Annotated in this window: 53 protein-coding genes and 1 pseudogene (1 of these 54 running past the window's edge); 27 read left to right on the top strand and 27 right to left on the bottom strand. The window is 60.3% G+C overall.

Features of this window, described 5'->3' with window-relative positions; all coding sequences use genetic code 11:
* Both ABH912_RS21410 and ABH912_RS21415 read left to right on the top strand, forming a co-directional pair.
* On the top strand, positions 1-356 hold the end of the coding sequence (locus ABH912_RS21410; RefSeq protein WP_429511594.1) for a LysR substrate-binding domain-containing protein. The gene continues 565 nt to the left of window position 1, outside the view; only the last 356 of its 921 coding nucleotides appear in the window; its start codon lies off the left edge, out of view; it ends in the stop codon at positions 354-356.
* A gap of 183 nt (positions 357-539) precedes the next feature.
* Complete coding sequence (locus ABH912_RS21415; RefSeq protein WP_429511595.1) at positions 540-2516, top strand: methyl-accepting chemotaxis protein; 1977 nt, start codon at positions 540-542, stop codon at positions 2514-2516.
* A gap of 124 nt (positions 2517-2640) precedes the next feature.
* Here ABH912_RS21415 and ABH912_RS21420 read toward each other — a convergent pair whose 3' ends face one another.
* Genes ABH912_RS21420 through ABH912_RS21470 form a run of 11 tightly spaced genes read right to left on the bottom strand, consistent with a single transcriptional unit; the run spans position 2641 to position 19072 of the window.
* The gene (locus tag ABH912_RS21420; protein WP_429511596.1) at positions 2641-4071 is read right to left on the bottom strand and encodes a vWA domain-containing protein; all 1431 of its coding nucleotides are present in this window, start codon (positions 4069-4071) and stop codon (positions 2641-2643) included.
* A gap of 56 nt (positions 4072-4127) precedes the next feature.
* Complete coding sequence (locus ABH912_RS21425; protein WP_033060716.1) at positions 4128-4634, bottom strand: hypothetical protein; 507 nt, start codon at positions 4632-4634, stop codon at positions 4128-4130.
* Positions 4635-4638: 4 nt separating this feature from the next.
* Positions 4639-5373, bottom strand: a complete 735-nt coding sequence (locus tag ABH912_RS21430; RefSeq protein WP_033060714.1) for a hypothetical protein — start codon at positions 5371-5373, stop codon at positions 4639-4641.
* A 34-nt stretch (positions 5374-5407) separates the two neighbouring features.
* The gene (locus tag ABH912_RS21435) at positions 5408-6952 is read right to left on the bottom strand and encodes an SUMF1/EgtB/PvdO family nonheme iron enzyme (protein ID WP_429511597.1); all 1545 of its coding nucleotides are present in this window, start codon (positions 6950-6952) and stop codon (positions 5408-5410) included.
* Positions 6942-8165, bottom strand: a complete 1224-nt coding sequence (locus tag ABH912_RS21440; RefSeq protein ID WP_033060711.1) for an ABC transporter permease — start codon at positions 8163-8165, stop codon at positions 6942-6944. Before ABH912_RS21440 ends, ABH912_RS21435 begins: the two co-directional genes overlap by 11 nt.
* A complete protein-coding gene (locus tag ABH912_RS21445; RefSeq protein WP_429511598.1) occupies positions 8149-8850 on the bottom strand; it encodes an ABC transporter ATP-binding protein in 702 nt (233 codons plus the stop codon). The genes ABH912_RS21440 and ABH912_RS21445 overlap by 17 nt, the downstream gene beginning before the upstream one ends.
* Before the next feature lie 10 nt (positions 8851-8860).
* A complete protein-coding gene (locus tag ABH912_RS21450) occupies positions 8861-10852 on the bottom strand; it encodes a vWA domain-containing protein (RefSeq protein ID WP_429511599.1) in 1992 nt (663 codons plus the stop codon).
* Entirely contained in the window at positions 10852-11895 is a 1044-nt protein-coding gene (locus ABH912_RS21455; RefSeq protein WP_429511600.1) for a hypothetical protein, read from the bottom strand. The genes ABH912_RS21450 and ABH912_RS21455 overlap by 1 nt, the downstream gene beginning before the upstream one ends.
* Positions 11896-11898: 3 nt before the next feature.
* Entirely contained in the window at positions 11899-14610 is a 2712-nt protein-coding gene (locus ABH912_RS21460; RefSeq protein ID WP_429511601.1) for a putative virulence factor, read from the bottom strand.
* Positions 14607-17672, bottom strand: coding sequence for a virulence factor SrfB (locus ABH912_RS21465; protein WP_429511602.1), 3066 nt, complete (start codon positions 17670-17672; stop codon positions 14607-14609). Before ABH912_RS21465 ends, ABH912_RS21460 begins: the two co-directional genes overlap by 4 nt.
* A 17-nt stretch (positions 17673-17689) precedes the next feature.
* A complete protein-coding gene (locus ABH912_RS21470; protein WP_429511603.1) occupies positions 17690-19072 on the bottom strand; it encodes an SrfA family protein in 1383 nt (460 codons plus the stop codon).
* 267 nt (positions 19073-19339) lie between these two features.
* Here ABH912_RS21470 and ABH912_RS21475 point away from each other — a divergent pair, with 267 nt between their 5' ends.
* Positions 19340-20551, top strand: coding sequence for an aldose 1-epimerase family protein (locus ABH912_RS21475; RefSeq protein ID WP_429511604.1), 1212 nt, complete (start codon positions 19340-19342; stop codon positions 20549-20551).
* A gap of 5 nt (positions 20552-20556) precedes the next feature.
* Here the strand turns inward: ABH912_RS21475 and ABH912_RS21480 are convergent, their stop codons facing one another.
* Complete coding sequence (locus ABH912_RS21480) at positions 20557-22050, bottom strand: YifB family Mg chelatase-like AAA ATPase (protein WP_033060699.1); 1494 nt, start codon at positions 22048-22050, stop codon at positions 20557-20559.
* A gap of 775 nt (positions 22051-22825) precedes the next feature.
* Here ABH912_RS21480 and ABH912_RS21485 point away from each other — a divergent pair.
* Both ABH912_RS21485 and ABH912_RS21490 read left to right on the top strand, forming a co-directional pair.
* Complete coding sequence (locus ABH912_RS21485) at positions 22826-23104, top strand: type II toxin-antitoxin system RelE/ParE family toxin (protein ID WP_082459222.1); 279 nt, start codon at positions 22826-22828, stop codon at positions 23102-23104.
* Between the two features lie 8 nt (positions 23105-23112).
* The gene (locus ABH912_RS21490) at positions 23113-23418 is read left to right on the top strand and encodes a HigA family addiction module antitoxin (protein ID WP_030129123.1); all 306 of its coding nucleotides are present in this window, start codon (positions 23113-23115) and stop codon (positions 23416-23418) included.
* Between the two features lie 50 nt (positions 23419-23468).
* On the opposite strand, the gene ABH912_RS21495 is transcribed toward ABH912_RS21490, so the two are convergent.
* Both ABH912_RS21495 and ABH912_RS21500 read right to left on the bottom strand, forming a co-directional pair.
* Complete coding sequence (locus ABH912_RS21495) at positions 23469-23990, bottom strand: BRO-N domain-containing protein (protein ID WP_429511605.1); 522 nt, start codon at positions 23988-23990, stop codon at positions 23469-23471.
* Between the two features lie 385 nt (positions 23991-24375).
* Positions 24376-24636 (bottom strand): accessory factor UbiK family protein, encoded by a 261-nt coding sequence (locus tag ABH912_RS21500; RefSeq protein ID WP_008030504.1) that lies wholly within the window; start codon positions 24634-24636, stop codon positions 24376-24378.
* Between the two features lie 417 nt (positions 24637-25053).
* Here ABH912_RS21500 and glnK point away from each other — a divergent pair, with 417 nt between their 5' ends.
* From glnK to sutA, 4 genes are all read left to right on the top strand, one after another.
* Positions 25054-25392 (top strand): P-II family nitrogen regulator, encoded by a 339-nt coding sequence (gene glnK / locus ABH912_RS21505; RefSeq protein WP_002555808.1) that lies wholly within the window; start codon positions 25054-25056, stop codon positions 25390-25392.
* Positions 25393-25427: 35 nt separating this feature from the next.
* Positions 25428-26765 (top strand): ammonium transporter, encoded by a 1338-nt coding sequence (locus tag ABH912_RS21510; RefSeq protein WP_033060693.1) that lies wholly within the window; start codon positions 25428-25430, stop codon positions 26763-26765.
* A 216-nt stretch (positions 26766-26981) separates the two neighbouring features.
* The gene (locus tag ABH912_RS21515) at positions 26982-27407 is read left to right on the top strand and encodes a secondary thiamine-phosphate synthase enzyme YjbQ (RefSeq protein WP_033060691.1); all 426 of its coding nucleotides are present in this window, start codon (positions 26982-26984) and stop codon (positions 27405-27407) included.
* Between the two features lie 102 nt (positions 27408-27509).
* Positions 27510-27833 carry a transcriptional regulator SutA gene (gene sutA, locus ABH912_RS21520; protein WP_033060690.1) on the top strand — a complete coding sequence of 108 codons (324 nt, stop codon included), beginning with the start codon at positions 27510-27512 and terminating at the stop codon, positions 27831-27833.
* A 193-nt stretch (positions 27834-28026) separates the two neighbouring features.
* Here sutA and ABH912_RS21525 read toward each other — a convergent pair whose 3' ends face one another.
* From ABH912_RS21525 to lptM, 6 genes are read right to left on the bottom strand one after another with little or no spacing between them, the layout of a single operon-like run.
* Positions 28027-28737: an HAD family hydrolase gene (locus ABH912_RS21525; RefSeq protein ID WP_429511606.1), complete on the bottom strand. Its 711-nt coding sequence runs from the start codon at positions 28735-28737 to the stop codon at positions 28027-28029.
* Positions 28734-29633 (bottom strand): tyrosine recombinase XerC, encoded by a 900-nt coding sequence (gene xerC / locus ABH912_RS21530; RefSeq protein ID WP_429511607.1) that lies wholly within the window; start codon positions 29631-29633, stop codon positions 28734-28736. Before xerC ends, ABH912_RS21525 begins: the two co-directional genes overlap by 4 nt.
* A 2-nt stretch (positions 29634-29635) precedes the next feature.
* Complete coding sequence (locus tag ABH912_RS21535; protein ID WP_429511608.1) at positions 29636-30361, bottom strand: DUF484 family protein; 726 nt, start codon at positions 30359-30361, stop codon at positions 29636-29638.
* 13 nt (positions 30362-30374) lie between these two features.
* The gene (dapF, locus tag ABH912_RS21540) at positions 30375-31205 is read right to left on the bottom strand and encodes a diaminopimelate epimerase (protein ID WP_046053813.1); all 831 of its coding nucleotides are present in this window, start codon (positions 31203-31205) and stop codon (positions 30375-30377) included.
* Between the two features lie 4 nt (positions 31206-31209).
* Positions 31210-32457: a diaminopimelate decarboxylase gene (lysA, locus tag ABH912_RS21545; protein ID WP_033060684.1), complete on the bottom strand. Its 1248-nt coding sequence runs from the start codon at positions 32455-32457 to the stop codon at positions 31210-31212.
* 9 nt (positions 32458-32466) lie between these two features.
* The gene (gene lptM / locus ABH912_RS21550; protein ID WP_033060682.1) at positions 32467-32640 is read right to left on the bottom strand and encodes an LPS translocon maturation chaperone LptM; all 174 of its coding nucleotides are present in this window, start codon (positions 32638-32640) and stop codon (positions 32467-32469) included.
* A 239-nt stretch (positions 32641-32879) separates the two neighbouring features.
* Between lptM and cyaY the strand changes: the two genes are divergently transcribed.
* The 3 genes from cyaY (at position 32880) to rnk (ending at position 34103) form a co-directional block, all read left to right on the top strand.
* Positions 32880-33212: an iron donor protein CyaY gene (gene cyaY, locus ABH912_RS21555; protein ID WP_008150266.1), complete on the top strand. Its 333-nt coding sequence runs from the start codon at positions 32880-32882 to the stop codon at positions 33210-33212.
* 4 nt (positions 33213-33216) lie between these two features.
* Complete coding sequence (locus ABH912_RS21560; RefSeq protein ID WP_429511609.1) at positions 33217-33435, top strand: DUF1289 domain-containing protein; 219 nt, start codon at positions 33217-33219, stop codon at positions 33433-33435.
* Between the two features lie 257 nt (positions 33436-33692).
* A complete protein-coding gene (gene rnk / locus ABH912_RS21565; RefSeq protein WP_033060680.1) occupies positions 33693-34103 on the top strand; it encodes a nucleoside diphosphate kinase regulator in 411 nt (136 codons plus the stop codon).
* Between the two features lie 5 nt (positions 34104-34108).
* Here the strand turns inward: rnk and ABH912_RS21570 are convergent, their stop codons facing one another.
* From ABH912_RS21570 to ABH912_RS21580, 3 genes are all read right to left on the bottom strand, one after another.
* Positions 34109-36955 carry a class I adenylate cyclase gene (locus ABH912_RS21570; RefSeq protein WP_429511610.1) on the bottom strand — a complete coding sequence of 949 codons (2847 nt, stop codon included), beginning with the start codon at positions 36953-36955 and terminating at the stop codon, positions 34109-34111.
* 206 nt (positions 36956-37161) lie between these two features.
* Positions 37162-37407, bottom strand: coding sequence for a TIGR02647 family protein (locus ABH912_RS21575; protein ID WP_008150272.1), 246 nt, complete (start codon positions 37405-37407; stop codon positions 37162-37164).
* Between the two features lie 376 nt (positions 37408-37783).
* Entirely contained in the window at positions 37784-38068 is a 285-nt protein-coding gene (locus ABH912_RS21580; protein WP_429511611.1) for a hypothetical protein, read from the bottom strand.
* A 124-nt stretch (positions 38069-38192) separates the two neighbouring features.
* On the opposite strand from ABH912_RS21580, the gene ABH912_RS21585 reads away from it, so the two are divergent.
* A complete protein-coding gene (locus ABH912_RS21585) occupies positions 38193-38852 on the top strand; it encodes a glutathione S-transferase family protein (protein WP_429511612.1) in 660 nt (219 codons plus the stop codon).
* Positions 38853-38954: 102 nt separating this feature from the next.
* Here the strand turns inward: ABH912_RS21585 and argH are convergent, their stop codons facing one another.
* The gene (gene argH / locus ABH912_RS21590) at positions 38955-40349 is read right to left on the bottom strand and encodes an argininosuccinate lyase (protein WP_033060676.1); all 1395 of its coding nucleotides are present in this window, start codon (positions 40347-40349) and stop codon (positions 38955-38957) included.
* A 343-nt stretch (positions 40350-40692) separates the two neighbouring features.
* Between argH and ABH912_RS21595 the strand changes: the two are divergent.
* The 8 genes and pseudogenes from ABH912_RS21595 to ABH912_RS21630 form a co-directional block, all read left to right on the top strand.
* A pseudogene (locus tag ABH912_RS21595) lies at positions 40693-40812 on the top strand (sensor histidine kinase); the annotation flags it as partial.
* The gene (locus tag ABH912_RS21600; RefSeq protein WP_033060674.1) at positions 40809-41555 is read left to right on the top strand and encodes a LytR/AlgR family response regulator transcription factor; all 747 of its coding nucleotides are present in this window, start codon (positions 40809-40811) and stop codon (positions 41553-41555) included. The pseudogene ABH912_RS21595 and the gene ABH912_RS21600, both read left to right, overlap by 4 nt.
* Positions 41556-41692: 137 nt before the next feature.
* Positions 41693-42634 carry a hydroxymethylbilane synthase gene (gene hemC / locus ABH912_RS21605; RefSeq protein WP_008150280.1) on the top strand — a complete coding sequence of 314 codons (942 nt, stop codon included), beginning with the start codon at positions 41693-41695 and terminating at the stop codon, positions 42632-42634.
* Positions 42631-43398 (top strand): uroporphyrinogen-III synthase, encoded by a 768-nt coding sequence (locus ABH912_RS21610; protein ID WP_429511613.1) that lies wholly within the window; start codon positions 42631-42633, stop codon positions 43396-43398. The genes hemC and ABH912_RS21610 overlap by 4 nt, the downstream gene beginning before the upstream one ends.
* Positions 43399-43414: 16 nt before the next feature.
* Positions 43415-44569 carry a uroporphyrinogen-III C-methyltransferase gene (locus ABH912_RS21615; RefSeq protein ID WP_429511614.1) on the top strand — a complete coding sequence of 385 codons (1155 nt, stop codon included), beginning with the start codon at positions 43415-43417 and terminating at the stop codon, positions 44567-44569.
* Complete coding sequence (locus tag ABH912_RS21620; RefSeq protein ID WP_429511615.1) at positions 44566-45804, top strand: heme biosynthesis protein HemY; 1239 nt, start codon at positions 44566-44568, stop codon at positions 45802-45804. The genes ABH912_RS21615 and ABH912_RS21620 overlap by 4 nt, the downstream gene beginning before the upstream one ends.
* 334 nt (positions 45805-46138) lie before the next feature.
* The gene (locus ABH912_RS21625) at positions 46139-46690 is read left to right on the top strand and encodes a disulfide bond formation protein B (RefSeq protein WP_033060668.1); all 552 of its coding nucleotides are present in this window, start codon (positions 46139-46141) and stop codon (positions 46688-46690) included.
* 179 nt (positions 46691-46869) lie between these two features.
* Positions 46870-47328 carry an Rsd/AlgQ family anti-sigma factor gene (locus ABH912_RS21630; RefSeq protein ID WP_033060667.1) on the top strand — a complete coding sequence of 153 codons (459 nt, stop codon included), beginning with the start codon at positions 46870-46872 and terminating at the stop codon, positions 47326-47328.
* 63 nt (positions 47329-47391) lie between these two features.
* Here the strand turns inward: ABH912_RS21630 and ABH912_RS21635 are convergent, their stop codons facing one another.
* The gene (locus ABH912_RS21635; RefSeq protein WP_429511616.1) at positions 47392-48057 is read right to left on the bottom strand and encodes an FKBP-type peptidyl-prolyl cis-trans isomerase; all 666 of its coding nucleotides are present in this window, start codon (positions 48055-48057) and stop codon (positions 47392-47394) included.
* Between the two features lie 192 nt (positions 48058-48249).
* Here ABH912_RS21635 and ABH912_RS21640 point away from each other — a divergent pair, with 192 nt between their 5' ends.
* The gene (locus tag ABH912_RS21640; RefSeq protein ID WP_429511617.1) at positions 48250-49371 is read left to right on the top strand and encodes an AlgP family protein; all 1122 of its coding nucleotides are present in this window, start codon (positions 48250-48252) and stop codon (positions 49369-49371) included.
* Here the strand turns inward: ABH912_RS21640 and ABH912_RS21645 are convergent.
* The gene (locus tag ABH912_RS21645; protein WP_429511618.1) at positions 49368-49832 is read right to left on the bottom strand and encodes a TIGR02444 family protein; all 465 of its coding nucleotides are present in this window, start codon (positions 49830-49832) and stop codon (positions 49368-49370) included. The genes ABH912_RS21640 and ABH912_RS21645 overlap by 4 nt on opposite strands.
* 50 nt (positions 49833-49882) lie before the next feature.
* On the opposite strand from ABH912_RS21645, the gene ABH912_RS21650 reads away from it, so the two are divergent.
* The 5 genes from ABH912_RS21650 (at position 49883) to ABH912_RS21670 (ending at position 55735) form a co-directional block, all read left to right on the top strand.
* On the top strand, positions 49883-51793 hold the full coding sequence (locus tag ABH912_RS21650) for an ATP-binding cassette domain-containing protein (RefSeq protein WP_429511619.1): 1911 nt from the start codon (positions 49883-49885) through the stop codon (positions 51791-51793).
* On the top strand, positions 51793-52374 hold the full coding sequence (locus ABH912_RS21655; RefSeq protein ID WP_033060659.1) for a mechanosensitive ion channel family protein: 582 nt from the start codon (positions 51793-51795) through the stop codon (positions 52372-52374). The genes ABH912_RS21650 and ABH912_RS21655 overlap by 1 nt, the downstream gene beginning before the upstream one ends.
* Positions 52375-52489: 115 nt before the next feature.
* Positions 52490-53122, top strand: coding sequence for a LysE family transporter (locus ABH912_RS21660; RefSeq protein WP_429511620.1), 633 nt, complete (start codon positions 52490-52492; stop codon positions 53120-53122).
* A gap of 149 nt (positions 53123-53271) precedes the next feature.
* On the top strand, positions 53272-55170 hold the full coding sequence (locus ABH912_RS21665; RefSeq protein ID WP_429511621.1) for an FTR1 family protein: 1899 nt from the start codon (positions 53272-53274) through the stop codon (positions 55168-55170).
* Positions 55171-55279: 109 nt separating this feature from the next.
* The gene (locus tag ABH912_RS21670) at positions 55280-55735 is read left to right on the top strand and encodes a YaiI/YqxD family protein (RefSeq protein WP_033060654.1); all 456 of its coding nucleotides are present in this window, start codon (positions 55280-55282) and stop codon (positions 55733-55735) included.
* Positions 55736-55800: 65 nt separating this feature from the next.
* Here the strand turns inward: ABH912_RS21670 and elbB are convergent, their stop codons facing one another.
* The gene (gene elbB / locus ABH912_RS21675) at positions 55801-56469 is read right to left on the bottom strand and encodes an isoprenoid biosynthesis glyoxalase ElbB (RefSeq protein WP_033060653.1); all 669 of its coding nucleotides are present in this window, start codon (positions 56467-56469) and stop codon (positions 55801-55803) included.
* Between the last annotated feature and the right edge of the window lie 80 nt (positions 56470-56549).

A 56549-nucleotide genomic window follows, 5' to 3' on the forward strand; every position in this document is an offset into this window, starting at 1 on the left:
CCGAATTGCTGCACCCGACGCCGGATCGTCGCGACTGGCGCAGCTGGCTGGAGCGTATGGGGCTGGTGGATCAGGTGTCGCTCAAGGGCGGGCAGGTGTTCGACACGCTGGAACTGGGCATGATCGCCGCCGCCCGAGGTTATGGCGTGTCCATGGGCGATCTGCTGATGGTGGCGGAAGATGTGGCTCAGGGGCGTCTGAGTTTGCCGTGGCCGACAGCCGTTGCCAGCGGTGAGAAATATTACCTGGTCTGGCCGAAAACCCGCCCCGGTGGTGAACGTTTGCGCAGGCTCAGCGATTTCCTGCAAGGCGAAGCCCGAGCAATGGAATTGCCCGACGTTCAACACCTGGGCTGAATCGATAGAGCCGCCGCAATGGCGGCCTTGAGCCATATCCCGGTTAATTACTCAAGTATTCAGATTGTCCGCCGAAAAGGCAGGTGGAACCTTCGTGCAGGTTCGACGCAATTCCCATTATTAGAATTTTGCTGAGTGTGCAGCCAGATCAAGGATGATCCGGTCGCTCGGCCAGGAGCTGTCATGTCTCAACCTCGTGCCCGGATCGCCTCACAGCTTGGTCTTGCGCTTGCCGTGATACTGGCGATTGTCATCAGCGGCAGTACCGTATTCGCCCTTCGTTCGCTGGACGCCGCCAACCTCGCCACCCGCGAAGAGCACCTGGCCAGTGAAGCCCGGTTGCTGGCCGATCAGTTGAGTACCTTTCACGGCACGTTGCGTGAAAGCACCCAGCGCCTGAGCGGTCTGTTCGAGAAGCGCTTCAGCGCCGGTTTGAGCGCGCATCCGGATGAACCGGTGGCGGTAGCGGGCGCGCAGACGCCGGGCCTGCACCTGGGCAGCGAAGTGCTGAACAACAATTTCAAGGAAGTGGACGAGTTCAAGCAAATGACCGCCGGCGTTGCGACGGTGTTTGTGCGCAGCGGCGAAGACTTCATCCGGGTCAGCACGTCCCTGAGCAAACAGGACGGCAGCCGGGCCATCGGTACGCTGCTCGATCACGCGAACCCGGCCTATGCGCGCTTGATGGCGGGGCAGGCCTACGTCGGTCGTGCCTTGTTGTTCGACCGCTCCTACATGACTCAGTACACCCCCGTACGTGACAGTGGCGGTAAGGTGATTGCCGTGCTGTTCGTAGGATTCGACTACACCGACGCGCAGAACGCGCAGTTTGCCAACCTCAAGCGTTTCCGTATCGGCCAGACCGGTTCCCTGGCGCTGCTGGATGAACAGAGCAAATGGCTGGTGCCGATCGCGGGCGTACAAGCGCTGGATCAAGCGACTCCGACCATCGTTGACTTGGCGAAGACGCCGGGCAAGGGCAAGTTCTGGAGCGACAAGTCCGAAGATTTCTACAGCATTGCCGTACCGTTTGAAGGCGGGCCTTGGTCGGTGGTGGCGAGCATGCCGAAAACCGAAATTCGTGCTGTGACCTGGAGTGTCGGCATTCAATTGGCGATTGGCAGTCTGCTGGCGATGTTGATCGCTGTGGGGGCGGCGGTCTGGTTGCTGCGCAGCAAACTCGCGCCTTTGGGTGATCTGGTGCGTCAGGCCGAAGCCTTGGGCGCCGGTGATTTGAGCGTGCGGCTGAACGTATCGAGCAATGACGAAATCGGTCAGCTGGCCCGCGCGTTCAACCAGATGAGCCAAGCGCTGTCGACCATGGTCGAGCACATCCGTAAGGCTTCGCAAGAGGTCAACAGCCGCGCCCAGGCCTTGTCCGGTCTGTCCGGCGGCGCCTATGAAGGGATGGAACAGCAGTCGGGCGAAATCACCAGCATGGCCGGCGCCGTGGAAGAGTTCAGCGCAACGTCCCTGAACATCGCCGACAACATGGGCAACACCCAGCGTCTGGCCCAGGAAAACGCACAACAAACCCAGATCGGTCGTACGTCGATGGGCGAAGCGTCCTCGTCTCTGGAGCAAATCGCTGGCGCGTTGAACAGCACGGCGGCGGTGATCAATACCTTGGGTCAGCGCTCCCAGGAAATCGGCGGCATTGTCGGTGTGATTACCTCGATTGCCGATCAAACCAACCTGCTGGCGCTCAACGCCGCCATCGAAGCCGCTCGTGCCGGTGAGCAGGGGCGTGGTTTTGCCGTGGTAGCCGATGAGGTTCGCAACCTGGCTTCGCGTACCCGTCAGGCGACAGATGAAATTTCCGGAATGATTCAAAGTATCCAGCAGGAAACCGGCAACGCCATCAGCACCATGGAACAGGGCAATGTGTTGATGCAGGAAGGCCTGTCACGCAACGCCAACGTCGCCAGTGCCCTGGCACGGATCGATGAGCAAAGCCATTCTGCCGGTCAGCAATTCGCGGCGATCACCACCGCGACTCAAGAGCAGAGCAGTACCGCCACCTTGCTGAGCAGCAACCTGCAAAGCATTGCCCTGGCGAACAGTGAGCAGCGCGAAGTGGTGTCCAATCTGGCGATCACCGCCAAAGAGCTGGAGAAGCTGGCGGCGGACTTGCGGCATGAGGTTGACCGGTTTCGTTGAGGCGCCTCTGATATAGCCATCGCGAGCAGGCTCGCTCCTACACTGGATTTGTGATCGACACAAAACCCTGTTGGAGCGAGCTTGCTCGCGATGGGGTCACCTCAATTCAGGATCTGTCCCCAGGCTAGTCACACTTGGCATTGCTCGACACTTCCTTGGTCGCCAGTTTCAACTGCTTGCCCAACTCCGCCGCATTGGTGCTGCTGTAAACCCGGCCACCGGTGTTTTCAGCGATGCAACGTGACGGGCCACCGGCACCGATTTTCACCACGTTGACCCGCAGGCGTGGTTGTTCCCTGGCGATGCGACGGGATACCGCGCAGGCGTCTTTATCGCAACCGTCCTCGCCGTCGACGAACATCACGATCACTGCATCGTTATTGCGCCCGTCGACCTTGCTGGCGGCGTAGGCCAGGCTGTCAGCCAGTGGTGTGCCATCGTTGGGAACCAGACCGCGAATCCCGTTGATCAGCCGCGGGCGGTCGCCAAGCTTGAACACGCCCTGGTCCGGTGTTCTTTCGCAACCGGCGAAGGTGATCAGGCGCGTGTCGATCTTCGGGTCCAGCCCATTGATCATGCCGGCCAGCGATTCCTTGGCGACGTCCATGCGGCTGGGCTTGGCAAAGATCTGCATGGTGCGGTTCGGGTCCAGGTACTTGTTCATCTCATTGCCGAAGAACCAGTCCTCGTCGGCTTTCACCGACTTGATGTTCAAGTCCATCGAACCCGAGGTGTCGAGTACCACCACAAATTGCGGGGGCACGGCATCAGGCGCTTTTTTGCGGCATGCGTAGTTATCCAGCGTCGGGGCTGGAGGTGGAGGTGGCGGTGGTGGCGGCGCGGCCACGACCGGTTTTGGTGGTGGGACCGGCTTGGGCGGCGGCACCGGTGCTGGCGCGGGTTCTGGTTTCGGAGCAGGTTCCGGTTCAGGTTCCACGACAGGCTCGGGTACCGGTTCAACCGGTTTCTCCACCGGTGTCACCACCGGCGCTACCGGCGCTACCGGTGGAACCACGACAACCGGTTCACGGTGCAGGAACCACCAGAGCCACAGCGCCAGAAGCAGCAACAGCAGCGCAAGCAAGGCCGCCGCGATCCACCAGCCACGGCGCGACGGCGGTACGACCGGCACCACAGGAATCACTGGCGGCACGATCGGTTTGGGCGGACGCTGGTTCCAGCGCACGACCAAAGGCTCACCGTTGAGGCTGTAGAGTTTGTCCAGCTCAGGCGTGCCGAGCAGGCTGCGCAGGTCTTGCGCTTCCGTCGCTTGACCACGTCTTTGCAGTTCGTCCGCCAACTGTCCGAGGGACGTCTGACGCACTTCATAGGTTTCCAGCAAACGTCGTTGCGCGTCCTCATTGAGGTCCGCGTAGGGCGTAGGTTGGCCACCCAGTTCGGTCCACCACTCCAGCACGTCGCCGCTGCCCATCCGCGGGATGGCAAAAAGGCTGGCGACGGTCGGCGGAAAGTGTTTCTGGATGAGGGCGACTTTGGCTTGCAGTGCACTCATCCCCTCCGATGTGGCTTGCGCATCCCTGATGACCCGCTGCATGACGACGATTCCTGAAAAAGTGCAGGCCTCCATCGGGAGGCCTGCGGGGTGAAAAGTTACTCTTCGTAGCCGAGGCTGAATTGCAGCTGATTGACCTTCTTCTGCAACGCCTTCAGCTCTTTCTGCTTGGCCGCCAGTGTCGCTGGCGTTGACTTGGCCATTGGTGCCGCTTGCGAAGCCTTGAGCTGCTGCTCGAGATCGGCGATCTGCTTTTTCACCTGGGTTTCATTGCCATGCCGGGCCTTGAGCGAGGTCAGCAATTTACCCAGTGACTGATTCAGCGCCGCCTGGGCTTTCTGCTGGCTGGCCAGGTCGGTTTTGGTGCTGAGCTGCTGGGCCTGAATGTTCTCGTACACCTGACGGAACATTGCGTTTTGCTGACGGGACTCGCTCAGGGCCTGTTCCTTCTGCTTGACCTGATCGCTGTAACCACCGGAGTAGTCGCAGTTCATCTTGGTCAGCATGCTGCTGTCGCGATTGGTCGCATCGCATTCGCCCGGCGTGGTCGCGCAACCGCTCAAGGCCAGGACGGCGGTGAGGACCGCCAGTTGTCGTAGCGTCATGTGCTTAGCCCAGGGTGATTGCGGAGCGTTGGCTGTACAGACCGTCGACTTCCTTCTGCAGGGCAGCGACTTTCTGGTTCATTTTCTTAATGTTCATGTCCACCTGCTTGATCTCGGCGCCGGTGGCGCCTTGTGCACGCTCGGCGTCTGCCACCTTGGTGTACTCGGTGACTTTGATGCGCATGTTGCCGAGGTCTTTACGCAGGCGCGCGATGTTGGAATCGATCTCGGCGATTTGCGCCTGGGCCTGGCTCCTGTCGACTTTCTTGTTGGCGATGTCCTTTTTGATCCGGGCGATTTTCGCCTGATCATCTTTGATCACTTGCTGAGCGGTCGCGGTACGGGCGATCACGTTCTGGGTGTCTTGTTCGACGTCGCTGTTCATTTTAGCCAAGCGGGTGGAGGTGTCGGCGTATTCGCTGCGACGCTGATCCAGATAGTAGTTCGCGCCCATGGCCACACCACACGCCGTAATACCGGCGGCGATGGCGCAGACTCCCTTGTTGTTACTGTTGGACAGTGCGCAAGCGAGGATGCCGACACCGGCGCCGACGGCGCAGGCCTGGTAGCCGGACTTGCTGAAGAATTCAGCGTCCTGGCCCTGGGTCAGGCGCGGGTCGGTTCCGTCGCTGTCGCCGAGCATGGAGCTACCGGTGTTGGCGCAACCCGTCAGCAGCAGGCTGCCGGCGACAACGAAAGCGATCTGTAGCTTGAAGCGAGTCCAAAGGCTGCGCGACATGGTGAAACTCCTCGGTAACGGTGTTGAAATGTTGTTATTGAGTAACGGTTTTGCAGCTGTTCAGCCAGGCTTCAGTATCGATCTTCTGCTTTTGCAGGAACGCCTTCTGATTGGCCCAGTGGGTGCGCAAGTAAGGTTTGAGGTCTTGCAGCTGTTTGTTGCGGGTGATGATTTCGTCCATCACCGGGACCTGCGTTTCAAGCAATGGCTGGCCGTACAAGGTCGCCGATTCCACCAGGCTGCTGGCGTAGTAACGGCTGAGTTTGTGCAGGCGATCCTTCTGCTCGTCGAGCTTGCCTTTGCGCATGTCGCAACTGGCGTCTTTGTCCGCGCTTTCGCAGTTGAGTTTGTAGTTCTTTTGCAAGAAGTCCACGTACTGGCCGTCGTCTAGCATCTTGGTGCACAAGAATGCGCCCAGATTGAGGCTGGCGCGAATCGCCTGGTCGCGGGTTTCTTCCTGCTGCTGGTTACTGGCGCGCAGCTTGTTTTCCAGGGCCTGGAGTTTTTCCTTGAGCGCTTTGTCTTCGACGCCCGAGGCAAGGCTGTTCAGAGATTGAACGGTGCCTTTGTCGGCGGATTCGGTTTCCTTGCTGCCGGTGCCAAGTTTCTTCCAGCTGCTTTCGATGCTGGCGACACGTTCGCGAGAGGTGAGGGTCGGTGAGACCATGACCAGGCGCAGGCCGGTGGTTTTGTTTTTCACCTGACCGTCGGCGTTGTAATACGGCTCTTCCTTGCGCAACGCAGTTCGCAGGTCGGCCTGCGCGGTCAAATAGTTGCCGCCACGCACCACATAGCCGCCGGCCTGACCGTGCTGGCGATCAAGTTTGTTCAGGCGAAACGGCTCGAACATCATTTCGTCGACGTTGCCGAGCATGTCATGCAGACCCAGCGGATTGGGCTTTTGCAGACCGGACAACTGCACTTTGCCGTTGGACGATTGCGCCCCGGCGAACCACTCGTAGGCATTGATGCCCTCCGGCATCGGGTAGTGCGTGTCGCGAAACTCTGCAGCAGCGACTTCCAGCCCGCCGCGCGCGGCGAACTCCCACTCGACTTCAGTCGGCAGGCGCAGGAAGCCCAGTGCGCCGTCCTCCTTGGGCAACTTGTTGGCGGCGTTTTTGCGCAGCCACAGGTTGTACTTGTCGGCGGCTTCGATGGCTTGCACCCAGCTCACGGCCGTTTGCGGTACGCGCATTTTGGTGGCGGCGGTGGGGCAGGTTGCTTCGGTCAGTGCGGCGTATTGCAGCTGACTCATCTCGTACTTGGCCATCAGGTAGTAGCGGGACTTGTCGTTTTTGGCCCCGGTAAAACTGCCGGCAATAAAGGTCGGGCGGGTCTGTTCGACATAGCCATATTCCGCGCCGTCCTGACCGATGTTGATCGGGTAATCGTCGAGCGGGCCGGCCACCGGAATGAACACCTTGCGAAATACCATGGAGCCTTCGCAGGGCATCGGCAGCACCACGTCGGCGGCGTCCGGCATCGGGTTGTAAAATTTCTCTTCCCAGCCCGCCGCCGAGGCATCGAGCACATAGCCGAGGCTCAGGGGCAACAGCAAGCCAAAACGTTTATAGCTCACGCAGACTCTCCGCAGGTTGGATGTTGATGGCTCGCACGGCGCCGATCACGGCCACCAATGCAGCGACCAAAAAAGTCAGGAGCAGGGCGGCAAGGCCATGCCAGACAGTGATGTGGCAAACGAAGGTGCCGGTGGCCTGGCTGCTGCCGAGCAAGTAGTCGAACAGATGACTGCCGACGGCATAAAACCCCAGCCCGCCAACGTAGCCGGCCAGGCTCAGTACCAGCGCTTGCAGGACCACGAAGCCGCCGACGGCCCGACGCTTGAAACCTAACAGACGCAGGACCGCGAGGCTTTTGCGTTTGCGGTCGATGTTGGCCAGGAACGCGCCGACCATCGACGCCACGCAGCCAATCAGCGCCGCCACGGCGATCACGCCGAAGATCAGCCCCAGCACATGGTTGATGGCTTTGACATTGTCGATGTCGGCCAGCCGGCTCGACGTTTCGATGTGTTGTTCGTTGAGCCAGTGCTCCAGCGGTGCGACTTGATCGATGTCGCGCGCATACACGCGGGCGCGGGCATACAGCGGTTGCAGATCGCCCAGAGGCTTGCCGGTGATAACGCCGAACGCACTGACCTGATAACCGTCGCGAAAGCGCTCCAGATCCAGCAGCAGCGGCGGGGCGACAAACCCGGCCGCGCGGCCGAAGCGGGCGCCGTCCAGCACCGCCAGCACCGTCAGGGTCATCTCTCCTCGTTCATTGACACCTTCCAGGCGACGCAACGCGCGCAGTTGCACGCTGTCGCCGGCCTTGGCCTGTAAACGTTGCGCGGCACTGGCGCTGAGGATCACTTGATTACCGACAGGGGTGAGCGACGACAGGTTCAGCTGTGGATCGCCCGGTTCGGTGGCGATGATCTCGGCGCCTTCGACAAACCGTTGCATGCCGATCAGCAGGTCAGCCTGGGTATTGAGCGAGCGCGTCTGGCCGAGGGCAAAACCGGTTTCGGGGCGCAGGCGCAAACGCTCGATCCAGGCAGTGTCGTAGTTGCCGTTGCTGAGCATCTTCACTTCAAGGTTGCGCGGGTCGCGCAGCAGTTCGTCCTGCAACTGGCTGACCACCCCGTGTTTGAGCCCGAACAGCAGCAACAACGGCGCAATCACCGCCACCAGCGATGCGGCGATGCACAGCGAGACCTTGCGGTCGTGCCAGAGGTCTTGCAGGGCCAGTGAGCCCAGCAGGCGCAGTCGTTCAGTCCATCGGTTCAAACGATGTCTCTCCCTCACGGCTGATCGCACCGAGGCGCGGCAAGCCGAAATCCTTCAGCAAGGCCCAGTCATGGGACACAACGAGCGCGCTCAAACCCATGCTCGACACCAGGCTCAGTAGCAACTCGAACAAGCGCCGGGCACTGTGGGGGTCGAGCGCGGCAGTCGGCTCGTCGGCCAACAGCAGCAGCGGTTCATGGGCAATTGCCCGCACGCAGGCCACGCGCTGGCGTTCGCCGATCGACAACGCTTGAGGGTGTTTGTCCAGCAAGCCTTGCAGGCGCAACACGTCAACCGCATGGTCGATGTGCGCGCTCTTTGCCGGCATCCCGAGCAACCGGCGTGGCAGGCTGATGTTGTCCCGCACGCTCAGGAACGGCAGCAAGCCGCCACTCTGCAAAATGAACCCCAAATGCTGCGAGCGCACGGTCGCCAAGGCTGGCTGGTCGTCGTTGGCAAGCAGTTGGGCGATATCCTGACCCTGCGTCGCGCCCAGCCGAAACCGCTCGAGCTCCATCGGCGCGAGCAACAGGCCGATGGCTTCGAGCAACGTGCTTTTGCCGCTGCCGCTCTCGCCGGTGATGGCGAGGATTTCCCCGGCACCGACCTGCAAGTGGGGCAGGCGCACGTGATGGGCCAGCGCGCCTTCACCACGGCGCACCAGCAGGTTCTTGATATCGAGCATCGGCGTCTCGTTAAGGCATCATTTCCAGAGGTACGGGGTACACGTTGTCCCGTGCATCGCTGTCCTTGGCCAAAGCCACCCAACGGTCGACATCCGCGTTGTACCGCTGGTAATGCCGCAGTTTGGTGTTCAGCGTACGGATGAATTTCTCTTGCGCCAGACCGTCCCAGCTCTTCCAGGTCTCTTCATCCAGGTTCAGCACTTCACTCTGATAGGGCAGGTCTTCGAGGTACTCGCCGAGGACGCCCATGTCCGCCAGTTTGGCGTTGCTGTTTTGCTTGAGCTGATTGGGATCGGCGCCCATGGTCGCGGCTACCGAACGCAGGCGATCGAACATTTCCGTCGGCGAAATCAGGCCTTCGTTGGCGGCATCGAGAATCTTCTTCATCACGTCGCTCAAGTCGCTGAGCTGGGACTTGGTCAGCAGCACCCGCACGTCGGTGGTCGGGATGTTCTGCTTGATCAGGTCACGGTCAGTGATCCATGCCTTGAACACCGGCGGGGCCTTGCTGTTGGTCTTCTCGCCGAGATAGGCGAGTTGCATGGCGTGGCCGATCAGCGCCGCGTCTTCGAGCATCTTCTTCTCGGCCGGGTCCTGCTTGGCGTTCGCCGCACTGCCGATGGCGTCTTCGCCCATGTAGGCGGCTTTCACCTGAGTGGTGATCGCTGCGGCCAGAGCGTCGACCTTGCGCCCGAATTCATTCACATCGCCAGCGTTCACCGGGTAGTACAGCGAGGTGTTGGTGCCCGGGTAGGTCGACAGGTTCCGGTACTGCGCTTCGGCCTTGGCGTGGTCCTTGGCCCCGGCGGGGGTTTTCAAGTGCAGGGTGTAAATCGCCACGCCCGGGTTGGCGGCTTCTATACGCACCTGCGCGGCGCTCAAGCCGGTCTTCGACAGTTTGTCGTCGCCTTCGATGGCGCCCGCGTCGGTGATCAGCACCACGTAGCGCGCGCCGAACTGGCTCCAGTCGACCTTGTCAATGCTGTCCATGACACCGGCAAACGAGTCTTCATCGAAGCTGCTGCTCGACACGTTGGCCTGTTTGAGGTCGGCGATCTTGGCGAAAAAGTCGGCGCTGTCTTTCACCTTGGTAGGGTCGGCGTACATCTTGGTGGTGTATTCCAGCCCCGGCACCGCTTGGGTGTTGGAGCGGAAAGCGACCATGCCGAACTTGACCTGCTTGCCGAGGTTCTGCGCTTCGATCCGCTGATAAACCTTACGGATCGCCTCGCGAGTACGGTCAATGTAGGGGTCCATCGATATCGTCGAGTCGATGACAAACACCACCGCCGCACTGAATTCTTTCAGTTGGTTGGACGTTTTGTCCGCAGCTTCCTTGCCGCCGGCCGCGCTGTTCGCAGCACCGCCCTTGGCATTCTTGTCATCCGGCTTGCTGACCGACGCGACGTTGAGCAGGCGCGTGCGGAAACCGCCTTCGGTCATGACTTCTTCGCCGCTGAGCACCGGCAGCAGGTAGAACTGCTTTTGCAGGTCGACGAAGTATTCAGGTTCCTGAGCCAGTACACCCGGTGCTTGTTGACCTTTTTTCAACGTGGCCCGCAGCGGCGCGACCTTGCTGACAGGGTCCGGCGCATTGAGGATGCCTTCGACGGTGGCGCGGTCCTTGAAGAACAGCAACCGGTCGCGGTTGGCCGGGTTGGTGAAGGCCAGTGTCAGCTGCATCTTCCAGTCGGTGGTGCAGCTGGCAGGAAGCCAGCCAATGGTTTTGCCATAGCTGTCGGGGCCGACTTTCAGCCATTCGGCGTTGTTCGCTTGGGCGTGCTCGTACACATAAAAGCGGCTGAAGACCGGTTGTGCGTCACCTGCGGAACCGCCCGCTGTCGGGCTGATCTTGCAGCCCGGCGTGGTCAGCACACGTTGGAACAGGGTCTTTTTACCGGCCTGGATCAGTGGTTTGTCATCGGCCTGGGACAACGGGCTGATACACAGCGCCAACAATGCGGCGCCGCTCAACAGGAATCGACTCACGGACGAACGCATCACTTCTGCAACTCCTCGAAACGCTGCTTGGCTTCGGCGTTGTTCGGGTCCTGGGTAAGAATAGTTTCGTACCAATAGGCCGCCGTGGCGTTGTCCGCGGCCGGGAAGCACTCGCTGGCCTTCAGGTATTTAGGGTCGTATTCACGGGCATAGGCGTTGGCGATCAGCGCGTCACCGGCCTGGGCACGGTTGGCGTACAGGCGCTGGGCGACACCGCAGTGTTTGCCGGCCTTGGCCTGGTTGATGATCTCCAGCAACTTGGCACTGTCGGGCGCAGCCTTGATGCAGGTCTGGACGAAGGTCAATTCGGGCAGGCTGTTCATGCTATCGAGGGTGCAGGCTTGAGCGTCGGCACCGGCCGGTGCGGTGGCAGGGGCTGCGGCTACCGGGGCAGGCTGCGGGGTGCGTTTGTAGAACCAGAATCCGGCGCCCGCGGCCAGCAGCAACACCACGACAATCAACAGGCCGATCAGGCCTTTGTTGCTTTTCTTCACCGGTGCGGGAGGCGGTGTGTAGGCGGGCTCGGTGAGCACCGACTCCAATTCCAGTTCTGGTTCGGCGGTGGAAAGGGTTAGCTCAGGCAACTCCGGGATTTCCGGTGCCGGTTCCGGTGCATTCGGTGCCGGTGCATTTGGCGCCGTCAGTTCGGCGCCACCGTAAGTTGAGCGCGTCTGGCCGCCGGCCGTGGACGGCAACACGCCAACGCCTGGCCGAACCACGCCTTTGTCGGCGTGGCCTTGGCTCTGTTCGCGCAGTTCGATCTGGAATTGCGAGTTGGCGCCGCCTTCCAGCAGCGGGTCGACCACGTCCGGGCCGACCTGTGCTTCCAGGCCTTCGCCGCTGGCCGTGACGTTGAAACGCGAGACCTTGAACCAGAATGGATTGTTGCTCCAGGCCTTGTGGTCCTGGAGGTAAAAACCATCCTGGTTACGCTGAATGGAAAACTCCAGCTGTTCCTCGCCACCCTGCCATTTCTTCACAGTGAGGCGGGCCTGACCAGGCACATTGGGCTCTAACGCGAGCAGGTCGACACGAATTGGCATTGCTTATCTCGCTGTGAAGGCTTTGAGCACTTGGCCCAGCCGTTCGTTCTGTTCAGGGGTGATTTCACGTCCGGCGCCATGGCCGGCATTGTCCTGCGTGAGGCAGGCCAGGCCCGAGAGCCAGTCGCCGAGATACCGCTGCGCCTGATTCGCTGGTTGCGCCGGTAGCACGGGCACTTGTCCCGGACTGATGTCGGTGTAGAACGAGAACAGCGGCGCCTTGGTACCGGCGCGGCTGTTCGGACGCTCGCTTACCGGCTTCTGGAGGTAGCCGAACCAGGACACGAAATCGCGCAGTACCCGTTGCACTTCCAGTACCTGGCGCTCGACCAGTTGATCGCGTCGTGCGCCGCTTTGTGCACGCTTGAGGACCGCACGGCTCAGTTGCCCCGGCAAGTCCTGGCGATAGCCGGCGGTGATCAATTCGTCGACCACCGCTTCCAGCAATGCTTTTTCCAACCCCAGGAGGTTGAGCAGGCTTTGCCGGGTGGTCAGTTCACGCAGGTGCGCAATCCAGGCCTTGAATGCCGCTTTGGCGAATCGATGTTCGTTGCTTTGCAGTTCGGGCGCCGGGGTGCCGGTGTTGCTGCTGACCGGCGCGTCGTGGCTCGGGTCGTCACCGAAATCGAAGTCGAAACCGGCGTCATTGCCGTACAGGCTCTGGCTCGGTGTCGGGGCGACTGGCTCGTCGTTCGCGGCCGGCTCGTCATCCGTTTCGTACACGCCACTGAGGTACAGGTCACGGACCTCTTCGCTCGGCATGTCGAGTTGATCGATCAGCTCGCCGAGCACTGCCGGGCGACGGCCCAGGCCGGTCAGAATCATCTGCGCCTGGGCTTTCTTGGCAGCAGCGGCTCCGTCGCCGTCGGCGTGGTACCAGGTGCTCAGACCGTGAGTGGTCAGGCCTTCGAGGCATTCGCTCAATTGCTCGCGGATGCGCTGCAGTTTGAATTCGAGATTGGCCACGCCTTTGAAACTGCTGCTGAAGTGGCTGATGCCACCGTCATCGTTGCGCAGCATTTCTTTCCAGGCGTTGGCAGGATCGTGGATGTGTTTGCACACCAGGTCGTTGCTGACAAAGCTTGTACCCAGGGCATCGACTCGCTCCTGGTAGCTGGCATTGAGGCCGGTTTCCGCACCCGTTGCGTCTTGCTCGATGAACGCCGCGTCCATGCGTGGTTTGCGCACCAGGAAGGTGTTCTGGAACGGTGTGCCGGCCCAGTCGCTCATCCAGCTCAGGCTGCCGAAGCGCTCCAGCATGGTCAGCTTGACCATGCCGTTCCAGCTCTCGTCGTACTGATCAGGCGTCAGGCTCAGGGAGTTGGTGATGCGCAGGTCGAGCATGGTCAACGCCCAGATCAGACCGGTGTCGCGCTTGCTGCGAGCGGCCGAGTCGGCGCCCTGGGTCTTTTCGATCCAGCGGGTCAGCACCGGGCCCACGTCGTTGACGTCGCTCTGCTTGGTCGAGCCGGTGCAGACCACCAGCGCGTTCATTTCCTGGTTGTCGGTGTAGCGCTCGAACAGATAGGCGACTTTGCCGCGCAGGATCAGCTGCGAAACCGAGTTGTCCTTGGTGGCGGATTGCGGGTCGTTGGAATCGGCGATCCCGTGCAGTTTCTTGCGCCCGCGATAACCCGGGAAGTCCAGCAAGTCGACCTGATTGACGATGTCATCCGCTGGCGCTTCGATCAGGCGGAAGGTCATTTCGGCGGTCAGTGCCGCCAGTTGCGCGACCGGGATGCCCTGACTGCTTTGCAGGTGACCGCCAACCAGCGGTCGAACATCAATCGGCAAGTCCTGCGGGCTGCCGAAGCGTTCGAGGATGTCGACGTTCATGATGCTGTCGCGCTGGCTGTAGGTGTCGTTTTCGAAACTCACCAACGCCTTCAATGGCGCGAACACGGTCTCAGGCAGGCCCAGCTTGTGCAACGCACCGGCCAGTTGCTGGTACACGCGCGTCAGCTCGCTTTGCTCTCCCCACAGGATGGAAAACAGCTCGGCGCGTTCCTGGAAATTCAGCCGAGGCGCCAGTTGCAACGCCTTGGGCCAATACAGGTGTTCGAGTTTCTTCACCGAGTTGCGGAAGTTGTCCCGCAGGTAATCCCACAGCGACACCAGATCATCGGCGTTGACGCCCGTTTGCAGTGGCCCGGTTTCACGGCCTTCGAACGGCTTGAGCACGCGCTGGATGCGCTCTTCGTCGATCTCGTAGGAAATGCGCTCAAGGTCGAAATCCTTGAACCAGGAGTTGGCGAGAATCTTCGCCAGCTCGATTTCCTTTAACAGCGTGAGCTCTACCGGAAAGTCATTGTCCTGACTCTCCGTCGCCCGACGGCTGAAGCGCGTCACCAGACCGGTGGCTTCCTTGCCACCACCCACCGGGTTGATGTGCTTGATGAAGTCCAGGCGCTGGCCACCGAAATCAGTTTCCAGTTTGCCGTTCTGACCGGCGGCGAGGGCCGAGATCAGGTAGGACTTGCCGGCTTGCGACAAGCCGAAAAAGCCAATGGTCATCGGCGTGCAGGCCACGCGACCGAGGCTGTGAGCCAGGTTGCGGGCGCGGTGCAGGCGGATGTTCAGGTTGTCGGCTTCGCTGTCCAGGCGTGGCGCGTTGCCGCGCGTCTGGGCAATCCAGTCCAGCGCCTGACCGGCACCGTTATAAACAGCGGCCCAACTGGCAGAGAGCTGAGTTTGATCGGGGGTCAGATCATTCATTTGCGTTTCACACTTCCACTGTCGAGCCAGTACTTGGTCTCGCTCAGGCCGGCGTCGAGCATGGTGTTGAGTTCCAGTTCGAGGTCGCTGCGCGGGTTGAAGTTGACGTTGCTACTGTTGGATTCGATGTCGCGAACCGAGAGGCGGTCGCTGACCAGATCCTGCTTGCGTGTGTACTTGTCCGCCGGCTTGACCTCGAACCGCACCTTGAGCAGCGGCGAGCTGCCGTTTTCACCGATCGCGCGGGAAAACTTCTCCCGACCGGCCTTGGTGAACCGCAAGGTATACAGCGGCGAGGCGGCCCAGCGGTCGGCGGCCAACTGACGGAAACCGAGGCGCAGATCGCCGCGCATTTCCAGTTGTGGCGTGTCGGCGGCATCGCCAACGCCGATTTCCGGCAGCTTGATTTTATAGTCTTCGGACTGGATGTCGCGGTACAGCACGTCGGCATCCTTGATCACGTTGTTCAGGTCGATGACCCCGATATTCTTGACCGTCGAATACGGCTTGAGCGCCGACGCACGGAAGTAGAAGTTCGGCACGCTGTGGTTGGCGCACAACAGGCAGAGCATCGCGCCGACCGATGCGGTGCTTTTCGGGTCGTCGATCCGGCCGTTCTTGTGGAACGGGTACCAGCCGCCAGTGCGGTAGTTTTGCAGCGCCAGAATGCGCCCCGGTGGCAGCGGCAGCACCTTGCGAATGAACGCCTGGATGCCAGGCAGGCGGGAAGGGCGGCCGGTCAGCAGCAAGACATCGCACGGGTAATGCGCGACGACTTCACACAGCGCACCGAGAATCTTGGTGATGTTGATCTGGTCGTTGAGGAACGCGGCGTGAAGCTTCTGCAGGTCGAAACTGATCGGCGCGTCATACAGGTCGAAACCGCTCTGACCGCCGACATCGCGGCGCACGGCGGCGTTGACGTAGTCGAGCACGGTCTGGCTGATCGCGTTGTCACCGAGCAATTGGCGGTAGCTTTGCGGGGTGACTTCTTGTGGCACTTGCGGATCGTAATGCTCGTACGCCTTGAGCAGCGCCAGGCCCAGCGGTGCGAACACTTGCAGGTTCAATTGCTGGCGCAGGATCATGTCCTGGGCGCTGACCGATTCATCGCCACACAGGCGTGACATCAGCGAATCCGGGGCTTTCACACCGGCGTTCTGCAAGGCTTTTTCGAAGCTCGGCAGGACGAAGTCCTGAATCACGTCCAGCAGGATGTCATCGCCGGCCACTTTGAAGCCATCGCGAAAACGCTGCTCGGGCACGATGTGCACGTTGCTGCCGCTGCCGGTGTTGCCGGCACGGTCGAGACGATAGTCAGTGATCACCAGGTCCGTGGTACCACCGCCGATGTCGATGGTCGCCAGGGTGATGCGTTCGCGGTCGGTCTTGTCTGGCCGGGCGATGGTGTCGAAAAACTCTTCCGGGTGACCGGCGAAATTCTCGTTGACCTCGGTGTACAGGTACACCAACTGTCCGCAGGACGCTTCGTCCCATTCCACGCGGATGCTCGGGATCGGCGTACGCGGGCTGACAGCCTGATCCTGATGCGGGTCTTCCTCGCCGGCATGCCAGCCGAGGCTTTTCCACACCAGGCCGATGGCTTGCAGCATGCGTTCGTTGAGAATGCTGCGCTCGGCCTGCGGCATGCCCGGCGGCACGGTCAGGGTGATGCTGTTGAGTTGGCGCGGCACGCGGGTGTGCCCCTGACGCGAGCGCTGGGCCGGGCTGTTGATTTGCGACAGCGCCTGGGCCAGTACTTCAGCGAGCATGAAGGTCATCAGCGAGCTGCGCGAATAACGCGGCATGAATACCGGCAGGCGATCGTCTTCTTCAAGGCTGTAAAGCGCCTCGCCGGTTTCATTGATCAGGTGCGAGAACGGCGCGGCAGTGGCGTACGGCTCGCTGTCGGTCTTGATGTACGAGCAGTTGAAGCGCCAGCCGTGGCCGTAGGCGTTTTCGTCCCACAGATAACGTTTTGGGCTGGACAGGCCAGTGGAGCCTTCGGTACCACGGCGACGGCTGGCCAGACGGCTGGCCTCATTGCCGACGCGGGCAATCGTTGCCCATTGGAACGCATCGTGCCGGCCGCTTTTCACCGAGCAGTGGTCCTTGCCGAAGTACGCCTGGGCGAATTCCACACGGCTTTCGAACGGCAGGTTGTAAGTGTGTTCGGGGGTGATCAGGTCACGCAGTTCCAGCACGTAGTTCTGTTTCAACCCGGAACCGGCCTGACCGTGGTTTTCGATCAGGATGCCGCAAGTGCGCGAGTTGCCGACGTCCAGCACCAGGTCCACCGGAATCGGTTTGACCAGGCCATTGCTGTCGTTGGCGACTACTTTCAGCTCAGGGATTTCAACTTTCGCACGGCTCGTCGACTGCTGGGCGGCGGACGGATTGCTCAGCAGACTGAGCAAGTTGAGGTAGTGCGCCAAGTGATAGTTGGCGCGGATGTCGGTGTCCAGCTCTGCGCGCGAGCGGTGGGCATTGCCCTCGTTGAACACTTCCAGCAGCCACTCGTTGACCCACGGCTGGGCCAGGAACCAGCGGGTTTCGCTGGCCTTCGTCGCCAGTTTGAAGGACACGCCGGAGCTGATGTCTTCTTCGTTTGGTGCCAGGTAAGCGGTGCCGTCACGCTTGGGCATCACGCGGCTGTCGAAGGCCATCGTCAGGCGGTGGGTGTTGCCGTCAATGTCGGGCGTCGCCAGTTTGACCAGGCGCATGCGCGACCAGTTGGTCGGGCCTTCGTCGAAGCGGTACGGCGGCATGAAGCGGAAAAACGGGGTCGGCAGCCAGACACCGTCGAGCAGCTCGAGGCTGCTTTTCATGTCGACGCTGAACGCAGGTTTGGCTTTTTCGACCTTTTCCGGCTCCGGCTCGTAGAAAAAGAAGTCTTTCTCTTCGTTGTACGACAGGCGGCAGATCAACCCGCTGATCATCGGCGCGAACTCGCCCGCCGGTTCTTTGCGAGGATCCAGGCGCAGGGCGAAATCCATGAACTGGATGCCGGTGTCGCTGACCAGCGTGACGGTGTCTTCGAATTGGGTGACTTCAGGCAACATGTCGGGTTATTCCGTTTTTATTCGGCCACGTGCCGCATGGACATGGGGAATTGTTCTTTGCCATAACCGCCGGTGCAGTCTGCGACGGTGGTCGCCCCTTTGCGGCAGTTGACCTTGGGCATGTCGTAAGTGCTGCCATCGCCACACACGGCCTGGCCCTGACTGTCGATGGCCAGGCTGCCACCCTTCATAGTAGCGCTCACCGGCCCGGTGCATTTCGTGCCGTCGGCCTGGTGTACGGTGACTTCGCCCTTACCGTCCTTGAGCTGGTATTCCAGACGCAGGGGTTTGCCGGTTCGGCTGTCCTGAATACCGGCACCGGCGCGGAACTGACCGTCGAGGAACTTGGCGGCACCGTCGGCGGCGTCTGGCGGAATGCTCAGGGGCGGGCCGGGTTTGGCGGCGGCGGATTTTTCGGCCTCGGGCGATGTGATATCCGGCGGCGCAGTTTTGTTTTCGGGTGGCGCAGTTGGGGCTTCGGCTGCCGGGTCTTTGGCTGCGTCTTTGGCAGGGTCTTTGGCCAGGTCGGCCGGCGCTGCATCAGCCTCTTTGCCCTCGACCGCCGGCGCTTCCACGTCATGGGTTCCGGTCACAGCGGTGCCGGTTCCAGTGGTAGAGCCTACAACGGTGCCCGTCACCGGAACGCCGTTCAACGTCGTGGCATTGCCGGTCAGGTGCGGCTCTTCCAGCTGTTTTTCCACCGGCACGATGCCCTCAGGCAGCAGGTCTACCGCGACCAACGGAATCGGCACGCAACCGCGTAAACCGAGCAACAGCCACAAAAGCAGCAGCAGGAAAGGCAGCAGCAACAGCCACCACCAGCGGCGCCACCACGGACGAGCAACCACCGGCACGACGGGCGCAACGACAGGCGCGGCTTCGACCACAGGGGGCAGCGTGAACGCGGGCGGAACCTGATAGAGGCAGTGCAGGGGGTCGCGATTGCCGGTACCGGCATGCTCGAAACCCCAAAAGGTCAGCACCGGCTTGCCTTGCACCAGGTAGACGAAATTCTCGTCGGGGAAATGAATCACGCGCTTGAGCAGCTTGCCGAACACGGCTTTGTCGCCTTGCTGCTGTTCGCCGGATTCAGTGCCCAGGAAACGCTGGCTCAATTCCTCGAGCGCGGTCTTCAGCGCTTCGAGTTGGCGGCGGGCAGGGGCGCGTTCTTCTTCAGTCGCGCTGCTCCACGGGATCACATCGCCGTCGAGGCCGCTGTACCAGTCGATCTGGTTGCCAAGTTCATCGCTTTGAGGGATGGCCAGATGATCGACCATTTCAGGGTTCTTGCGACGAATGGCTTCGCGCAATTGCAGGGCCGCCCGGTAAACCGGTTGACCTGTCTCGCCCAGGGCTGTGAATGACCCGCTCTTACCGCTGCGTAATAGTGCCCCGCGCATTCAAACTCCATATGTTCTGTTGCGCAAAAATGACAGACAAAGGTGTCTGTTCTTGCTCCTGCAATTAGCCGGCGACCTTAATGTCATAATGATGTCGCCGTCAATCTGCCGGAGGCCTCGAAACCGTATGAGACTAGCGTAAGCGTGCGTAGGTTGCATGGGGTCAATTTTTATTCGCTTGGGGAGGCTCGGGTGTCAGCTTTTTAAGCTTGCTGAATCGTTTCATCAGCGTTATAAAAAATGCACAACTCCAAGAAAGGCTTCCCCATGACTCCGCTCAAATTCCTCGTTGCCTTTAGCGCTCTGTCCGCCACCCACGCCATGGCTTGGGACTACGTCCTGCTCGACAGCGACAAGGCTGCCCAAAACTGGCAGATCACCAGCCAGCAACTCGGTGTGAAAACCGACAAACCCTTCTCCGTGACCCTTCGTAATTTGCACGGCGGTCGGCAGGAGGGCGTCAGCATTGTCGACATCGATAACGGCACAATGAAACTCTCGGTGGTCCCCACTCGCGGGATGAACGTTCTGCAGGCGTCGGTCGGTAATGTGCGCATGGGTTGGGATTCGCCGGTCAAGGACGTGGTCAATCCGTCCTTCATCGAACTCAACGGTCGCGGTGGGTTGGGCTGGCTTGAGGGCTTTAACGAACTGGTCACCCGCTGCGGCTATGAGTGGGTCGGTCACCCAGGCATGGATAACGGTGAATTGCTGACGCTCCACGGTCGCGCCGCCAACATCCCGGCCAGCAAAGTCACTTTGCACATCGATGAAAAACCGCCTTACGCCATCAGCCTGCGCGGCGAGTTGAAAGAGCAGGCGTTCAAGAAAGTCGACTTCTCGGTGATGACCGAACTGGTCACCGAACCCGGCAGCGCAGCGTTCACCCTCAACGACACCCTCACCAACAACGGCGATTATCCAAAGGAATACCAGGCGCTGTATCACAGCAACTTCAGCACTCCATTCCTGGAACAGGGCGCCCGTTTCGCTGCGCCGGTGAAGCAGGTCTCGCCGTTCAATGACAAGGCCAAAGGGGATCTGCCGGATTGGCAGACTTACCGTGCACCGACCAAGGACTATGACGAGACGGTTTACAACGTGGTGCCTTATGGCGACGCCAAGGGCGACACACTGACCGTGCTGCATAACAAGGCCGGGAGCCTTGGGGTGTCGGTTGGGTTTAATACTCAGCAGTTGCCGGTTTTTTCGTTGTGGAAGAACACGGATACGCAGGGGCAGGGGTATGTGACCGGATTGGAGCCAGGGACGAGTTTTTCCTACAACCGTCGGTATCAGCGGCCGCTTGGTTTGGTGCCGATGATTGGGGTTAAAGAGCAGAGGCAGTTCCAGATCCGGTATAGCTTGCTGGCGGATAAAGGGGCTGTGGATAAGGCTTTGAAAACGGTGAGCGACATTCAGGGTGGTCGGGAGACTGAGGTGCGGCAGGCGCCGTTGGTGGATTTGACCAAGGAGTGATTTCATCAGCTGGAGGTTGGCCGGTATTGCAGCGCTTCAGCCAGATGGCCACGAGTGATGTCATCCAGCTGCTCAAGGTCTGCGAGGGTTCGCGCAACTTTGAGCAGTCGATGCGCCGATCTGAGTGACAAGGTCAAACGCTCGCAGGCCGTTTCCAGCCAGGCTTCGTCGGTTGTGGATAACTTGCAGTGACGGCGCAGCCCCGGCAAATCAAGGAAGGCGTTGGCGCAACCCTGGCGTTTGTGTTGCCGCTCCCGGGCGTCGGCGACCAGTACCGCCGCAGTGGCGGTGTCATCGCCGGGTTTGAGCGCAGGATTCAACGCCGTGGCTTCGCGAGCGACGGTCAGGTGCAGGTCGATCCGGTCCAGGAGAGGCCCCGACAATTTGTTGCGATAACGCTGGACCATGTCCGGTGTGCAACTGCATTTGCCGCTGGGTTCGCCGAGATATCCACAGGGGCAGGGGTTCATCGCGGCCACCAATTGAAAGCGCGCCGGAAACCTCACGCGATCCTTGGCGCGGGAAATCACGATGTGACCGGACTCCAGTGGCTCCCTTAAAACCTCCAGAACTTTACGGTCGAATTCCGGAAGCTCATCAAGGAATAGAACGCCATGATGGGCGAGGGTGATTTCGCCAGGTTGGGGCTTCGAACCACCGCCTACCAACGCCGGGCCGGAAGCCGAGTGATGAGGCTGGCGGAAGGGTCGTTGCGGCCAGTGGCTCAAGGGTACGCAACTGGTGACTGATTGAATGGCTGCGACTTCCAGCGCCTCGTTTTCGGCCAGTGGAGGAAGCAGCCCCGGCAACCGACTCGCCAACAGTGTTTTCCCGGTCCCCGGCGGTCCGCTAAACAGCAGGTTATGAGCCCCAGCCGCCGCAATCAGTAATGCGCGCTTGGCCGATATTTGCCCCTGCACCTCATTCAAGTCTGGATACGGCTTGCTGGCGTAGAGCAACCCGTTGGAAACGTAGGGCTCAACCGGCGAATGTCCATTAAAGTGCGCAACGGCTTCCAGCAGGTGATCCACGGCAAACACCTTCAACCCTGACGCAAGGCACGCCTCCTCGGCGTTCGCCCGCGGCACCATCAGCGAGCGCCCGGCGTTTCGTGCGGCCAGCGCAGCCGGCAACACGCCCCTCACGGCACGTACCGCGCCTGACAGCGCCAACTCACCCAGGCATTCAATGTCATCCAGCGTCAGCGTCGGCACCTGCACGCTGGCGGACAGAATCCCCAGGGCAATCGCCAGATCAAACCGCCCGCCGTCCTTCGGTAAGTCCGCAGGCGCGAGATTCAGCGTGATGCGCCGCGCCGGGAATTGCAGGCCTGAATTGATGATCGCACTGCGTACCCGATCCTTGCTTTCCTTCACTGCCGCTTCGGGTAAACCGACCATCGTCAGGGACGGCAGACCGTTGGCCAAATGGACTTCTACGGTGACGGCGGGCGCATCGACACCAATCTGGGCGCGGCTGTGGACGATGGAGAGGGACATGGTCGTTCCTTGAGCTTTACGGGAACCGCTTCCTGCGGTTTTTTGAAGGGTAGTCGGGGGCGCGTGACGGCGCAGGCGCCAAATTTTCGCAGGATGTTGCGAGTGTCTTTCTGATGGGTGAAGCGTAAGGGAGTGGGGATTTACGACGTAATCAGTCGTGGGATGAGGTTGTTGTAGGACGTTGCCTGGATCTATGAAGGACGGCGGCGAAAGCTGAATCGAAGGCGAAAAAAAACCGCCTTGAGGAGGCGGTTTTTTGTTTGCAGGCTTCGGTGGAGCCAAGACCTGCACATCCTCAACGGAAACACTCACGGTGCTGAGACTATTCACCTTTTGTTGTCGAATCAAGCGTAGCGGGTGCCCTATAACCGGCGAGCCAGCCGCTTGGTTCCAATTCTTTACCGCGAGCCGCAGCGACCTCAAAAAAGTGACGTTGAGTGGCTGATACGTTCCCGGCCAGTCGGAGTGCCTCCGCATGATATCCAGCGATGAGTAGCAGTTTGGCTTTTCGTTTTCCGGGTTTCATAGCGATCTCTTTTGGATTTGAAGATGGTTTTACAGGTGGGTCAGCTTAAGAGGTGAGCGCGGTAGTGATGCAATGAGAATTGGTGCTCCTTTTTGTAGGAAGCGTCTTGGATTAAAAGGAGTTCTGAAGGCCTTTGGTAGTCCTTTTCCTAAAGCTTTGAAGGGCTGGCCAAGAGTCGCATTGGCGCATTTGCATAAGTGAATTCAGGTTATACACTCAAGATTAATGCATAACGTTAAGCTTTAAATTATGATCGTTAGCTTTAAGTGTTCTGAGACCGAGTACCTGTTTCGCAACGGTAGGACCCGTATGTGGTCAGCCATTTTGAGTGTCGTGGAACGAAAGCTGACGATGCTTGATGCTGCTGCCGTACTGATTGACCTTCGATCACCGCCGGGTAATCGCTTGGAGGCGTTGGGGGGAAATCGAAAAGGTCAGCACAGCATCCGTATCAACACTCAATGGCGAATTTGCTTTGTTTGGGGTCTTAACGGGCCAGAAAATGTCGAAATCGTCGATTATCACTGAGGTGAGTAATGACTAAGAATGGTATGCGCCCGGTTCACCCTGGCGAGATCCTCAAAGAGGAATACCTAGAGCCTCTGAGCCTTACGGCGGCAGCCTTGGCTAGAGCATTGAGCGTTTCGACACCAACGGTGAACGATATCGTGCTCCAGCGCCGGGGTGTCAGCGCTGATATGGCTTTAAGGCTATCTATCTGTCTGGACACGACCCCGGAGTTTTGGCTGAACCTGCAATCGACTTATGATTTGCGCAAAGCCGAGATTGAACGAGGGGCAGCGATCCGGGATCAGGTTGAGCGGCTTCCGCACTGCGCCTAATCCTGAATTCGTGAACCAACCCCACGCTACAACGTGGGGTTTTTTGTCGTTCAGAATGCCTGGAGTATTCGGGAAGCACGCTTCCACCACGGTGCATTAACCGCACGCTGCGGCCGTTCACTGTCGGGCAGCATGTGCGGAACATCCTGCAACCGAATCCACGGCTGGTTATCCCAGTGCAGCAAACTCAACGACATCTCCGGCCAGTTCAGCAGGCTCAGAATCGGGCGTTCGGTTGACGTCGGTTGTTGGGCATCTCTGAGGGCTGGCACTACGTCGTGGGTCAGCCATTCGCGCAGGCCTCGGTATTCGGGGCAGTAGTGGTAAACCAGCAGGGCGTAGACGCCGGACTCGCTGATTAGCAGGGTGTTTTCGATGGTGCCGTGGGTGAGGACTCGCGCGGACTGATGTTGATCGGGGTCGAGTTTGCGGACGGCGCGTTCGTCGAGGTAGAGGCGAAGCAGGCGGCCTAGGTCTCGGGCGCTGAACCAGGGTTGGTTTTGTAGGAGGAGGGCGTGGAGGTGGAGTTTGTGGCGGGTGAAGATGTGTGGAGTCAGATAGTTTTCGTCCATGGTGCAGTACCCAAATTCGCTTGATAGATGACTGCCACTTATCGTCGCCAAACAATAAGGGTGGCAGCTGCGTGCGGGTTGGCGAACCGGCCAAGCGAATACCGGCAGACCCGAAGGTCTCCCACACACAGCCGCCATATAACGAATCGAGGGAAATACCCGATATCGAATGAGGTTGCGTGCATAGCTTGGTTCCAGGTCGCCAAACCCAGTGCTGAATAATTCAGCTGAGAATGAGCTTAGGAGTCGGGGCTTTGCGACGCTATCGGACGGCGGATGTGATCTTTGTAGGACTCAGCCTGGAATTAGCGCGGAATCCGTAACGGTCGGAAGGTCGTTCCGACCTTATCGCGAGCAGGCTCGCTCCCACAGTTGATCGGTGGTGTTATTCGGTCGGTGGATTCAGCTTCGCTTCAAGCTCCGCCACCTTCGCCTCAAGACTCTCCAATCGAGCCCGCGTCCGCGCCAGCACGACCATCTGGCTATCAAACTCTTCCCGGCTCACCAGATCCAGCTTGCTGAAGCCACTCTGTAGCAGTGCCTTGAACTGGCTTTCGATTTCGCTTTTCGGCAGTGGAGTGTCGCCGCTGAAGAGGCGGGAGGCGGTGCCGGTCAGGGCGTCGAGGAAGTCTTTGGGTGCGAGCATGGCAAATGTCCTGTCAACAATGGCGGGCAGTGTATCACGCAGTGTCTATAGTCAATTCCGGCGGCAGGGATGCACGCTTTTCGCGCATGCGGACGGACGGCATCGCACCGTTGTTGTGCGTAACGCGTCAGGTGTTGCGGCGATGTGGCTGGCATCTACGGCCAAAGGCTTGAAAACTGAGGGTTTTGTGGAGATGGCAAGCTTTCTGCTTAGTCAGTAGCAACCCATGCACTGATGCAGTCGCTGTGACGAATGCAGTGCGCCAAGCGGAACGGGGAGTTGTTTCGTGAGGAGCGGTTAGCTGGCGTCGGACGGGCAGGTAAGGCCGACGATGCGTTACAAAGCCAGGCACTGCGCTTAGACTTGAGTCGGGTTTGTTTTCCTGGGGCAAGTCCACCAATTCGGGAGAGAGTTTTCATGAAGCTAGTCACTGCCATCATCAAGCCGTTCAAACTGGACGACGTACGCGAGTCGCTGTCCGAGATCGGCGTGCAGGGCATTACCGTTACTGAAGTCAAAGGCTTCGGTCGGCAGAAGGGTCACACCGAGCTGTATCGCGGCGCGGAATACGTGGTCGATTTCCTGCCAAAGGTGAAGATCGATGTCGCCATTGACGACAAGGATCTTGACCGGGTTATCGAGGCGATAACCAAGGCTGCCAACACCGGCAAGATCGGGGACGGCAAGATCTTCGTGGTCAATCTGGAACAGGCGATTCGCATCCGTACCGGCGAAACCGATACCGACGCAATCTAAGCCGCCACAAACCCAACGCCCCAGGAGAAAACAATATGACTCTGCGTAAATTCGCAGGGCTAGGAGCCCTGTTGTCCCTCGTAATGCCCGGCTTGGCTATGGCGGCAGACGAAGTGGCGGCCCCAGTCCTCAACTCCGGCGACACTGCCTGGATGATGACCTCGACAGCCCTCGTGCTGTTCATGACCATTCCCGGCCTTGCGCTGTTCTACGGCGGCATGGTTCGCTCCAAAAACATTCTTTCCGTGATGATGCAATGCTTCGCCATTACCGGTCTGATCAGCATCCTGTGGGTCATTTATGGCTACAGCATCGCGTTCGACACCACTGGCATGGAACAGGGCGTCATCAACTTCAACTCGTTCTTCGGTGGCATGGGCAAGGCATTCCTCGCCGGTGTCACGCCAGCGAGCCTGACCGGTCCCGCGGCGCTGTTCCCTGAAGCGGTGTTCGTCACCTTCCAGATGACCTTCGCCATCATCACCCCTGCGCTGATCGTCGGTGCCTTCGCCGAGCGGATGAAGTTCTCCGCCATGCTGATTTTCATGGGCGTCTGGTTCACCCTGGTTTATGCCCCCATCGCGCACATGGTCTGGTCCGGTAATGGCGGCCTGTTGTGGGACTGGGGCGTGCTGGACTTCGCCGGCGGCACCGTGGTGCACATCAACGCCGGTGTGGCCGGTCTGATTGCCTGCCTGGTACTGGGCAAACGCAAAGGCTTCCCGACCACCCCGATGGCGCCGCACAACCTCGGTTACACCCTGATGGGCGCTGCCATGCTGTGGGTTGGTTGGTTCGGCTTCAACGCCGGTTCCGCCGCTGCAGCCAACGGCACCGCCGGTATGGCGATGCTGGTGACCCAGATCGCAACCGCCGCCGCCGCACTGGGCTGGATGTTCGCGGAGTGGATCACTCACGGCAAACCAAGTGCCTTGGGTATCGCTTCGGGTGTTGTAGCCGGTCTGGTTGCAATCACACCAGCCGCTGGCACCGTGGGCCCGATGGGCGCTCTGGTCATCGGTCTGGCAGCCGGCGTGGTGTGCTTCTTCTGCGCCACCACCCTGAAACGCAAACTCGGCTATGACGACTCCCTGGACGCCTTTGGCGTGCACGGTATAGGCGGTATCCTCGGCGCGATCCTGACCGGTGTCTTCGCTGCACCGTCGCTGGGTGGCTTCGGCACCGTGACCGACATCGCCGCACAAGTCTGGATTCAGTGCAAAGGCGTGGGCTTCACGGTGATTTACACCGCGATCGTCACCTTCATCATCCTCAAGGTCCTGGACGCCGTCATGGGTCTGCGTATCACTGAGGAAGAAGAGGCCGTCGGCATCGATCTGGCACTTCACAACGAACGCGGCTACAACTTGTAAGTACGCGCACAAAAAAAACTTGCCCGGCTTGCCGGGCATTTTTTTGTCTGGAGTTTGTCAGTGAAGGAACTGCTGAAAGGTTTTTTCGTACACGTTTAGTGGCGTTTACGACGAGCGTTTTTCTGCGGCCAATGGCTTACATGATAGAAGGAATATTAGGGCCTTTGTTTTTTCCCAGAGCGCGCTAGAATGCGCCCCGAACGTGCGGAGAACTGTATGTGGCAACAGACTCTGATTACCCTGCGGGCGAGGCCCCGGGGCTTTCATCTGGTAACGGACGAGTTACTCGCTGGCCTGCCTGAACTCAAGGCATGTCGGGTCGGTCTGTTGCATTTGTGGCTGCAGCATACCTCGGCGTCGTTGACCATCAACGAGAACGCCGATCCGGCGGTACGTCGCGACTTCGAACGATTTTTCAATCGTCTGATCCCACAAGGAACAGACGGCTATGAGCATAACGACGAAGGCCTGGACGACCTCCCGGCGCACTTCAAGGCCAGCGTACTTGGCTGTCAGCTCAGTTTGCCGATTTCGGCAGGCCGACTGGCGCTGGGAACCTGGCAAGGCGTTTATCTGGGCGAGCACCGTGATTTTGGCGGTGCCCGTAAAGTCCTCGCCACCGTGCACGGTGAAGGGGCATAAACTGCTGGTTACCAGTGGTTGTAGAATTTTTTCCGGCGGCCTTCGACAGATGGCGTAGCTGGGCTATAACTAATCTGCTTTTCGCAAGTCATGAGGTAGAACATGAGCGACGATGATCTGGAAAACGACGACCTCGAAGTAGGCGACGACGACGAAACCGAAGAAGGTCTGGAAGCAGCGACGGACGACGTCGCTGAAGACGATGGCGGTGAAGCGCCCGTTCCGACCGCCAAAGGCAAAGCCAAGGCAGCGGTATCGGTCGATGAGCTGCCGAGCGTCGAAGCGAAAAACAAGGAGCGTGATGCTCTGGCGCGGGCCATGGAAGAGTTCCTGGCCAAGGGCGGCAAGGTGCAGGAAGTGGAGGCCAATGTGGTCGCCGATCCGCCCAAGAAGCCTGACAACAAGTACGGCAGCCGGCCTATCTGAGCCTGCTACTTGCTTGCTGAAAAAGCCCGCCGTCGCTGCGGGCTTTTTCATGGGTGAAACAAAAGCCGTGGGGCTACTTCGATCCCCTGTAGGAGTGAGCCTGCTCGCGATGCGGTGTGTCAGGCAATATAAGTGCTGAATGTCACACCGCAATCGCGAGCAGGCTCACTCCTACAAGGGGATATCGGTGATCTCAGGATTGGTGTTGGGCGTTCCAGAGGGCCAACAACGCCGGCAACTCGCTCAGGCTGCGAATTTCGGCATCCGGTGCCTTCTCGGCTTCCCAGACCTTGCCCGCCGGGTTGAACCAGATCGCGCGCAACCCTGCTTGTTGGGCGCCGGCAATGTCGTCACCCGGATGATCGCCGATATGCACGGCCGTCTCGGCCGTCGCACCGCCCCGTTGCAATGCCTCATGAAACAGTCGCGCATCCGGTTTGCCGATGCCGATGTCTTCGGCGCACAAGGCAAACTTGAAGTAATCCGCCAGCCCTAACCGACGCACATCGGCGTTGCCATTGGTGACCACGCCAAGCGCGTAGTGATTGGCCAGCGTCTCCAGGGTCGGTTGCACCTCCGGGAAGATTTCCAGCTGATGCCGCGCATGCAGAAACACTTCAAAACTCTTGTCGGCCAGATCCGAAGCTTGATCATGGTCGTAACCGGCCTCTTCCAGGGCGTGGAACAAGACTCGGCGACGCAGGGCGCTGATGCGGTGCTTGAAGCCCGGCTCACTGCTCAGGATCCGTTCGCGAATCGCCCACAAATGCTCCACCGGTACGGCGCCCAGATTTGGTGCATGCTCGGTCAGCCATTCACGCAGTACGGCTTCGGCGCTGACGATCACCGGGGCGGTATCCCACAGGGTGTCGTCGAGGTCGAAGGTGATTAATTGGATTCTCATGACTCATCGCCTTTGATGCGTTTGGCCCGTGGATGGGCGCTGTCGTAAACCGTCGCCAGGTGCTGGAAGTCCAGGTGGGTGTAGATCTGGGTGGTTTTGATGTCCGAATGGCCGAGCAATTCCTGAACCGTCCGCAAGTCCTGGGAGGACTCCAGCAAATGGCTGGCGAAGGAGTGGCGCAGCATGTGCGGATGCAGGTTCTGTCCCAGCTCGCGCTCGCCAGCGGCTTTAACCCGCACCTGAATCGCCCGTGGGCCGAGGCGCCGGCCTTGCTGGCTGACAAACACCGCGTCGTCCGCCGGGTTGGTCATGGCCCGTAGCGGCAGCCACAGCTCCAGCGCTTCGCGAGCTTTTTTGCCGACCGGCAGCAGTCGGGTCTTGCTGCCCTTGCCGAGCACTTGAACCATGCCGTCGGCCAGGTCCAGTTGATCCAGATTGAGCCCGGTCAGCTCCGACAGCCGCAAGCCCGAGGAATAGAACAACTCCAGAATCGCCTGGTCCCGACGTGCTAGAAAATCATCCTCCACCGCGCCCTCAAGCAGTTGCAGCGCGCGATCGGTGTCGAGGGTTTTTGGCAGACGACGTTCGCCCTTCGGCGGCGCCAGGCCATTGGCCGGGTCGTGGTCGCAGAGGCCTTCGCGGTTCAGATAGTGATAGAGCCCGCGCACCGCCGACAGCAGCCGCGCCAGGCTGCGCGACGATTGGCCCTGTGAATGCAGGCGAGCGATCAGGCTGCGCAGGCGCTGGATGTCCAGGGCCGCCCAACTGCTGATGTTCTGTTTGACACACCAGCCCAGCACTTTATCGAGGTCGCGACGGTAGGCGTACAGCGTGTGAGGCGACACCTGCCGCTCACTGCGCAGGTGTTCGCAGTAAGCGTCCAGTTGCCGTTCCATGATCAGCGTACCGAGCGCAGGGAGGTGTTGACCCGTGGCAGCACGCGGCCCATGACTTCGGCGATGTAGCTGAGGAACAGCGTGCCCACCGAGCTCTTGTAGTGCTGCGGGTCACGGCTGGCGATGGCCAGGACGCCGTGGATGCCTTGGTAACTGATGGCGACGACGGCGGTGGAACCGATCTGTTTGCGCTGTTCTTCGCCGAAGAGGAAGTCCAGTTCGTGTTCACGCAGGCTGCCGCTGACGCTTTTGTCTTCCGAGAGCAAGCCGCCGATGGCCGTTTGCGCGTCGGCATGGGTCACCCAGCGGCCCACCGGCATCGGGTTGTCACCCAGCAGAATCAGGCTGACGAAGGGCACCTGGAAGTCCTGGCGCAGACTGTCTTCGACGCTGATCACCACGTCTTCCAGGCTGGTGGCGTCCATCAGCGCGAGAATCAGGCGGCGGGTCTTGTCGAAAAGGCGGTCGTTGTCGCGGGCCACGTCCATCAAGTGCGAGAGGCGATGTCGCAACTCGATATTGCGGTCGCGCAGGATGGTCATCTGGCGTTCGACCAGCGAGATGGTGTCGCCGCGCTGGTGCGGAATGCGCAAGGTTGCGAGCAAGTCTTCACGCTCGACGAAGAAATCCGGATGAGCCTCCAGGTACGCGGCAGTCGCCGCCGCCTCAAGGCTTTCGGAAGGGGATTCGTCGGGCTGTAGGGCGGGAACCTGGGGCTTATCTTTCATGGATTCGACTCTCTTAAAGACGCACTTGTCCTTCATAAACGCGCACTGCCGGGCCGGTCATCATGACCGGTTGGCCAGGGCCTGCCCATTCAATGGACAGACGCCCGCCGGGCAGGTCGATCAATAGCGGCGAATCCATCCACCCCTGGCTGATCGCGGCCACTGCGGCAGCGCAGGCGCCGGTTCCGCAAGCCTGGGTTTCCCCGGTGCCGCGTTCCCAGACGCGCAGTTGCGCGCGGTTCCGGTCGATGACCTGGAGAAAACCGACATTGACCCGCGCCGGGAAGCGCGGATGGTTTTCGATTTTCGGCCCCAGTTCATGCACCGGTGCATTGTTAATGTCGCTGACCCGCAGCACGGCATGGGGGTTGCCCATGGACACGGCGGCCAGGTCGACCAGGGTGCCGTCGACGTCAACCTGATAGCTCGTGGCCTGCTCCGGCGCTTCAAATGGAATCTCGGCCGGCACCAGGCGCGGTGCGCCCATGTTGACACCGATCTGCCCGTCGCTGCGGATATCCAGTTCGATGATGCCGCTTTTGGTCTCGACGCGGATCTGCCGCTTCGCGGTCAGGCGTTTGTCGAGCACGAAGCGTGCGAAACAGCGCGCACCGTTGCCGCACTGTTCCACTTCGGAGCCGTCGGCGTTGAAAATCCGATAGCGGAAATCCACGTCCGGGTTGCTGGGCGCTTCGACGATCAGCAACTGGTCGAAACCGATACCTGTATGCCGATCGCCCCATTGCTTGGCGTGCTTGGGCAGGATGTGCGCATGCTGGCTGACCAGGTCGAGGACCATGAAGTCATTGCCCAGGCCGTGCATCTTGGTAAAACGCAGCAGCATGGTTTTACTCCGGCAGCAGGCTTTCGCCAGCAAACAACTCGGCTACCGTCTCACGGCGACGCACTTCAAATGCCTGATCACCGTCCACCAACACTTCAGCGGCACGGCCGCGGGTGTTGTAGTTGGAACTCATGACAAACCCGTAGGCGCCGGCGGAATGCACGGCCAGAAGGTCGCCTTCTTCCAGGGCCAGCTCACGATCCTTGGCCAGGAAGTCGCCGGTCTCGCAGATCGGCCCGACGATGTCGTAGGCACGGGCAGCGGAATTGCGCGGGCGCACGGCAGTGACGTCCATCCAGGCCTGGTACAGCGCCGGGCGGATCAGGTCGTTCATGGCCGCGTCGACGATGGCGAAGTCTTTGTGTTCGGTGTGCTTGAGGTACTCGACCTGGGTCAGCAGCACGCCGGCGTTGGCGACGACAAAGCGGCCCGGTTCGAACACCAGTGCCAGGTCACGACCGTCGAGACGCTCGCGCACGGCTTTGATGTAGTCGGCAGCCAATGGCGGCTCTTCATCGCGATAACGCACGCCCAAACCACCACCGAGATCGATGTGGCGAAGGTAAATGCCGCAATCGCCGAGGCGGTCGACCAGGCCCAGCAGGCGGTCGAGGGCGTCGATGAAGGGTGGCAGGGTGGTCAGCTGCGAGCCGATGTGGCAATCGACACCGACCACTTCCAGGTTTGGCAGTTGGGCGGCGCGGATGTACACGTCTTCGGCGTCGGCGATGGCGATGCCGAACTTGTTCTCTTTAAGACCGGTGGAAATGTACGGGTGAGTGCCGGCGTCGACATCCGGGTTCACACGCAGCGAGATCGGTGCGCGAACGCCCAGCTCGGCGGCGACGACTTGCAGGCGTTCCAGCTCATCGGTGGATTCGACGTTGAAGCAATGCACGCCGACTTCCAGGGCGCGACGCATGTCGTCACGGGTCTTGCCGACACCGGAGAAAACGATTTTGTCTGCGGTGCCGCCCGCTGCCAGTACGCGTTCCAGCTCGCCACGGGAAACGATGTCGAAACCGGCGCCCAGACGTGCCAGGACATTCAGTACGCCCAGGTTGGAGTTGGCCTTGACCGCAAAGCAGACCAGGTGCGGCATGCCGGCCAGCGCATCGGCGTAAGCCAGGTACTGGGCTTCGATGTGGGCACGGGAGTAGACGTAGGTCGGTGTGCCAAAGCGTTCGGCGATGGCGGACAGGGCAACACCTTCCGCGAACAGCTCGCCGTCACGGTAGTTAAAAGCGTCCATGGCGTTCCCTTATTGGTAGACGTCGTGCTTGTGTGCTTTCGACGGGCTCTTTTGCGAGGATTGAGCCTGCTCGGCGGGATCCTGGGAGTCGTCAGGCAGGTACAGCGGGCCTTTTTGACCACAGGCCGACACAAGGCAGGCAACCGCGACGAGCGCAGCAAGGGAAGAGATCAGGCGCTTCATGGCGAAATCCTTGAAAATGCGTTAATTGCGCCGGAGTATACCGGCCACCCGGCAGCTTGCCTATGCGACGGGGCTCCCGTCCGGCGGGGCTTGGACCGTAGCACGGTAACTTGTCCTGCGCGGTACTTGGATATTTCGTAACGCTATCGGGCCCTTGGTCGTTATCCTTTGCAATCACCGGGGCTCGCCCGTATCTTGCGGCGCTTGAGCGTGAGTAGACACTTTTTGAGGTTCCCGCAATGAGTTTGACTGAAGCCCGTTTCCACGATCTGGTCGATGCCACCCAGCAGACGCTGGAGGATATTTTTGACGAGTGTGACCTGGATATTGATCTGGAGAGCTCGGCCGGTGTGCTCACCGTCAAGTTCGAAAACGGCAGCCAGTTGATCTTCAGCCGTCAAGAACCGCTGCGGCAGCTGTGGCTGGCGGCCGTGTCCGGTGGTTTCCACTTCGATTACGACGAAGAGAGCAAGCGCTGGATGTGTGACAAGAGCGACGAACAACTCGGCGAGATGCTCGAGCGCATCGTCAAGCAGCAAGCTGACGCCGAGCTCGATTTCGAAGGTCTGTGAGATCGTGACCCAACCTGCGCCCGCTCGTCCGCCAAAACCGCTCTACAGCAATGTCAGCCCGGCGGTGGCTTCGCCGTGCAGCGGTGTGTGTCGGCTGGATGAGCAGAAGGTCTGCCTTGGGTGTTTTCGCCATGTCGAAGACATCCGCGAATGGCGCTCGGCCGATGATGATCGCCGGCGAGTCATCTGCGCCCAGGCCATCCAGCGCAAATCCTTGGCATAAGTGCTTTTGTGGCGAGGGAGCTTGCTCCCGCTCGGTTGCGAAGCAACCGCAAGATTTTGGGCCGCTTCGCGCCCTAGCGGGAGCAAGCTCCCTCGCCACAAAGGTCTACGTCGGGCCGTGATCGCCCCTGACTTGTATATTTATTGAGCTGTGATAGTGTCGAGAAACGCCTCAACCCATCGAGGCTCGTGAAAACCCCGCCTTTTTCTGGCGGGGTTTTGCTTTTTCTGTGCAGAAGAAAGGAGTCTGCCTCTATCATGACCGCACCTTCCATCACCCTTACTCGTCTGGACGTGCAACGTCTGGAACGCCTGATCGACAGCCTGGATGACACGCTGCCGGGTGTAATCGCGCTGCAAACCGAACTGGATCGCGCGGATACCGTGGTCGGTCACGATGAAGTGCCCGCCGATGTCGTGACCATGAATTCTCGTGTGCATTGCCGCGAAGAAGGCAGCGGCAAGGACTATCACCTGACGCTGGTTTACCCCAAAGACGCCAATGCCGACGAAGGCAAGATTTCCATTCTGGCGCCGGTCGGCAGCGCACTGCTCGGCCTGAAAGTCGGTCAGCACATCGACTGGCCGGCACCGGGCGGCAAGACGCTCAAACTGACGCTGCTGGAAGTTGAATCGCAGCCAGCCGAGGGCGGCCACTTCCCGGAATGAACCCCTCAGACCTGATCGAGCGCCTCGTTCAATGCGCGCTCCAGGTCAGCCTTGTAGCGCAAATACAAAATGCTTGAACTCTGACCATCACCGAGCAGGCCCGACAGGTCCAGGTCGGTGATGTAGCAGCGATAGCGTTCGGTTTCACGGCGCTGCTCGACGATTTCCCGGGCGACCACGCTGAACAGTTGGTCGCCATGTTCCAGCTCTGAAAACTCCCGCTGATTGCAATACAACGTGACCTGCACCTCCCCCGGTGCGGCTTTGCCGATAATCGCCTGCACGTCGTAGAACGGTTTGTTGACCGGGGTTTGCGGCGCTGGCCGAGCTTCGACCCGACGCGCCCGCACGGGGCCGGAGGGCAGCAGTTGGTAATACAAGGTGTCCAGGCTCAGCGGCTGGGCGGCGTCCATCGGCAACAAGGCATCGCGCCGGTACTGGATCGATTGCAGGAAACGTTGCAGCGGCACCAGCAAGCTTTGCTCGTCGTGGTAGGGCAAGCGCTGCTGCCACAGGGCATTGAATTCATCCAGCACGTACAGGTCGGCGTGGTATTCGCTGATCCGGTAGAACACCTGAATGCAATCGGGCTGGCCCATCGGCAGGACCAGCGCCAGGTCGTGGTCTTCCAATGCCATCGGGTCCAGGTGCAGCGGGCTGTAGCTTGCCAGCTCTTCGCCCAGGAAATCGACCAGCGCCGGCAGTGTGGCGAGGGCGACATGATTGACCTGGCCGGGCACCAGCTCCAGCACGTGGTAGTGCTGCTGGACCTGAATCAGGTAGCGATGATTGAGTTTGCTCAACAGCAGGTTCTGCGCGGTGTCGAGGATCTCTTCGACCCGCCGGGCGATGAACTGTGCGCGGTTGTGGCAGAAGCAACGAACCCGCAACGTGGGCTGTTGTAGCCCGCCGGGCAGGTTGTTGAGGTAATCGCGCACGCAGTCGAGCAACGCGTGGGGGCCGTCGAAGCGGTTGACCAGCACTTCGTTCCAACTATTGAGCGTGACCTGATCCAGGGTCAGCACCAGGTTTTCCCGGACACCGGCGTAACTGAGGGAATCGGTGCGCTCGGTGGTCATCAGGATGTTCAGGTCGCGGTGGTGCTTGAGAGGATCGACGCCGACGTTCACCAGAATCAGCACTTCGCTCGGCACACTGGCGCGCAGTAACGGTTCTTCGTCGACGGTTGTCAGCGGCAGGACAATGCTCTGTTGCAGGCTGCCGAGCAGGTTGAACAGTTCGAACTCGCTCAGGTCGCTGCTTCCGGGGTGCAAGGCCAGGCGAGTGCTGCTGTCGATCACGCCATTGCGGTGGCACCAGGTCAGCAGATCCAGCAATTGGCGGCTGCGCTTGATCGGTGCGAAATGTTCCCATTCGAGGGCCGTCAGGCTGCCGTTGTACAAACCCCACTGAGTTTGACCCGATTCTTTTTTGTTCGGCGCGTGCACCAGCGTAAGGGTGTCTTCGGCCAGGTCCGGGGCGATGCCGGGGTTGATGAACTCGACCTTGTCGGCCTTGCGCTCGAAGGCCGCGTACAACCGTCGACCCAGCACGTTGAGGTCGCGCTTGTTGATCAGGCTGACGGTCTGTTCATTACGGGCGAACTGGGTCAGAAAGCGGTAGCTGTAATTGAGCTCATTGACCAAAGCCCTGCGTTCAGAGCCGACCTGGCGGACTTTCCACTGGCTGCGGCTGTCGAGCAGGGCCAGTTGACGATGATCCCACTGCCATTCGTGGGCCAGGCGTTTGAGCAACGAACGCTGCCAGCTCTGAGTGCGACTGTTGCTGCCGGTGAGCTTGCGATTGACCTTCAGGTACAGCGCCCGGCGTACCAGCTCCAGCCGTTCCGGCTCGCCACGGGCGGTCAGGTATTCCTCGATGCGCCGGTAGACCACGACGTACGGGTCCAGCTCGTCAAGGTCGAGCCGATTGGCAAACACCGCTTGTTTGAAGCGCAGGCTCAGGCAATGAACCTTGGGGTGTTCGCTGGCATAGACCTCGATCAGCAGCAGTTTGAGCACCGATTTGTACGGCGACTCGATGCCCTTGAACAACTGCCAGAGTCCGGCGCCGATGAATTCACCCGGCGGGATATAGGCCAGATGCCCCAGGTCCAGGGTTTCGTCGGTACGAATGAAGCGCTTGGACATCAGCGTGTGGGTGTAACGGTCGTAGCTCGCTTCTTCATAGACCGGCACCAGCCACCAGATGGGCGTGCGTCCGGCCAGCCAGATCGCAGTGCGATAAAACTCGTCCAGCAGCAGATAGTGCTGGGTGGTGCCGCAGTCTTCCGAGCTCATTTGCGTATCACGTTCGCCGCGTACGAAACGGGTCGGGTCGATCAGGAAGAAATGTGCCTCGGCGCCCTGGCTGGCGGCCCAGATTTCGAGGAGCTGGCATTTTTTACGCAGTTCAGTGAGCTCGCTTTCGCTCAAGTCCGGCCCGTGACAGACCCACATGTCCATGTCGCTCTGGTCGGCCTGGGCGAGGGTGCCGAGGCTGCCCATCAGGAACAGGCCGTGAATCGGTCGCGGCGGATTGCTGCCATGGCGGGGCTTATAGGAAAACGAGCGGGTCAGGCGTTGGGCTTCGGCGAGGGTGTTGGCGTCGGGTTCGTAATTCGACAGCCCGGCCGGCGTGCTGCCCGAAACGTACCCTGGCAACAGTGGATGATTGACGTGGAAAAACAGCGGCAACAAGGTCAGCACCGCTTGCTGGCGGGTCGACAACCCTTCCATGGCGCGGGCCATACGGCCTTCATTGAGCTTCAGAAAACGTGCGCGCAGTTGATTGAGAACCTTGCGGTCGATTCCCTCGTCCAGATCGGGGCGGATTTCATGGTGGCGGGTCATGTCAGCTCAAACCGGCTCGCGGGGCACAGACGTGGGTGTCTGCGGATGAGGGGCAGTTTAGCGCCTCGGCTCCAGGACTTTTAAGCTGATTTTGTTTTTCTAGCGTCAGATTTTTATCGCGGGGCGACGGCAGGCAACAGGGCAGGTAACGAAATGTGCCCGCGGAAATCCCGTAGCAGGGGTTTCCGTGGGCGCTACGGTAATGCTCAGGCAGTTTCCCGGACGTTGAGAATGGTCAGAACGGTTTGCACATTTTGCGCGGCGTCACGACCCAGGCTGGTCAGATAACCACCATCTGGCTGGGTGATCAGTTCTTTGTCGAACAGTCTTTGGGCGGCGGCAATGGCTTTCGGGGCAGCGGTCTGATGAATTTTCAAACCTTCCTGGGAACTGTCCAGGTTGAAGAGTGCGAGGATTTCCAGTTCGGCAACCAACTCAGGGGTAAGCGACATAAGGACTCCAGACTTTCTAGGAATTGGACGACAGCGCCCCTAAGGTGATCCCACTCGGGCGGCATGTCCAGTGCTCGCGACAGGGTTTTTTCGCCTTGGGAAGCATTCCCCGTTGGGTAACGCGGCAGCGGGGTGGATTCAGTGTAGTCAGGGTCTGGGGGAAGGCGGGGGAGATTGGTGACAATCTGTGTTGAGAGCGAGTTATAAGGCGAGGCACCTTCTATGGCAAAGGGGCTTTTGTGGCGAGGGAGCTTGCTCCCGCTCGAGTGCGAAGCGCTCGCAAAATCATCGACAGTTGCCGAGATTTTGGGGCTGCTTCGCAACCCAGCGGGAGCAAGCTCCCTCGCCACAGAAACCTGCGCCCTTCAGGTCGGAGTTATTTCTTTTCCGGCGGCAACTCTGGCAATGCACGCAGCGCAGCTTCGTACCATTCGGTGTTGAACGCGCGGTCTTCTTCGAGGATCGCGTCGATTTCCACTGCCAGAACATGGGCCATCAAATTGAGAATTTCTTCACGCTCGTAACCCACCAACGTCAACTTGTTGAAAGTTGCCTTGGCTGCTGGCGGATTGTCGCTTTCAATCTGGTTTTCGATGGCTTCGATCAGGGTGTTTTCGGCGAACTCTTCTTCGTCGATCTCGATATCAGTTGGCTCTCTCATGGCAGGCTCCTCAAGTTAAGGCGGCCAGTTTACCTGCATTCAGCGCTGTGATGCTGCTGGCAAGAAACGTCGCGGCGTTCTATAAAAGGCACCTGCCAACCCCGCACGGCCTGGAGGCTATGTGATGCTCAAGCTTTATGGATTTTCCGTCAGCAACTACTACAACATGGTCAAGCTGGCGCTGCTCGAGAAGGGACTGCCGTTTGAAGAGGTGCCGTTTCACCCGGGGCCGAGCCCCGAGGCATTAGCCATCAGCCCGCGCGGGAAGGTGCCGGTGCTGGGCGTCGAACAGGGTTTCGTCAACGAAACCAGCGTGATTCTCGAATACCTCGAACACAGCCAGAAAGGCACGCCGCTGTTGCCGAGCGATCCCTTTGAGCGGTCGCAGGTCCTGGCGCTGGCCAAGGAAATCGAGCTGTACATCGAATTGCCTGGGCGTGCCTGCTACGCCGAAGCGTTTTTCGGCATGACGGTGCCGGAGGCGATCAAGGACAAGACCAAAGCCGAGTTGCTGCTGGGGTTTGCCTCACTGGGCAGGCACGGCAAGTTCGCCCCTTATGTGGCAGGCGACAGCCTGAGCATGGCGGATTTGTATTTCCTGTACAGCGTGCCGCTGGCCTGTGCGGTGGCGCAGAAGCTGTTTGACCTGGATTTGCTGGCTGAGATGCCGGCGGCCAAGGCGCTGCTGAAGCGTCTGGAGCAGAATCCGAACGTACAGCGGATTGCGGCTGACAAGGATGCGGCAATGCCTGCGTTTTTGGCGATGGTCGCGGGCAAGAAGTAGGTTTTACAGCGTATTCAAGACCGCTTTCGCGAGCAGGCTCGCTCCTACAGGGGAACGCATTCCAAATGTAGGAGCGAGCCTGCTCGCGAAGTTTTTAGCGGTTTAACGGCTGGCGAGCAATGCCTGGCCGCGAGCCACAGCCTTCTTGACCTGTGCCGGCGCAGTCCCGCCGATATGGTCACGGGCATTCACCGAACCTTCCAGGGTCAGCACGGCAAACACGTCCTGATCGATCTGGTCGCTGAACTTGCGCAGCTCTTCCAGGCTCATTTCCGCCAGGTCTTTACCGCTTTCCACGCCGTACTTCACGGCATGGCCAACGATTTCGTGGCAGTCACGGAACGGCAGGCCGCGGCGAACCAGGTAGTCGGCCAGGTCGGTGGCAGTGGAGAAGCCGCGCAGGGCTGCTTCACGCATCATCGCGTGCTTGGGTTTGATCGCCGGGATCATGTCGGCAAAGGCCCGCAGCGAGTCGCGCAACGTGTCGGCGGCGTCGAACAGTGGCTCTTTATCTTCCTGGTTGTCCTTGTTGTAGGCCAGGGGCTGGCCTTTCATCAGGGTCAGCAGGCCCATCAGCGCGCCGAATACGCGACCGGTCTTGCCACGCACCAGCTCTGGAACGTCCGGGTTTTTCTTTTGCGGCATGATCGAACTGCCAGTGCAGAAACGGTCCGGCAGATCGATGAACTGGAACTGCGCGCTGGTCCACAGCACCAGCTCTTCGGAGAAGCGCGACAGGTGCATCATCGCGATGCTCGCAGCCGAGCAGAACTCGATGGCGAAGTCACGATCGGACACGTTGTCCAGCGAGTTGCCGCCCACGGCGTCGAAGCCCAACAGTTGAGCGGTGTATTCGCGGTCGATCGGGTAGGTGGTGCCCGCCAGTGCGGCGCTGCCCAGTGGCATGCGGTTGGTACGCTTGCGGCAGTCGACCAGGCGCTCGTAGTCGCGGCTGAGCATCTCGAACCAGGCCAGCATGTGGTGCCCGAAGGTCACCGGCTGCGCGGTTTGCAGGTGAGTGAAGCCCGGCATGATGCTGCCAGCTTCGCGCTCGGCCTGCTCCAGCAAGCCTTTTTGCAGGCGGGTGATTTCGCTCAGGATCAGGTCGATCTCGTCACGCAGCCACAGGCGGATGTCGGTGGCGACCTGGTCGTTGCGGCTGCGTCCGGTGTGCAGCTTTTTACCCGTGACGCCGATGCGGTCGGTCAGACGCGCCTCGATGTTCATGTGCACGTCTTCGAGGTCGATGCGCCAGTCGAACTGGCCGGCCTCGATTTCACCCTGGATGGTCTTCAGGCCATCAGTGATGCTGTCGCGCTCGGCATCGGTCAGCACGCCGACCTTGGCCAGCATCGTGGCGTGAGCGATCGAGCCCATGATGTCGTGGCGATACAGGCGCTGGTCGAAAGTGACGGAGGCGGTGAAGCGGGCGACGAAGGCGTCGACGGGTTCACTGAAGCGGCCGCCCCAGGACTGATTGGTCTTGTCAGTGCTCATGAATTCGCTCGTGTCGGCTGAAGAAAGATGGCGTAGAAAGCTGTCGCGGATAATAACAGGGTTGCCAATCCTGTCGCTGACACTGGTCGATACGTTTTTTTCTCAGGCGGCGGTCCATACTCGAATCAACCCCGAGGGGATTTGCGCAACGATATTTTTCAATTGAGCAATATCGTGCCGGCAACCGTCTACAGTTGGACAGTAGGATCAGCGCAGTTCCAGACGTTGCAGCTGACTATAAAAAGAGGGGGTGTTCGTATTGTGTATCAACAAACCCTACGGCGATGCCTCGCCAATGCGGGCCTGGGCCGCCAAACGCAGGACAGATGAAAATTTAGCCGTCAGACGGGCGGCACTTTTTGGCCCTCGCGCTAGTCTTAGCGTGGATCGCGGTGACGGACGTCACTTCACCTGTCTACGCTATCCTTGTGCGAGACTCACGCAGGAATCCAGCGCAATATGAATGTCCTGATCGTTGATGACGAACCCCTTGCCCGCGAGCGCCTGAGCCGAATGGTTGGCGAACTCGAGGGATACAGTGTCCTGGAGCCTAGCGCCACGAACGGCGATGAGGCGTTGGCTCTGATCGACAGCCACAAACCCGATATCGTGCTGCTCGATATCGGTATGCCGGGCCTCGATGGCCTGCAAGTGGCTGCACGATTGTGCGAACGCGAAACCCCGCCCGCCGTGGTGTTTTGCGCAGGGCCCGATGAATTTGCCGTGGAAGCCTTACAGGCCAGCGCCGTAGGCTATCTGGTGAAACCTGTGCGTACAGAACAATTGCATGAAGCGTTGAAAAAAGCCGAGCGGCCCAATCGTGTCCAGCTCGCAGCCCTGACCCGTCCCGCCGCCGAAAGTGGCAGCGGCCCGCGCAGCCACATCAGCGCCCGTACCCGTAAAGGTATCGAACTGATCCCGTTGGGTCAGGTGGTCTACTTCATTGCGGATCACAAATACGTGACCTTGCGCCACGAAGGCGGCGAAGTGTTGCTGGATGAGCCGCTCAAAGCCCTTGAAGATGAATTTGGCGACCGCTTCGTGCGAATCCACCGCAACGCGCTGGTCGCCCGCGAACGCATCGAACGCCTGCAGCGCACGCCCCTGGGGCATTTTCAGCTGTTCCTCAAAGGCTTGAACGGCGACGCCCTGATCGTCAGCCGACGGCATGTGGCCGGCGTGCGCAAGATGATGCAACAGCTTTAATCCGCCATTTACGGGCGGGTTTTATCCCGATTGCTGGATGTCTGAGGCCAGGGAGGCCACGCGTTTTCTGATACAAGTCAAAGTGGATTTGGCTGAGCTGTTATTATCCGCCGTATCTATTCAGTACGGATTGATCCATGTCCTCTCGCGAAATCCGCATCGCCACCCGTAAAAGTGCACTCGCCCTGTGGCAGGCCGAATACGTCAAAGCCCGTCTGGAAGAGGCCCATCCGGGTCTGCTCGTGACGTTGGTGCCCATGGTCAGTCGCGGTGACAAATTGCTCGACTCGCCACTGTCGAAAATCGGCGGCAAGGGCCTGTTCGTCAAAGAACTGGAAACCGCGCTGCTGGAAAACGAAGCCGACATCGCCGTGCACTCGATGAAGGACGTGCCGATGGACTTCCCCGAAGGCCTCGGTCTGTTTTGCATCTGCGAGCGAGAAGACCCGCGTGATGCATTCGTCTCCAACACCTACGCCAGCCTGGACGAATTGCCGCAAGGCAGCATCGTCGGCACCTCCAGCCTGCGCCGTCAGGCCCAGTTGCTGACCCGTCGTCCGGACCTGGAAATTCGCTTCCTGCGCGGCAACGTCAACACGCGCCTGGCCAAGCTCGATGCCGGCGAATACGACGCCATTATCCTCGCCGCCGCTGGCCTGATTCGTCTCGGCTTTGAAGATCGGATTACCTCGGCCATCAGCGTCGACGACAGTCTGCCGGCGGGTGGTCAAGGCGCGGTGGGTATCGAATGCCGCAGCGTCGACAGCGAAATCCACGCGCTGTTGGCACCGCTGCACCATCAGGACACCGCCACCCGCGTGACCGCCGAACGTGCGCTCAACAAACATTTGAATGGCGGCTGCCAAGTGCCGATCGCCTGCTATGCCGTGCTTGAAGGCGAGCAGATCTGGTTGCGTGGTCTTGTCGGTGATCCGAACGGCGGTCTGCTGCTCAGCGCCGAGGCTCGTGCGCCACGCAGCGACGCCGAAGCCCTGGGCGTGCAAGTGGCTGAAGACCTGCTGAGTCAAGGCGCCAACGACATTCTGAAAGCAGTCTACGGCGAGGCAGGTCACGAGTGACGGGCTGGCGCCTGCTGCTGACGCGTCCCGAGGATGAGTCGGCGGCGCTGAGCAGTCTTTTGGCCGAAAAGGGGATTTTCAGCAGCAGTTTGCCGCTTTTGGAGATCGAGCCGATTCCTGCCTCTGACACAATGCGCGAGGTGATTCAGGGACTGGATCGCTATTGCGCGGTGATCGTGGTCAGTAAGCCGGCCGCCAGAATTGCTGTGGATCTGCTCGGGCGGTATCGGCCACAACCCCCTCGTTTGAAGTGGTTCAGCGTGGGCGCAGCCACCGCGCAGATCCTTGAGGACCACGGGTTGGACGTCAGCTTTCCGGTGGATGGCGATGACAGCGAAGCCTTGCTTGAACTTCCTCGGTTGCGTGAGGCAATCGCGCGGCCCGGTCCACGCGTGCTGATCATGCGCGGGGAGGGCGGGCGCGAGTTGCTGGCTGAGCGTTTGCGCGAGCTTGGTGCTAGTGTCGAGTATCTGGAGTTGTACCGCCGCGACCTGCCGCACTACCCGCCGGCAGCGCTGCCAGACCTGATCGAAGCGGAACGCTTGAACGGGCTGGTGGTCAGCAGTGGACAGGGTTTTGAGCACCTGCATCAATTGGCCGGCGATGCCTGGCCACAATTAGCGCGGTTGCCGTTGTTTGTTCCAAGCCCCAGGGTAGCCGAGCTGGCACGTGCCGCCGGGGCCCAAACAGTTGTGGATTGTCGTGGCGCCAGTGCCGCGGCTTTGCTGACGGCGTTACGGGAGCATCCCGGACCCGTTCTCTAATGCAAAGGATGGATACGTGAGCGAAACAGCCTTGCCTAAAGATGACGTCAAGCCAGTGCTCGATGCACCGGTTGAAGCACCGGTTGGAAACGGGCCACCTGCTGCAGCGCAGCGCCGAGGCAATGGGCTGGCAATCTTCGCGCTGCTGCTGGGCGCTGCCGGTGTCGCCGTGGGCGGTTGGGGAGTCTGGCAGGTGCGTCACCTGCAAGCCAATACTCAACTGCAGTTGAGTCAGGTCCAGGCATTGAGCGATCAGGCGCAGGACCTGAAGCTCAATGAACAACGCCTGACTGCTCGCCTGGAACAAATGCCTGCCGCCGCCGAGCTCGACGCGCGCAGTCGTTTGGTCACCCAACTTCAAGGCGATCAGCAACGCTTGAATCAACGTCTGGAAACGGTTCTCGGCGCCAGCCGCAAGGATTGGCGTCTGGCCGAGGCCGAGCATCTGCTGCGTCTGGCCAGCCTGCGTCTTTCCGCGTTGCAGGACATCAGCAGTGCCCAGGCTTTGGTGCAGGGCGCCGATGAAATCCTGCGCGAACAGAACGACCCGGGCTCTTTTGCCGCTCGCGAGCAAGTGGCCAAAACGCTGGTGGCATTGCGTAGCACCCAACAGCCCGATCGCACCGGTCTGTTCCTGCGACTGGGGGCGCTGCGCGATCAGGTCATCAGCCTCACCGAGCTGGCGCCCGAGTACAAGGACCGTGGCGAATCCCTGTTAGGCCTCACCGCTGATGGCGACGGCGCCAGTCGTTGGGCGCAATGGTGGGATCAGGTCTCGCGCTACATCCGCATCGACTTCAACGCCGACAAGAATGTGCGTCCGTTGCTGGCCGGGCAGAGCCTGAGCCAGGTGCGCCTGGCCCTGAGCCTGGCGCTGGAGCAGGCGCAATGGGCCGCGCTCAATGGCCAGGCCGCGGTTTATACCCAGGCGCTTGCCGAAGCGCGGGACGTGCTCAAGGGCAACTTCAACCCGGACAACCCTCAGAGCAAAGTGATGCTTGAGCAGGTTGGCGAGTTGAGCAAGCAACCGGTCACCGTCCTGACGCCAGACCTGACCGGCACGCTGAGTGCGGTTCAGGGGTATCTGGAGCGGCGTAATGTCAACGCCGAGGACTCGATCAAACCAATGGCCAAACCTGCCGCGGACACCGTGCAGGAGGCGACGCCATGAAACGCCTCTATGTGATCGTGTTCCTGGTGATCGCTGCGGCTGCCGCGCTGGGGCTGGCGATTGCCGAGCATTCCGGTTACGTGCTGATCGCCTACAAAAGCTTTCGTTATGAATCGAGCCTGTGGGCAACCCTGGCGTTGGTCGCCGTGCTCTGGCTGGTGTTCTGGGGCATCAAGGCGTTGATCGAATTGGTGACGACCTCCAGCGGCGTAGTCAATCCGTGGTCGCGACGCAATCGCAGTCGCCGTGTACAGGTAGCGATTGAGCACGGTCAACTGGATCTGGCCGAAGGTCGCTGGGCCAGTGCGCAGCGCCATCTGCATCGCGCTGCGGAAGCCGAGCGCCAGCCTTTGCTTTACTACCTCGGCGCTGCCCGGGCCGCGAACGAACAAGGTCAATACGAGGAAAGCGACAACCTGCTGGAGCGCGCTCTGGAGCGACAACCCCAGGCAGAATTGGCGATTGCCCTGAGCCACGCGCAATTACAGACCGACCGCGGCGATACCGAAGGCGCCCTGGTAACCCTGCAAGCCATGCACGAGCGTCATCCTCATAACGTCCAGACCTTGCGCCAGTTGCAGCGCTTGCACCAACAGCGGGGCGACTGGTCGGCCGTGATTCGTCTGCTGCCGGATCTACGCAAGGACAAGATCCTGCCACCGGCCGAGCTGGCCGAACTGGAACGCCGGGCCTGGGGTGAGAACCTGTCCCTGGCGGCGCATCAGGAAGAAGACGGGACGGTTGGCCTGCAATCGCTCAATCGCGCCTGGCAGCAGTTAACCTCGGCCCAGCGTCAGGAGCCGCAACTGGTGCTCGCCTATGCTGAGCAACTTCGGCAACTGGGTGCTCAGGTCGAAGCCGAAGAGATTCTGCGAACGGCGCTCAAGCGCAACTACGACAGTCATCTGGCGCGCCTTTACGGACTCGTTCGCGGCAGTGATCCGGCACGTCAACTGCACACAGCCGAGGGCTGGCTCAAGGAGCATCCGGCCGACCCAAGCCTGTTGCTGACCCTGGGGCGCTTGTGTCTGCAAAGCAGCCTTTGGGGCAAGGCCCGGGACTATCTGGAAAGCAGCCTGCGCGTGCAGCGCAATCCGGAAGCCTGCGCGGAACTGGCGCGGCTGCTGGCGCAGCTGGGTGACACAGAGCGCAGCAATCAGTTGTTCCAGGAGGGCTTGGGCTTGTTGGACGAGCGCTTGCTGGCGGCACCGTTGCCGGTTCCTGTTCACGCCTGACTCCTGCCCCTGTAGCAGATGGCGCAGCCTGCGTTCGGCTGCGCAGCAGTCGCAAAACAGACACCACGGTTTGGTCAGTCGAGTCGCATAAACTTGGACGACTGCTGCGCAGCCGAACGCAGGCTGCGCCAGGGGCGGGAATCGCTTCGAATCCGCCACTGTTTCAGCGTTGTAATCCTTCGCAGGCAGAATCCTACAGAGGACTACACCTAATCCTCTCGTTCCTGTCGGGATTTCCCTACACCTCTGTTGAAGTGTCCCCGCTGGCCTGCCTTGAAAGGCTGCAGCGCTTTCCTCTACCGTAACCGCCTGTCTCTACTGTTACGGAAATGCCATGTCTTTGGCCTGCTCACGCTCCTTGTTTTTCATGGCTTTCATTGCAGGTGCCCTGGCCCTGGGCGTGTCCTATTACCTGGAATATGCGGTCGGCCTCAAGCCTTGCGGGTTGTGCCTGTTGCAGCGCTTTTGCCTCGCGTTGCTTACGGGTATCAGCCTGGTGGCTTCGGTGCATGGGCCGGGCCGCTTCGGGTCTTTCCTGTATTGGATGCTCGGGCTGTTTTGCAGTCTGGCGGGTACGGTCACGGCGTGGCGGCAGGTATTGCTGCAGAGCGATCCAATGCATCAGCTGTTGATGTGCTCGCCCAATCTGGCCGTTCAGTACAAGGACATGCCTTGGTTGTGTCAGGCCACACAGATGTTTAAAGGGGAGGCGGAGTGCGCGGAGATCTCCTGGACACTGTTCGACCTGAGCATTCCTGAATGGAGTCTGCTGTTTTTCATGGCGATGACAATTCTGGGACTTTATCAGCTGCTGCGCGTTGTCTGGAAAGCCTGTCTGCGACCGCTCAGCGGCGGTTCGTCGCACCGGGCGCTGGCGGGAGATTAAACACTTGTATGAACTTTATCTCCTGCGTACCTTGAAGCCATTGTCGCGCGGGCATAATCTGGCCCGCACGTGTCATTGGAATTATGTTGCTCGAATGACGCTCTGCCTGGCCGATACTTGACCTTCAAGTGTGGCGACGGGTGTAGGGCAGCATGACCCACAAGGGAAGAGAGATCACCATGCTCGAAAGTTGTCAGAATGCTCAGGAACGTTGGGGTGGAGTGCATCTGCTGATCGATCGCTGGTTGCAGGAGCGTCACGAACTGGTTCGGGCCTATGATGCTCTCGGCGCCGAGCCTGAGGCGCTGGGTGAGAACCGTAAGCCGTTGCAGGAGTTTTGCGGCGTGCTGGTCGATTACGTGTCTGCCGGGCACTTCGAGATCTACGAACAGCTGACCGGCGAAGCCAAAGCGTTTGGCGACACTCGCGGGCTCGAGCTGGCCGAGACCATCTACCCTCGCATCGACGTCATCACCGAGAAGCTGCTCGCGTTCAATGACCTGTGTGATGCAGGTCAATGCGTGGCAGAGAAATTCAAAGAGCTGGGTGGCCTGTTGCACGAACGCTTCGAACTGGAAGACTGCCTGATCGAAGTGCTGCACACCGCTCACAAGGAAGAGGACTCGGTTCAGGCCTGAACCCCCTTCCTGCAAGACCTCCAAAAACGGTGCGCTATGCGCGCCGTTTTTCGTTTCCGGTATTCAGCTTGTGGCACCGCGCAATTCGACTTCGAACACCAGCGGTGTGAACGGCGCAATCAGGTTGCCGGCACCCTCGGCGCCATAGGCTTCGGCCGATGGAATCACCAGGCGCCATTTCGCACCGACCGGCATTTGCTGTAACGCACTGCGCCATCCGCTGATCACACTGTCGAGACTGAACCACTGCGGCTGACTGTTCTGATCGAACACCGTGCCATCGGGAAGGCGACCGATATACAGCACCTGGACTTTGCCGTTGGGGCCAGCTTTGGCGCCAGTGCCTGGCGCCAACTCCGTCAGCAATATTCCATCGGCCAGTTCACGAGCGCCCGGCCTGGCTTTTTCCTCGGCGAGAAAGGCCTGCTCTTTTTTGAGGGCGACTTCACTTTGTGGCGTACTCGTTTGCAAGGCGACCTGGGCTTCATGCTCGGCAAGAATCTGTTCGATCTGCTCATCTTTCAGCGCCAGGGGTTTGCCTTGATAGGCTTGTTGCAAGCCCTGGATCAGCGCCTGAAGTTGCAGATCGGGAACCTCTTGGCGCAGGCGTTCGCCGAGGCTTGCGCCCAGGCTGTAAGAGAGATCATGAGTGTCATTTTCTTTGGTTTTTTCGGCGGCCTGGGCCACGGAAAAAAACACGCACAGTGATAAAAAAAGGTAGCGCGACATGGGCACTCTCCGACCTGAGATGCGGGGGATTATGCCAGTGTGAATGCGCTCGACGGTGAACTGGTTTTGCGCAAGTGCAGAAGAATTTCAATCCGTTGCAACGCGGCGCTTTCGATACTGTCAACATGCCCTAGCGGCGGTAGCAGCAGAGGTCTAGTATGAGCCGCACCCACGTCAGCCAGGAGGTAAACCATGTCGGCCACCAAGAAGCCAGTAAATACTCCGTTGCACTTACTCCAACAACTCTCGGGCAGCTTGCTTGAGCATTTGGAAAACGCTTGTTCGCAAGCCTTGGCTGATGCTGAAAAACTGCTCGCCAAACTGGAAAAGCAGCGCGGAAAAGCGCAAGAAAAACTGCACAAGTCCCGTACCAAATTGCAGGACGCTGCGGCGGCCGGCAAGGCCAAGGCACAAACCAAAGCCAAGGGCGCAGTGAAGGAGCTTGAGGACTTGCTCGATGCCCTCAAGGATCGTCAATCCGAAACTCGCAGCTACATTCTGCAACTCAAGCGCGATGCTCAAGAAAGCCTGAAACTGGCCCAGGGCGTCGGTCGTGTACAAGAGGCTGTCGGCAAGGCGTTGTCCCTGCGTTCGGCCAAGCCTGCTGCGGCTCCTGCCAAGAAAGCCGCTGCCAAACCGGCTGCTGCAAAAGCACCGGTCAAGTCTGCCGCCAAACCGGCCGCCAAAGCACCGGTGAAAGCCGCAGCAAAACCTGTCGCTAAACCTGCGGCAAAAAAACCAGTCGCTGCTAGCGCTGCAAAACCGGCTGCTAAAACAGCTGCAGCAAAACCTGCCGCCAAGCCAGCTGCTGCCAAAACAGCTGCCGCTAAACCGGCTGCAAGAACCGCTGCTGCCAAACCGGCGGTGGCGAAAACTGCAGCGGCTAAACCAGCTGCCAAACCGGCCGCAAAACCAGCTGCAAGAACTGCCGCTGCGAAACCTGCTGCCAAGCCTGCCGCGAAATCAGTCGCGACTAAAACGGCTGCCAAGCCAGCTGCAAAACCAGCTGCAAAAGCTGTAGCCAAACCGGCTGCCAAAACGGCTGCTGCAAAACCTGCCGCAGCCAAGCCAGCCACTGCTGCAAAACCTGCCGCAGCGAAACCAGCAGCCAAACCTGCCGCTGCCAAACCGGCTGCAAAACCAGCCGTGAAAAAACCGGTTGCCGCCAAGCCGGCCGCCGCGCCAGTTGCCAAGCCAGCCAGCCCGGCTCCGGCAGCACCGTCTGCTTTAGCAGCAGCCACCTCGACAGCCACGCCAGCGCCAACGCCGGCCGCCGCGTCGATCGCAGCAACCACCCCAACCAGCGCTTCCTAAGTGCCGGTTACCGCGACGCGCAGCTGATGCAGCGCGTCGCGGTCCAGGTGGGCGGCGCCTGCCGTCACACCTTCCAGCCAGGCCGATAGATCGGTCGCCTCACACTGCGGCCAACTCTGCGCCGATCGTTCCAGTCGTACCAACAGATGTCGCTCGGCTTCCAGCTCGAGTGCCTTCACTTGCTCGCGCAAAGCATTCAGTTCCCTATCGTCGGCGGCGACGACTTTCCAATTCACCCGCAAGGCTCGCAGCGGGTGCACCACGTCTGCGTCCCACGGCTCGGCCACGCTACGCAGTTGCTGCAATCGGTGTTCGTTACAGGCGACGCCACGATCTCCCAGCCAGAGTCCGCAGAGCAGCAAGCACACATTGATCCCCGCCGACTGTAATTGCAGGCAGGCGGGTTCAACGCCGGGACGGGCGTAAGTACTAAGGGAAAAGCTCCACAGGTCAGAGGACATAGTGCTACTCGCGCCAGTTGCGAGCGAAGCTGGTAGACTCCGCCGCCATTATGATTCGACTTCAGAACCTGACTTTACAGCGTGGCCCTCAACGTCTGCTAGAAGACGCTGAGCTGACCCTGCACGCCGGCCACAAAGCCGGCCTCATCGGTGCCAACGGCGCCGGCAAATCGAGCCTGTTCGCCTTGCTTCTGGGTGACCTGCACCCGGACTCGGGTGATTGCTTCCTGCCGGCGGACTGGCGCATCGCCCACATGCGCCAGGAGATCGACACCCTCGATCGGGTGGCGGTCGACTATGTGCTCGATGGCGACCTGCGCCTGCGCGAGGTGCAACGCGACCTCGCGGCAGCCGAAGCGGCCCATGACGGTACCGCTCAGGCCCGCCTGCACTCGGAACTCGACAGCGCCGACGGTTACACCGCCGACGCCCGGGCCCGAAAGCTGCTGGCCGGTCTTGGGTTCACCAATGAGCAGATGGATCGCCAGGTAGGAGATTTCTCTGGTGGTTGGCGGATGCGTCTGAACCTGGCGCAGGCTTTGATGTGCCCTTCGGACTTGTTGTTGCTCGACGAACCGACCAACCACTTGGACCTCGACGCCATCATCTGGCTCGAAGAATGGCTCAAAAGCTATCCCGGCACCTTGATGCTGATTTCCCACGACCGGGACTTCCTCGATGCCGTGGTCGATCACGTGGCCCACGTCGATCAGCGCAAGATCACCCTGTACCACGGTGGTTACAGCGCCTTCGAACGCGCCCGTGCCGAACGTCTGGCCCAACAACAGCAGGCCTACGAGAAGCAGCAGGCGCAACGTGCGCACATGGAAAGCTACATCGCCCGTTTCAAGGCCCAGGCCACCAAGGCCCGTCAGGCCCAGAGCCGGATCAAGGCGCTGGAGCGGATGGAAGAACTGTCCGCCGCCCACGTCGATTCGCCATTCGATTTCGTTTTCCGCGAATCAGTGAAAATCTCCAGCCCGTTGATTGACCTCTCCGACGCCCGACTGGGTTACGGCGAGCGAGCCGTGCTGGAGAAGGTCAAGCTGCAACTGACCCCCGGTGCGCGGATCGGTTTGCTTGGTCCGAACGGTGCCGGTAAATCGACCCTGATCAAAAACCTTGCCGGTGAACTCGAGCCGTTGTCCGGCCGCCTGACCCGTGGCGAGAACACCGTCGTCGGCTACTTCGCCCAGCATCAGCTGGACTCACTCGACTCCAAGGCCAGCCCGTTGCTGCACATGCAGCGCCTGGCGCCGACCGAGCGCGAGCAGACGCTGCGCGACTTCCTCGGTGGTTTCGACTTCCGCGGCGCGCGGATCGATGAGCCGGTGCTGAACTTCTCCGGTGGCGAAAAGGCGCGCCTGGCGCTGGCGTTGATCGCCTGGGGCCGGCCGAACCTGCTGCTGCTCGACGAACCGACCAACCACCTGGACCTGGAAATGCGTTTGGCGCTGACCATGGCTCTTCAGGAGTTCAGTGGCGCGGTACTGGTGGTCTCCCACGATCGCCATTTGCTCAAAAGCACCACCGACAATTTCTACTTGGTGGCGGACGGCAAGGTCGAGGAATTCGACGGCGACCTGGAAGACTACACCCGTTGGCTGGTGGACTACCGTCAGCGCAACGCCCCGGTCAGCAATACGCCGGTCAATCCGGACAAGACCGACAAGAAAGCCCAGCGCCAGGCCGCCGCTGCGTTGCGTCAGCAACTGGCACCGCACAAGCGCGAGGCTGACAAGCTCGAAGCCGAGCTGGGCAAGCTGCACGAGAAACTGGCGAAGATCGATGCCAGCCTCGGCGACAGCGACATTTACGAGCCGGCGCGCAAGAACGACTTGCGTGATCTGCTGGCCGAACAGGCCAAGCTGAAGGTCCGTGAAGCCGAGCTGGAAGAAGCCTGGATGGAAGCGCTGGAACTGCTCGAAAGCATGCAGGCGGAGCTGGAGGCGCTGTCCTGATGGAAGCTTTCAAGCTGCCATTGCCTGCCGTGTGGATCGAGCCGATCTGGCTCTTCGTGCAGATCCTGCTGATTCTGTTGGCGGGATATGTTGCCCAGCGTTGCGTCGCCAAGTGCCTGACTCGCCTGGGTGAGCGTTATCCGTTTCCGCCACAGTTTCTGATGCCGCTGCGCGGTGGTCTGCGCTGGCTGATCATGGGCAGCGCGCTGATCTTCGTGCTGGAACGCCTCGGGGTGTCGGCAACGGTGCTCTGGACCGCGTTGTCCGGGTTTGTCGCGGTAGCGGCAGTGGCGTTCTTCGCCATGTGGAGCGTGCTCTCCAATCTGCTCTGCGCCATTCTGATCTTTACCGTCGGCCCGTTCCGTCTCGGCGACGTGGTCGAGTTGGTGGACACCACCGACAAGCCCGGCGTCAAAGGCCGGGTGGTGGCAATCAATCTGCTCTACACCACGCTGATCGAAGCCGAAGAACTCGGCACCGGCAGCGCCATGGTGCAAGTGCCCAACAGCCTGTTCTTCCAACGCTCGGTTCGACGCTGGCGCGGCAGTGATGTATTCCCTTCCAGCGGTTTCGAAAAGTAGCCTGAATGCCGACCACGCTGGTCGGCAGCTGTTCTGTCCTGCAAAAAATCGGTAGTCATCGGCCCAAAGCCGCATTAGCTTAGACGTCTGTCACGAGTCTGAATCGAGGTGTGCGATGGTGCTTCAAACATGGCTGGCGTTTTTTGCCGCCTGCTGGGTGATCAGTCTGTCTCCCGGTGCCGGCGCCATTGCGTCGATGTCCAGCGGTCTGCGATACGGTTTCTGGCGCGGTTATTGGAACGCCCTGGGCTTGCAACTGGGCCTGGCGCTACAGATTGCGATTGTCGCCGCCGGTGTTGGCGCAATCCTCGCGGCGTCGGCCAGCGCTTTCTACGCGATCAAATGGTTTGGCGTGGCCTATCTGGTTTACCTGGCGGTCAAGCAATGGCACGCATTGCCCAATGACATGAGCGACGACGCGGCCGTCCGGCAAATCGGCAAGCCGATGGCGCTGGTGTTCCGGGGTTTCCTGGTGAACGTCAGCAACCCCAAGGCGTTGGTGTTCATGCTCGCGGTGCTGCCGCAATTCATTGATCCGCATGCACCACTGGTGGCGCAGTACCTGATCCTCGGTGTGACCATGATCTGCGTCGACCTGATCGTCATGGCCGGTTACACCGGGCTGGCATCCAAGGTGCTGCGCATGTTGCGCACGCCGAAGCAGCAAAGACGCATGAACCGTACGTTTGCGGGACTATTCATTGGTGCGGCGGCGTTCATGGCGACCCTTCGCAAAGCGGTGGTGTAAACCGCCAGGCACAAAAAAGGCGACCTTCGAGGTCGCCTTTTTTATGGCCCGAAACTGCGCAAAAACGGCGTTACTTGCTAACAACGCTTGAGTGAAAGTCATTGGAAGTGAACAATGTGTTACTTCGTATTTCCAATTGAGATTCATTCATGACTGCCCCGTCCCGATTCCTGGCCTGGCTGATGTTGCCGTTGTTTGCCTTGTGCAGTTTCAACCTGCTGGCCGACACCGTGGAAGGCGCGCCGCAAGCGCTGCATTTGCTCGATTACATCGGTGCGGATTACCCGGAAACGGTGCAGGCGGGCAAGGTCATTAATGAATCCGAGTACCAAGAGCAGCTGGCATCCATCAAGGCGCTGCAAGGCTTGATCGCTGCGATGCCGGCCAAACCGGAAAAAGCCGGGCTGGAGCAGGGCGTCAGCACGCTGCGCAACGCGATCACTGCGCGTCAGGACGGCGCGGACGTCGGTCGTCAGGCACGGCAACTCGGCGCCAAGTTGGCGGTGACCTATGAAGTCAGCCAGGCGCCGATCATTACGCCGGATCCGACCCGTGGTGCGCCGTTGTACGCTCAGCACTGTTCGGTGTGCCACGGCGACGTGGGTGCCGGGGATGGCCCGGCGGGTGTCGGTCTGACACCGCCACCGTCCAATCTGCGTGATGCTGCGCGGCTGGATCACCTGAGCCTCTATGCGATCTACAGCACTTTGGGCCTCGGTGTCGAAGGCACCGATATGCCGGCCTTCGCCGATCAGCTGGATGATCGACAGCGTTGGGACCTGGCGACCTACATCGCCAGCTTCAGCGCCGATCCGGCTGCTGCAAAATCCGAAAAGGCCTACAACATCGCCGACCTGGCCCGTCAGACTCCCGCAGAAGTGCAGGTTGCCGAGGGGCTACAAGCGGCGGCGACCTTCCGTGCGCAGCGGGCGCAACCGCCACAGGTCAAGCGTGGCCCGGCGCAGTTGCTCGATTACACCGCCGCAACGCTGGACAAGAGCATCGCGGCCTACCGTGCCGGCGATCACGATCAGGCCTATGACCTGTCGGTGGCGGCATATCTGGAGGGCTTCGAACTGGTCGAAAGTTCTCTGGATAACGTCGACACCAACGTGCGCAAAGACACTGAAAAATCGCTGATGGCGTACCGTCAGTCGTTGCAGGACGGTTTGCCGGTGGCCCAGGCCCAACAGCGTCTGGATACGGCCAAGGCCAAGTTGAAGGAATCCGCCGGCCTGCTGGGCAGCGATGGTTTGAGCTGGTCCCTGAGCTACATCTCCGGTTTGTTGATTCTGTTGCGCGAAGGCCTGGAAGCGATTTTGGTGCTGGCGGCGATCCTCGCGTTCCTGCGCAATACCGGCCAGCAATCGGCGGTGCGCAGCGTCAATGTCGGCTGGGGGCTGGCGCTGCTGGCCGGTCTCGGGACTTGGGCGTTGGCGGCGTATGTGATCGATGTCAGCGGCTCGCAACGTGAATTGCTGGAAGGTGCGACGGCGTTGTTCGCCGCCGTCATGGTGCTTTGGCTCGGCGTGTGGATGCACGACCGTCGTCACGCGGCGGCCTGGAAGGATTACATCAAGAGCAGCCTGGTGGGCGGCGGTGGGCGTTTCGGGTTTGCGACGCTGGCGTTCTTCTCGGTGTATCGCGAGCTGTTTGAAGTGATTCTGTTCTACGAGACCCTGTGGCTGCAGGCGGGTCCGGCAGGTCATAACGCGGTGTTGGCGGGTGGTGGGACGGCGTTGGTGTTGTTGGTGGGGCTGGCGTGGGTGATTCTGCGCGGTTCGGCGAAGCTGCCGCTGTCACTGTTCTTCAGTATCAACGCCGGCCTGCTGTGCGCGTTGTCGGTGGTGTTTGCCGGGCATGGCGTGAAGGCGTTGCAGGAAGCCGGGATTTTCGGCACTCGGCCGGTGCCGTTCTTTGACTTCGACTGGCTGGGGATCCACGCTGATGCGTATTCGCTGAGTGCTCAGGCGGTGGCGATCATTGCGATCATCGTGCTGTATAGCCGTAGTCGGCTGGCTGAGAAGCGGCGGGTGCAGGTTTCTTAAACAGCATTCGCTGCGCTCACAATCGCGGGCAAGCCACGCTCCCACAGGTTTAGCGTTAACCTTGTGGGAGCGGGCTTGCCCGCGATGCTTTTCAACAGAGGAAAACACAATGCGAGTGTGGATCGATGCCGACGCCTGCCCCCGGGCGGCCAAGGATCTGGTGGTGAAGTTCGCCCTCAAGCGCCAGTTCGAAGTGGTGTTGGTGGCCGGGCAGCCGCAGATCAAACCGGGTTTGGCCCTGGTGAAGCTGATCGTGGTGCCAAGCGGTCCGGATGCCGCAGACGACTATCTGGTGGAATACGCGGTCCCCGGCGAGTTGGTGATCTGCAGCGATGTGCCGCTGGCCGATCGTCTGGTGAAAAAGGGCGTGGCGGCGCTGGATCCACGGGGCAAAGAGTTCGATGCGCAGAACATGGGCGATCGGTTGGCGGTGCGTAACCTGTTCACTGATTTGCGTGAACAGGGGCAGATGAGCGGCGGGCCAGCGCCATTTGGCGAGCGTGAGAAGCAGGCGTTTGCCAATGCGCTGGACCGGATCCTCACGCGACTTTCCCGTAAAGCCTGAACAAACCCTGTTCTTTTGGCGAGGGAGCTTGCTCCCTCGCCACAAAAGCCCTTCATCGAACAATGTCAGGCGTCGTTTTCGTGGGTCAGTTCGAGTACCCGGTCGACCAGTTTGTTGATGCCTGACGCCGCTTCGCTGATCGATTGCGCCAGCATGTATGCCGGGGTGCTGACCAGTTTGCGTGCTTTGTCTTCAACGATGTCAGTGACCGCGCAGTCTGCGTGTGTAGCGCCCATCTTGTTCATGGCAGCGGCAGTATCGGCGTCGTTGCCGATGGTGCAGGTCACGCCCGGTCCATAAATCTTCGCCGCGAGCGCCGGCGAGATGCAGATCAGCCCGACCGGTTTGCCGGCCTCGGCAAAGGCTTCAGCCAGCGCCAGGACTTCCGGTTGCACGGTGCAGCCGGCGCCTTCGACGGCGAAGTTCGACAGGTTCTTGGCCGCCCCGAAACCACCAGGCACGATCAGCGCATCGAAGTCTTCCACGTCCGCTTCGCGGATATCCTTGATGTTGCCCCGGGCGATCCGCGCCGACTCCACCAGTACATTGCGTGACTCGGGCATTTCTTCGCCGGTCAGGTGATTGATCACGTGCAGCTGCGCGATGTTCGGTGCGAAACACTGCACCTGAGCCCCCCGCTGGTCCAGACGCAGCAGGGTGATCACGCTTTCGTGGATCTCGGCGCCGTCGTACACGCCACAGCCGGATAGGATCACTGCAATTTTTTTGCTCATGGGCTTTTCTCCAGATTCATGGCGTTAAATGTCCACTAATTTGTCACTCGTTGCCATAGGGTTAATTCGCGGCTACACCT

Source organism: Pseudomonas sp. BT76 TE3572 (genome assembly GCF_050435365.1).
GTDB lineage: Bacteria > Pseudomonadota > Gammaproteobacteria > Pseudomonadales > Pseudomonadaceae > Aquipseudomonas > Aquipseudomonas fluorescens_W.

Coding starts and splice junctions, on each gene's coding strand:
- ABH912_RS21415 (WP_429511595.1), top strand. CDS start 540: ATGTCTCAACCTCGTGCCCGGATCGCCTCACAGCTTGGTCTTGCGCTT.
- ABH912_RS21420 (WP_429511596.1), bottom strand. CDS start 4,071: ATGCAGCGGGTCATCAGGGATGCGCAAGCCACATCGGAGGGGATGAGT.
- ABH912_RS21425 (WP_033060716.1), bottom strand. CDS start 4,634: ATGACGCTACGACAACTGGCGGTCCTCACCGCCGTCCTGGCCTTGAGC.
- ABH912_RS21430 (WP_033060714.1), bottom strand. CDS start 5,373: ATGTCGCGCAGCCTTTGGACTCGCTTCAAGCTACAGATCGCTTTCGTT.
- ABH912_RS21445 (WP_429511598.1), bottom strand. CDS start 8,850: ATGCTCGATATCAAGAACCTGCTGGTGCGCCGTGGTGAAGGCGCGCTG.
- ABH912_RS21450 (WP_429511599.1), bottom strand. CDS start 10,852: ATGCGTTCGTCCGTGAGTCGATTCCTGTTGAGCGGCGCCGCATTGTTG.
- ABH912_RS21455 (WP_429511600.1), bottom strand. CDS start 11,895: ATGCCAATTCGTGTCGACCTGCTCGCGTTAGAGCCCAATGTGCCTGGT.
- ABH912_RS21460 (WP_429511601.1), bottom strand. CDS start 14,610: ATGAATGATCTGACCCCCGATCAAACTCAGCTCTCTGCCAGTTGGGCC.
- ABH912_RS21465 (WP_429511602.1), bottom strand. CDS start 17,672: ATGTTGCCTGAAGTCACCCAATTCGAAGACACCGTCACGCTGGTCAGC.
- ABH912_RS21470 (WP_429511603.1), bottom strand. CDS start 19,072: ATGCGCGGGGCACTATTACGCAGCGGTAAGAGCGGGTCATTCACAGCC.
- ABH912_RS21475 (WP_429511604.1), top strand. CDS start 19,340: ATGACTCCGCTCAAATTCCTCGTTGCCTTTAGCGCTCTGTCCGCCACC.
- ABH912_RS21480 (WP_033060699.1), bottom strand. CDS start 22,050: ATGTCCCTCTCCATCGTCCACAGCCGCGCCCAGATTGGTGTCGATGCG.
- ABH912_RS21485 (WP_082459222.1), top strand. CDS start 22,826: ATGATCGTTAGCTTTAAGTGTTCTGAGACCGAGTACCTGTTTCGCAAC.
- ABH912_RS21490 (WP_030129123.1), top strand. CDS start 23,113: ATGACTAAGAATGGTATGCGCCCGGTTCACCCTGGCGAGATCCTCAAA.
- ABH912_RS21495 (WP_429511605.1), bottom strand. CDS start 23,990: ATGGACGAAAACTATCTGACTCCACACATCTTCACCCGCCACAAACTC.
- ABH912_RS21500 (WP_008030504.1), bottom strand. CDS start 24,636: ATGCTCGCACCCAAAGACTTCCTCGACGCCCTGACCGGCACCGCCTCC.
- glnK (WP_002555808.1), top strand. CDS start 25,054: ATGAAGCTAGTCACTGCCATCATCAAGCCGTTCAAACTGGACGACGTA.
- ABH912_RS21510 (WP_033060693.1), top strand. CDS start 25,428: ATGACTCTGCGTAAATTCGCAGGGCTAGGAGCCCTGTTGTCCCTCGTA.
- ABH912_RS21515 (WP_033060691.1), top strand. CDS start 26,982: ATGTGGCAACAGACTCTGATTACCCTGCGGGCGAGGCCCCGGGGCTTT.
- sutA (WP_033060690.1), top strand. CDS start 27,510: ATGAGCGACGATGATCTGGAAAACGACGACCTCGAAGTAGGCGACGAC.
- ABH912_RS21525 (WP_429511606.1), bottom strand. CDS start 28,737: ATGAGAATCCAATTAATCACCTTCGACCTCGACGACACCCTGTGGGAT.
- xerC (WP_429511607.1), bottom strand. CDS start 29,633: ATGGAACGGCAACTGGACGCTTACTGCGAACACCTGCGCAGTGAGCGG.
- ABH912_RS21535 (WP_429511608.1), bottom strand. CDS start 30,361: ATGAAAGATAAGCCCCAGGTTCCCGCCCTACAGCCCGACGAATCCCCT.
- dapF (WP_046053813.1), bottom strand. CDS start 31,205: ATGCTGCTGCGTTTTACCAAGATGCACGGCCTGGGCAATGACTTCATG.
- lysA (WP_033060684.1), bottom strand. CDS start 32,457: ATGGACGCTTTTAACTACCGTGACGGCGAGCTGTTCGCGGAAGGTGTT.
- lptM (WP_033060682.1), bottom strand. CDS start 32,640: ATGAAGCGCCTGATCTCTTCCCTTGCTGCGCTCGTCGCGGTTGCCTGC.
- cyaY (WP_008150266.1), top strand. CDS start 32,880: ATGAGTTTGACTGAAGCCCGTTTCCACGATCTGGTCGATGCCACCCAG.
- rnk (WP_033060680.1), top strand. CDS start 33,693: ATGACCGCACCTTCCATCACCCTTACTCGTCTGGACGTGCAACGTCTG.
- ABH912_RS21570 (WP_429511610.1), bottom strand. CDS start 36,955: ATGACCCGCCACCATGAAATCCGCCCCGATCTGGACGAGGGAATCGAC.
- ABH912_RS21575 (WP_008150272.1), bottom strand. CDS start 37,407: ATGTCGCTTACCCCTGAGTTGGTTGCCGAACTGGAAATCCTCGCACTC.
- ABH912_RS21580 (WP_429511611.1), bottom strand. CDS start 38,068: ATGAGAGAGCCAACTGATATCGAGATCGACGAAGAAGAGTTCGCCGAA.
- ABH912_RS21585 (WP_429511612.1), top strand. CDS start 38,193: ATGCTCAAGCTTTATGGATTTTCCGTCAGCAACTACTACAACATGGTC.
- argH (WP_033060676.1), bottom strand. CDS start 40,349: ATGAGCACTGACAAGACCAATCAGTCCTGGGGCGGCCGCTTCAGTGAA.
- ABH912_RS21600 (WP_033060674.1), top strand. CDS start 40,809: ATGAATGTCCTGATCGTTGATGACGAACCCCTTGCCCGCGAGCGCCTG.
- hemC (WP_008150280.1), top strand. CDS start 41,693: ATGTCCTCTCGCGAAATCCGCATCGCCACCCGTAAAAGTGCACTCGCC.
- ABH912_RS21620 (WP_429511615.1), top strand. CDS start 44,566: ATGAAACGCCTCTATGTGATCGTGTTCCTGGTGATCGCTGCGGCTGCC.
- ABH912_RS21625 (WP_033060668.1), top strand. CDS start 46,139: ATGTCTTTGGCCTGCTCACGCTCCTTGTTTTTCATGGCTTTCATTGCA.
- ABH912_RS21630 (WP_033060667.1), top strand. CDS start 46,870: ATGCTCGAAAGTTGTCAGAATGCTCAGGAACGTTGGGGTGGAGTGCAT.
- ABH912_RS21635 (WP_429511616.1), bottom strand. CDS start 48,057: ATGTCGCGCTACCTTTTTTTATCACTGTGCGTGTTTTTTTCCGTGGCC.
- ABH912_RS21640 (WP_429511617.1), top strand. CDS start 48,250: ATGTCGGCCACCAAGAAGCCAGTAAATACTCCGTTGCACTTACTCCAA.
- ABH912_RS21645 (WP_429511618.1), bottom strand. CDS start 49,832: ATGTCCTCTGACCTGTGGAGCTTTTCCCTTAGTACTTACGCCCGTCCC.
- ABH912_RS21650 (WP_429511619.1), top strand. CDS start 49,883: ATGATTCGACTTCAGAACCTGACTTTACAGCGTGGCCCTCAACGTCTG.
- ABH912_RS21655 (WP_033060659.1), top strand. CDS start 51,793: ATGGAAGCTTTCAAGCTGCCATTGCCTGCCGTGTGGATCGAGCCGATC.
- ABH912_RS21660 (WP_429511620.1), top strand. CDS start 52,490: ATGGTGCTTCAAACATGGCTGGCGTTTTTTGCCGCCTGCTGGGTGATC.
- ABH912_RS21665 (WP_429511621.1), top strand. CDS start 53,272: ATGACTGCCCCGTCCCGATTCCTGGCCTGGCTGATGTTGCCGTTGTTT.
- ABH912_RS21670 (WP_033060654.1), top strand. CDS start 55,280: ATGCGAGTGTGGATCGATGCCGACGCCTGCCCCCGGGCGGCCAAGGAT.
- elbB (WP_033060653.1), bottom strand. CDS start 56,469: ATGAGCAAAAAAATTGCAGTGATCCTATCCGGCTGTGGCGTGTACGAC.